Raw genomic sequence first — 57,671 nt, forward strand, 5'->3', positions numbered from 1 at the left:
CGAATCGGGCACGCGCCGCCGCGATCCCGGAGTTCCGCGCCGCGCTGGCGCCGGCATTGGCGGCGTGGCGGATCAGCCGGATGCGCGGGTCGCTGCCCGCCCGGGCGAGCGCGCCCGCGACATCGTCGCGGGAGGCGTCGTCGACGACGATCAGCTCCCAGTCGCGATAGGTCTGCGCCATCACTGCCGCGATAGCGTCGGGCAGCGTCCGAGTGCTGTTGTACACGGGAATGATGACGCTGACGACCGGAGGGGTAAGGCCAACAGGGATAGCCGGGGCTGAAGCTGGATCGGCTGCCTGCACCTACGCCTCGCTCCCGTGCGGACAACCGCCCAGCTTGCTGCGCGACGGGTAACGGGCCGTCGTTCCAAAGAGAACTTTGATCTTGCGGGGTCGCGAGCGCAAGCGGGCGCATGGCCGTTACCGTACCAATCCGGTCCGATAAGGATCGAAAAATCATTGCACTCCAAGCAGCTAAGCGCCGGAGTCAGCGTCCGTTGTTTGCCAGCAGCGTGACGTCGGCCGTGTCGTCGTCGCGCGCGCTTGCGACCAGCAGGAAGGCGCCGCCGTCGCGTGTGCGGGTGCCACGGAGAATGTGTCGGGTGCCGTCGCTCTGGTGTTCGACGCGGTAACCTGCCGCCGTGCTGCGCGCGTAGGCGGCGTCGATCACGCGGGCGAGCGGCCGGAGCGCGACATAGCTGACCGCGCGGGTGCTGCAGACCGGGCCGGCGGCGCCCGCCGCCTCGATCACGCGTGCGTCCGCGGGCAGGGGCAGGTCGGCCGGCAGGCGCACCGCCCAGCGCGCCGTGTAGCGCCACTGCGCGACGCAGGCCGACAGCGCCGGATCGCGCTGTTCGGCCGCGAGCGCAGCGAGGGTAAGCGCCTGGGTCGCGGCGCGGCAGTCGGTGCAGGGTGAGGGCGCCGGTGCGGCGGCAGCGGGCTCGCCCGCCTCGATGCGGCCGAGCGCCACTGCCGGCAGCGGTGCGCCATAGGGCTGGCCGGGCGGGCGGACGCTGTTGGCGTTGGCGCGCGTGCTCAATTGCGGATCGGTCATCAGCGGATCGCCGAGCACGCTCATCAGCAGCGGATCACCGCTGTCGCGCCTGCCGGCCGCGGCCAGATCCTCGTCCAGCGGATCGACTGCCGCCGTCTGCGGCGCATCGGCCGAGCAGGCGGTCAGCAGCAGGAGGACCGGGAGGGCGCGTCGGAACATCCGGCGGCTATGCCGCGCCGCGGTTAAGGACGGGTGAGCAGCCGTCTTATCTTGCCATGACACCGCCGCGGACCCATATTCGGCGTCATGCTGAACGTCCTCTCGGTCCTGATCGGCCTGTCGTCGCTGGTGTTCATCCTGCCCGGCGTGTTCCCGCTGCTCGGCGCGCTGAACTGGCTCGCGGTCCCCATCACGCTGGTGGGGCTGGTGCTCGGCATGGTGTCGAGCCGCAACACCGGGCGGAACCTCAACCTGGTGCTGCTGGTGGTCGCGATCCTGCGGCTGTCGCTCGGCGGCGGGATCCTGTGAGCTAGACGGCGCCCCGGACCTGTTCCGGGCGCCATGCGGCAGCGAGCGTCGCGCCGATGGCGTAGTGCGCAGCGAACCGATGAGTGGACCCCGGCCAAAGGCCGGGGTCGCGAGGGCGGCCAGTGAGCCGCCCCCTTATCACATGCCGATGATGCCGCCGTCGGTGCGGGTGATCACCACCGTCGCCGAGCGCGGGCGGGAGCCCGTCGCCGCACCCGTCTGGCTCGCGGGCCAGTTGCTGGTGATGTTCGACGGGTCGCCGTTCTCACCGGGGTGCTGAATGTTGACGAACAGCGTGCGGCCGTCCGGCGTCGTGTCGATGCCGGTGATCTCGCACTCGCGCGGGCCGACCAGGAAGCGCTTGAGCGCGGTGCCCAGCAGCTTGCCCATCGGGGTCGCCTGAGTGGTGGTCGCGCCCGCCGCCGTCCGGTTGGTCACCGTCCGGACGCTGCCGTCGCCGGTCTGACCCGGCAGCGCAACGAGCATCTGGTTGTTGGTGACGTCGGTGAAGGCGCCGTCGTCCGTCTGGATCCAAAGCAGCGGTGTGATCTGGCCGCTGGGGTTGGTGGTGCGGCCGAACCACAGGCCGTCCGGGCTGGAGAAGTCGTTGTCGGCGGTCAGACCCGAGATGTTGATGTTGGCCGCATCTAGATCCGACCCCGCGCCGAACGCGAAATTGTCCCAGCGGAACGCCAGCGCCTCCGTGGTGTCCCCGGTTTCGCGCAGGCGCAGGATGTGGCCGTTGCGGTTGCTGACCGAGGTCGAGGGCGGATCGAGGTAGGCGCGCGGGTTGGCGGCGTCGGTGTTAGCGGGGGTGCGCGTCGAGTTGTTGGTGAGCGTCAGGTACATCTCGCCGGTGACCGGGTTCACCGCGGTCCACTCGGGGCGATCCATGCGGGTCGCGCCAACAACATCCGCCGCGAGCCGCGCGTGGGTCAGCACGTCCGCCTGGTCGGCGAAGGGGTAGACCGTGCTGGTCGAGGTGATCCCGTTCTGACCGAACACCAGCGGCACCCAGGTGCCGGAGCCGTCGGCGTTGAACTTCGCGACGTAGAGCGTGCCGGCGTCGAGATACTTGTCGCCGATCGCCAGACGATCGGTTGCCGCCGCGTCCGCCTCAACCCAGGCGGTGTTCGACACGAACTTGTAGAGGTACTCGTTGACCGCGTCGTCGCCCATGTACCAGGCGGGGCGGCGGCCGGCGACGAACACGCCCGGCCACGCGCCCTCGTGGTTCATGCGCCCGAGCGCAGTGCGCTTGCGGGGCGCGCGGGTCGGGTCATAGGGATCGAACTCGACCACCCAGCCGTACTGGTTGGGCTCGTTGCGATAGTCGGCGGTGGCATCCGCACCGGTCGCCTGCGCGTCCCACTTGCGAAACACGGTGTTGGCGGGGTTCGACGGCGTGACCGTCGACCAGCCGTAGCTGCCTGTGCCGCTGCTGACGCCGTAGCGGGTGAGCGCGGTGACTTCCTTCGCCGTGCGGCGCGGGTTGTCGGTCGCCGTCGGGCGGCGGAAGTAACCGGCCCAGTTCTCTTCGCAGGTCAGCATCGTGCCCCACGGCGTATAGCCGTTGGCGCAGTTGTTGATGGTGCCGCGGCCGTCGGTGCCGGCGGGCGAGTAGGCGGTGCGGACAAAGGCCGTGCCGCGCACCGGACCGTTGATGACCGTCGGCGTGTTGGGCGTAATGCGGCGGTTAAGCGTGCTCGCCTGGTTGTAGGTCCAGGCGCCGGTCGCGCTCGCGCGGCTGACCTCAACGACGGAAACGCCGTGCGCCTCGATCTCCTTCAGCGCCTCACCTTCCGGCCGCGTGCCGGAGGTCGGGCCGGTCGGGTGGAGATAGGCCTGGGTGATGTTCTCGTGGTTCATGACCAGCAGGCCGCGGGTGCTGCTGTTCGGGTCACGCGCGGTGCCGGTCGCGGCCAGCCCGAAGTAATGCATGCCGTCGTGGTGGTCGCCGGCGCGGTTGGCGAAGTCGGTGTCGGTGCCGTCGTTGCGGTACGCCGGAGTCGCGGCCGTCAGCGGATCGCCCAGCCGGTAGAGCACGGTGGCGGTGTAGCCGGCTGGCACCGTCACGACGTCGTTGCGGTTCTTGGGAACGGCCGTGAAGCTGAGTGTCGCGGGATTGAGCGTGACGCTGGTTTCGGTCGTCGCGGTCTGGCCGCGGCTGTCGGTCGCAGAGAAGCGGAGCACCGCGGTGCTCGACGTGGCGACGGCCGGCGCGATGAAGCTGGTGGTGGTGCCGCTGGTGTTGAGCGTCAGCGTCGGCCCGCTCACCTGCGTGAACGCGCTGGAGCTGATCGCGCCCGCATCGTCGTTGGCCCGGCCGGTGATCGTCACGACGTTGCCCGCCGTCGTCGCCGCCGCGGTCGCGACGCTCACGTCGGGCGGCGTGTCGGACACGCTGTTGTCGTCGCAGGCGGCGAGCAGCCCGCCGCCGAACACCGCGATCGCCGCGGCCGACGCGCCGCCGCGCAGCGTCTCGCGACGCGAGTAGCGCTGCTCGATCATGTCGTTGAGCAGCGGATTGGACGTGCGGTTGGTATCGACGTCGCCGTCGGAATAGCCGTAATCAATCAGGTCGGTCATGGTGCATCCCCCCACAGGAGCTGGTGAGCGCCCGCGGAGTCGCGAGGCGGCGTCGGGGGCTGCAGTGGGGGACACCTCTTACGCGCGCGTGGCAGCGGCGTTGCAGGGCGATTACACCAACGTGACAGACACGTGACAACAGGGGTGGCGCACCACCCCTGTTCACGAAAACTTACAACGCGATGATGCCGCCATCGTTCCGGGTGACGACGATGGTCGCGGATCGCGGCCGGGCACCGGGGGCGGCGCCCGCCTGGTTGGCGGGCCAGTTGCTGCTGGGCGCGGCCGCCGTCCCGTTCTCACCCGGGTGCTGTATGTTGACGAACAGCGTGCGGCCGTCCGGCGTCGTTTCCGCGCCGGTCACCGCCGCCTCGTTCGGGGCGACCAGGAACCGCTTCAGCCGCGCGGCCGTAACGGCGGCACCGATCCGCGTCGCCTGGCTGGTGCCGTTCGCGTTGGTGATCGTGCGGGTGTTCGCGGTTGTCGCGGCATCGCCCAGCGCGCCGGATAGACCGGCGAGCAGCTGATTGTTGGTGACGTCGCGGAAGGCCGTGTCATCGGTCTGGACGAACAGCACGGCCGCCCCCAGCCCGGCAGGGTTTGAGGGACGCGCGAAGCGCAGCGATTCCGCGCCGGAGAAATCGTTGTCGGCGGTCAGCGCGGACACGTTGACGTTGGTCGCGTCGAGATCCGCCCCGCTGCCGAACAGGTAGATGTCCCAGCTGAAGGTCGTCGCTTCCGGCAGCGATCCGGTGTCGCGCAGGCGCAGGATGTGGCCGTTGCGGTTGCCGACCGCCGCAGCGGGGGGATCGGTGTAGATGCGCGGGTTGGGCGCGTTGGGGGCGGTGCGGCTGTTGCTGCCGACGAGCGCAACGTGAAGGTCGCCGGTCGCAGGTGACACCTGCATGCCGGCCGGCCGATCCATTGGCGTCGCCGCCAGTATGTCGCCCGCGATCCGCGCGTTGGTCAGCACGTCTGCCTGGTCGGCGAACGAGTAGGTCGCGTTGGCGGCATCGAGCCCGTTCGTCCCGAAGGTCAGCGGCACCCAGGTGCCGGTGCCGTCGGCGGCGAAGCGCGCGACATAGAGCGTGCCGGTGTCCAGATACTTGTCGCCGGCGGCCATCCGGTCACCGCCGGCCGCGTCGGCGGACGCCCAGGCGGTCTGCGACACGAACTTGTAGAGGTACTCGTTCTCGCCGCCGTCGCTCATGTAGATCGCCGGGCGGACGCCCGCGGTGAAGATCGACGGGGCGATACCGGAGTGCGCCAGTCGCCCGAGCGCCGTGCGCTTCCGCACGGTGGCGGCGGGGTTGTACGGATCGACCTCCACCACCCAGCCGAACTGGTTCGGTTCGTTGCGGAAGTCGGCGGTGGCGGCGCCGGCGGTCGCCTGCGCGTCCCAGCGGCGGTACAGCGTGTCGTCGCCGGCCACCGTCGCCCAGCCGTACAGCCCTTCGTCGGCGGTCACGCCGTAGCGGGCGAGCGCGCGCTGCTCCTTGGCCGAGCGGCGCGCATTGTCGCTCGCCGGGCGCCGGAAATAGCGCGCCCAGCGCTCCTCCCCCGACAGCGCGGTGCCGTAGGGGGTCTGGGCGAGCGCGGCATTGCCGATCGTGCCGCGCCCGGCGGTGCCGGCGGGCGAGAAGGCGGTCTGGAGCAGCGCGTTGCCGCTGACCGGGCCGCGCAGCACCATCGCGGTCGAGGGCGTCACGCGGCGATTGAGCGGGCTCGCCTGAACGCGGCCCCAGCCGGTCGTCGCGGCCGCGACCTCCACCACGCTGACGCCGTGCGCCTCCGTCTCCTTTACCACCTCGGCGAGCGGGCGGCTGCCGCCCGGCGCGGTCGGGCCGGCGGGATGGAGGTAGGCGGGGGTGATCCCCTCATGGTTCATCGCCAGCGTGCCGCGCGTGCTGTTCGACACGTCCACGCCCGCATCGGACGGCGTCAGGCCGAAGTAGGCGAAGTTGGCGCCGTGATCGCCGATCCGTGCGGCGAAGCCCGTGTCGCTGCCATTGTTGGCGTAGGCCGGGGTCGCCGCGGTCAGCGGATCACCGGTCGCGGCGAGCACTGCGACCGAGTAGCCCGCGGGCACGGTCACCAGGTCGTTGCGGTTCTTGGCGACGGCCGTGAAGTTGAGCGCAGCGGTGTTCACCGTGACGTTGACGTCGGCGGACGCGGTCGCCCCGGCATTGTCCGTGGCGGTGAAGCGGAACACCAGTGTGTTGCTGCTGCCGACCGCCGGCGCGACGAAGCTGGTGGTGAGCCCGGTGGTGGCGGAGAGCTGCGCAGCGGCGCCGCTCACCTGGACCCAGCTGGTTGATGCGACCGAGCCGTCGTCGGTCGCCGTTGCGGTGAGGGTGACGCGTGTGCCGGCGGTCACCGTGCCCGGCGCGGCGGTTGCGGTCACGGTCGGCGGCGGATTGCCCGTGTCGGTATCGTCGTCACTTCCGCTGCAGGCCGCCAGCAGCGATCCGCCGACGAGCAGCGTGGCGGCGGTCGCCGATCCGCGCAGCGCGTCGCGGCGCGAGTAGCGCTGGGCGATCAGGTCGGCAATACCGGGAACTGCGCCGGGAACGGGGGAGTCGGTCATGTCGGTCCTCGAAGGTGCAAGCGTCACAGGGCTGCGCGGCCACGCCGTCCCTAGCGCACGCGACCGGCTTTGCCACCCCCGGGCACGTGGCGGACGATTGGGGCCGTTTGCGGGCAGCGAGCGGCCCGGCTAAGCGCGCCCGGCATGACGCCGCCGCCCCCCGCCGCCAGCCTGGTCGAGCGCCTCGCCACGCGGCTGCGCGGCGGCGACTGGCGGGTCGGCGCTGCCATCGCCGCCGCCATCGCGCTGGTTCCCGCGGGCGTCGTTGCGGGGGCAACGCTCGCCGCGATCGCGCAGGAGGACCGTACCGCCGCACGCGCCCGCGCCGAGGCGGGCGGGCTGGCGCGCGCGGCAGAGCAGCAGCGGCTGGCCCGCGTGCTCGCGCGGCCGGGAATCGGCGCCACGCTGGAGGCGCTCGCGCGCGCACTGCCGGCGGAGGCGCGGCTGCGGCGGGTGGCGCGGCAGGGTGACGGACGGCTCCGCGTCGAGGTGATGACCGCCGATCCCGACCGGCTGCGCGCGGCGCTCCGCCGGGAGGGTGCGACCGCCGCGCTGCGCGATGCCGGGCAGCAGGGCGGCCCGGGCGGGCTGCTGGTCACGCTGGAGGAGCGGCCGTGATCTCGGGCGCGGCGATCAAGGGCGCGGCGATCGGATCGGCGGCGGCGCTGGCGCTCCTGCCAGCGGTGCACGCAGCCCTCGACCGCCGGCAGCAGGCCCTGGCCGCGGAGGCACGGCTCGCCGCCGCGCTGGGGAGCGTGCCCGCGGCGCCGGTCGCTACGCCCGACTTGGCGCGACGTGTCCGTGCCGAGGCGGGCCGGTCCGGGGTGCTGGTCGAGCGGGCGGAGGTCGTGGCCGGGCGGCTACAGCTGCGCCTGTCGGGATCGCAGCAGGCGGTGCTGGCGCTCGCCGACGGGCTGGAGCGGCGCGGAGTCCGGTCCGTGCGGTGGAGCATGACGGGTGACGGGCGCGCGGTTAGGCTCGACGCGGCGGCGGTCGCGTCCGCCCGGCCGGTCAGCGGCCCGACGCTCAGCCGCGTCCACGCCCGGGCGCTGTTCGCGGGCGAGGCTGACGAGACGGGGGGTGAGCCGCCGTCGGACGCGCCCGAGCTGGTCGGCGTGGTCGGGCGGATCGGGCAGGACGCAGTGGCGATGGTCCGCGCGGGCGACGGCGCCACCCGCACGCTGGCGATCGGCGAAGGGGTGGACGGCTGGACGCTCGAGTCGCTCGCGATCGACGCCGCCTTCTTCACCCGCGGCGGCCAGCGCGCGCGCGTGCCGCTGCCAGCGGGAGAGTGAGAGGGAGGTTGGTTCAGGGAAGGGGCGAAGGCACAAAGAGGGTAAGTCTTGGCGCGAAGCCTTCATCGAAGAAAGGGCTACAGCCTGCGGCGCTTAGTTCTCCACTTCGCGCCTCAGTGCCTTCTCTCAACCAGACCTTCTTCTCGCCTCAGTAGATCCCATCGATCTCGAGAGTGAGCCGCGGCTGGGGCGGGTTGAGGAGGAGGCTACCCTTGGCGCGCAGCGCCGCCTCGTCGCCGCGGAGGCGGGCGTAGCGCTGGTCGGCGGCGGTGCTCGCTGCGGCGCCGTCACGCAGGATGGTCGGCTTGAGGAAGATGAACAGCGTCCGCTTGGTGCGCGACTCACGCCGCGACTTGAACGCCTCGCCCAGGATCGGGATGTCACCCAGGATCGGCACTTGGCTCCTGGTCTGCTGACGATCGTCGGTGATCAGCCCGCCCAGCACGATCGTCTGGCCGTTGTCGGCGAGCACCGTGGTGTTCACCGCCCGCCGATTGGTGATGATGTCGGCCGCGGTCGACAGCTGGGTCTGCGCGATCGACGACGCCTCCTGCGCAATCTCCAGCCGGATCGTGTCGCCGGCATTGATCCGGGGCAAGACGCGGAGCGTCAGGCCGACGTCGCGCCGCTCCACGGTGGTGTAGGGATTGGCGGTGCCGTTGCCGGTCAGGATCGATCCGGTGACGAAAGGCACATTCTGTGCCGCGACGAACTCGCCGATCTTGTTGTCGAGCGTGGTAAGCTGCGGCGTCGAGAGCAGGTTCGCCTTGGTCGATATGCTAAGCGCGCGGACCAGCACGGAGAAGTCGTTGCCGAACGCGACGTTGGCGGAAAGGCCCTCGCCGATCAGCCCGGCGGCGGGGACCGCCAGGACGCTGAGGATCTGGCCGAGCGAGGCGATGCCCGGCAGGCTGCCGAACGAGGTGGCGACGCCCTCCGCCTGGTTGAGCACGGCGCCGGCCGTGCCGATCTGGACCGCGAGCTGCTCCGCATCGTCGCCGGTGATCTCGGCGATCGCCGCCTCGATCAGCACCTGCGGGCGGCGGACGTCGAGGTCGGGGATCAGCCGCTCGATGCTGGCGACCGCGGTCGGGGTGCCGCGCGCGACGATGGCGTTGATGTCCGGCGCCGGCTGCACCGTCAGCTCGGGCGTCGAGAAGCCCTGCGGGGTCGCTTCCGTCTGGCCCTGCACCGTGCCGATTCCGCCCGTGACCGCGCCGTTGCTGGTCGAAGCGGTGGAGGAGTTCAGCGCACTGGACGAGGCGGCGGCGTTGCTGGCGATCAGCCCGGACAGCGCGCTGGTCGGATTGGTCGCGTTTGCGAGGCCCCCGGTGCCGCGCGCGGACAGGCTGCGCGCGACGGGGTTGGACACACCGCTCTCCTGCCCCAGGATGCCGCGGAGCACGTCCGTCACGCTTTCCGCGTCCGCATAGTTCAGGCGGAACACGCGGGTGACGGGGGTGGCGCCGCCCGGCGCGTCCAGCGCCTGCGCCATGCGCCGCGCCTCCGCGACCGCAGCGGGCGAGCCGCGGACGATCACCGAGTTGCTGCGCGGGTCACCCGCGACCCGCGCACCGCTCGCGTCGCCGAGCACCGCCTGGAGCGCGGCCGCCACTTCCGCGGCGTTGCCGTTACGCAGGACAATGGTGGTGAAGGTCGATCCGCCGCCGCCGTCCAGGCTTCGCGCGAGCGATTCGATGCGGCGGACGTTGTCGGCATAATCGGTGACGACGATGCCGTTGGGTGCCGTCACCGGCTCGACCGAGCCGAAGGTCGCGACCAGCGGGCGGACGATCCGCGCGGCATCCGCGGCGGGCACGTTCGACAGCCGGATCAGCCGGGTGACGAGCTGCTGCCCACCCGCGCCGCGAACCGGCACGCCGCCGTCGCGCACCGCATTTGCCTGCGGCACGATCCGCCACGCCCGGCCGGAGCGGACCGCCGCGAAGCCGTTGGCGCGCAGCACCGACTGGAACAGCTCCCATACCCCCGCCTGCGACAGGGGCTCTGCGGAGGTGACGGTCACCTGGCCCTTGACCGCGGGATCGAGGATCAGGGTGCGGCCGGTCAGGCGGCTGATCTGGTCGGCGACATCGGCGATCTCGATTCCGCGCATGTTGACGACGATGTCCGCCGGGTTCGGCGGCGGCGTCTGGCCGCCGAGCGGTGCGCCGGCCAGCGCCAGCGCACACAGGGAAAGGCGAATCGGGTGAGCCACGGGGAACAGTCCTATTGGGTCGGAACGGTCAGCGTCACGGGCCTTCCGTCGCGCATGATCGTGATCTGGGCACTGCCGCTCGCCTGCGCCTTGGCAAAGGCGTCGCGCGCGGCGTCGGGGGAGGTGAGCGCCTGGCCGTTCACCTGGGAGACGACGTCGCCGGCGCGCAGGCCCGGCGGCGCGTTCTCCCCGATGCGGTAGCCACCGTCGACCGGCTGCGCATCAAGCCGGTTGAGGAGCGCGGCCGGATTGCCGGCAGCGGTCGCGGGCGCGGCGCTGACCGGTGGCGGCGTTGCCGGAACCGCGGCGGTGCCCGCGATCGGCGCGGGCTGACCGGCGGTGGCGAACGGATCGGGGAAGGCGAGTGCCTCGGTCCGGCCGCCGTTCAGCAGCAGGACGCGGTTGACCTGGATCGCCTGCACGGTGGCGCCGCTCACCGCCTCGCCGACGCGGTACGGCTTGGGCGCCTCCGCTCCGGCCGAGATATAGGCGATCGACAGGCTCTCGGGCCGGGCAAAGACGATCCCCTTGAGCGCGACCTGCAGCGTGGTGGCGGGCGCGCCCTCGCCGTTGGCGCCCGCGCGGCCGAACGGCGCGAGTGCGATGGCCGGGCCGACGTCGGTCACCGGCACTGGCCGCGCGACCGGCGGCACGGTGATCGCGCCGGTATCGGCGTGACCCGCCAGCCGCCAGGTCAGGTGGGCGAGCGCGACCGCCACGGACGCGACGACCAGCGCGGTCAGCACGTCGAGCGCGCGCGCCATCCGGTACGGCGTCAGGGCGAACGGCGCGAGCCTCACCGCCGCGTGCTCGGCTGGTCCACGAAGCCGTCGAGGCTGGCGAGTGGCGCCTGCTCCCCTTGCGCGGTCACGTCGATGCGGACCCGCGCGATCTCCGGATCGTCGGTGCCGCTGCGCGTGGTGCGCACCTGCCAGTTGGTGTCGAGCATCGTCACCAGTTCACCCCCCGGAGCACCGATCGCCAGCTCCGCCAGCCGGTTCTCCGCCACCCACATCGCCGCCGTACGACGCTCCAGCCCGCGCGTCGAATCGATATGCTGCTCGACCGCGCCGATCAGCCCCACAGTCGCGATGGCGAGGATTGCGAGCGCGACCAGCGCCTCGATCAGCGAGAAGCCGTCGGACTTCACGAGGCGGTCGAGCGGGCGACCGTGGCGGACAGGCCGTCGTAGCGGACCGTCCAGCGCTGTTCCCCGTTCGCCAGCGTCGCGACCAGCGGACGCGAAACGCCGTCGAGGCCGAGCACGAGCGGCGGCGTCTGGTCTAGCGCCATGGCGATGCCGCCGGGCAGTCGGTGGTAGTCGAGCTTGGGGGTGCCCTGCGGCACCGTGCCGTCGGCTGCGACCTTGACGAAGCCGTAGCCGCTCTGATCGGTGGTGAGCGCGACCATGCGGTCGCCGAGCATCGCATCGTCCGCCGCCGCCTCCAGTCGCTGGGCGAAACGGCGCGCTTCGCTCTCAACGGAGGGCGCGCGGGTCGCGGCGCCGATCCCGAGCGTCACCACCCCGGCGGCCACCCCGATGATCGCGAGCACCACCAGCATCTCGACCAGCGTCATGCCCAAATCCGCACAACTGCGAACGGAGCGGGGGTGCCTCACCGCCCGGCCGTCAGGTCCGCGTCCAGCCCCTCGCCGCCCTCCTGCCCATCCTTGCCGAGCGACTTCAGCGCAAAGCCGCCGGGTGCGGGCGCGGCGTAGACATAGGGGTTGCCCCAGGGATCGACCGGCATCTGCGGCAGATAGCCCTCCGGGTTCCAGTTCGACGGCAGCGGCGTCTGGGTCGGCTTGTCGACCAGCGCCTTCAGCCCCTGCGCCGTGGTCGGGTAGGCGCCGTTGTCGAGCCGGTACATCTTGAGCGCGGAGCCGATCGTCTGCAGGCTGGCATTGGCGGCAGTCACCCGCGCCTGGTCGGGCCGGTTGAGGATGCCGCTGCTGACCACCATGCCGGCGACCACCGCGATGATCACCAGCACCACGATCATCTCGACCAGCGTGACCCCGGCATCGTGCGCCAGCGCGTCGCCGGCCTTGCGGCGCAACCTCCGCGCTGCCACCATGTCATGAAACTGTCGGAAAACCTTGCGCATTCGCTCGCCCATGACCCTTCACCGTGACGCCTTTGTTACAGCCGATTCGGCCCCGGGCGCCAGCCTTCGTTCGGAACCGGGCGCCAGCCTGGGCGGTCCGGGGGGCGTCTGGACGCTCGACGGGGCCGCGCTCGCGGTCGCGGACAGCGACGGGCCCGCGACCGTGCTGGTGCCGAGCGAAGGGGTACGGCTGCTCGCGGTCGACTTGCCGATCGCCAACCGCGCCAAGCGGCTGGCGGCGCTGCCCTTCGCGGTCGAGGACCTGATCGCCGAGCCGGTCGACACGGTGCACCTGGCGATCGGGCAGGAGCTGGCGCCGCGCCGCTACCTGGTGGCGGTCGTCCGGCATGACCGCATGGCCGAGTGGATCGCGCGGGTCGAGGACGGCGGGCTGGATCACGCCGCGCTGGTGCCGGACTGCCTGGCATTGCCTGCCCCAACGGCGGGCGCGTGGGCGGTGGATCTCGGCGCGACGCGCGCGGTGGTGCGCAGCGGCGACGGCACCGGCTTCGCCTGCCCGGCACCGCTGCTGCGCACGGTCTGGGAGGCGGCGGGACGGCCGCGGACGATCGCGTACGGCGCGGCGCTTCCCGCCGACATGAGCGATGGCGCGGACGTGCTCGCGCTCGATCCGCTCGGCCGCCGGCTGCTCGCCCCGGCGCTCGATCTGCGGCAGGGCGCCTATGCGCGGCGACGGCGCTCGCTGCCGTCGTTCGGCAAGCGGCTCGCCAAGATCGTCGCGATCGGCGCCGCCGCCCACGCAAGTATCGCGGCGGCCGACACGCTGGCGCTGCGCGGGATCGCCGAGCGACGCGAGGCCGAGACCCGCGCACTCGTCGCCCGGCTGTCTCCCGCGACCACGCTGAGCGACGGCGACATCGCCGGTCCGGTGACCGACCTGCTGCCGCAGTCGGGTGCGGGCGGCGGCGCCAACGCCTTTCTTCCGCTGGCGAGCCGCGTGTCGGCCGCGCTCGCGCCGCTCGGGCCGGAGGTTTCAGCGCAGGCGATGCGGCTCGATGGCGGCGTGCTGACGATGGAGCTGCAGTCGACCGATCCAGCGCTGGCGGGCCGCGTGCGCGCGGCGCTGCAATCCGCGAACATCGCCGCGAATGTCGGTGCGGTGGCAGGCGGCGTCCGCGTCGTGGTGGCCGGCCAGTGAGGGTGACCCGGATCGTCGATCTGCCCGCGATCGATGCGGCATGGCTGCGCGCCCGCACCTGGTGGGACGGGCTGTCGCCGCGGGAACGCGTGCTGGTCGGGACGCTCGGTGCGCTGCTCGCGGTTGCGGTGCTGGTCTGGGGCATCATCAAGCCGTTGCAGGCTGCGCGCGCCGATGCGCTTGCCGACATCCGCACCTATGAGACGCTGAACGCGCGCATCCGTGCGGCCGGCACGCTCGGCGCCCCGGCCGGTCCGCCGCCGCGCACCGGCGCGCCCGCTGACATGCTCCGCCAGTCGGCCGGGGGCTTCGGGCTCCAGCCGCAGGTGGAGGCGGTTCCCACGGGCGTGCGCGCGACGATCCCGGACGGCGACTATGCGGCGGTGGTGAACTGGATGGCGGACGTCGCGCGCACCACGCCGCTCGCCGCAACCCGGATCGACCTGCGTCGCACCGGCGTGACGGGTCGGGTGTTCGCACAGGTAGAGTATCGGTCATGAGCGACACGCTGGTCATCACGGAAGCGGTCGTGCCGCCGCCGCCGGTGGCGCTTCCGTACAGTTTCTCGCGGCGCGGCGGCGTGCTGCTGCGCGGGGGCGACTGTCTCCACCGGCCCGATGCGCCGCTCGACGCGCTGCTGGAGGTGCAGCGGCTGGTGCCCTCCGTCGGCTTCGTGCCCGTGTCCGCCGACGCATTCGAAGCGGCGCTCTCCGCCACCTACGGCCAGGGTGCCGCGCAGGCCGCCGAGTTCGAGATGAACGAGACAGACCTCGCCGCGCTGGCCGACTCGGCAGCGGCAGTCGACGACCTGCTCGACGCGCGGGACGACTCTCCCGTCATCCGCCTGATCAACGCGCTGCTGCTGGAGGCGGTGAAGGAGGGGGCGTCCGACGTCCATGTCGAGACCACCGAGCGCAAGCTGGTGGTCCGCTTCCGCATCGACGGCGTCCTGCGCGACGTGGTGGAGCCGCAGCGCGCGCTCGCCCCGCTGCTGGTCAGCCGCATCAAGGTGATGGCGAAGCTCGACATCGCGGAGAAGCGCGTGCCGCAGGACGGGCGCGTGACGCTCAGGATCGGCGGCCGCGACGTGGACGCGCGCGTGTCCACCATCCCGACCCAGCACGGCGAGCGGGTGGTGCTGCGTTTGCTGGAAAAAGGGTCGCTCCGGCTCGACCTGGCCGGGCTCGGCATGAGCGAGCGCGACCAGCAGGTGGTCGGGCGACTGCTGGAGCGGCCGCACGGCATGCTGCTCGTCACCGGGCCGACCGGCTCGGGCAAGACCACCACGCTCTATGCCGCGCTGACGCGGCTCAATGACCGCAAACGCAACGTCATGACGGTCGAAGATCCGATCGAGTATGAGTTGCCCGGCGTCGCCCAGACCCAGGTCAACGCGCGCACCGACATGACCTTTGCGCGGGGCTTGCGCGCGATCCTGCGCCAGGATCCCGACGTCATCATGGTGGGCGAGATCCGCGATCACGAGACCGCCGAGGTCGCGGTCCGATCGGCGATGACGGGACACTTCGTGCTTTCGACGCTCCATACCAATTCGGCGATCGGCTCGGTCACGCGGCTGATCGACATGGGGGTGGAGCGCTACCTGCTCGCTCCCATGCTGGTCGGGGTCGCGGCGCAGCGGCTGGTGCGGCAATTGTGCACGCACTGCCGCTGGCAGGACACGGCGACCGAGGCCGATGCACGCCTGCTGGGCGGCGAGCTGAAGGTCGGCAAGCGCGTGTGGCGGCGCGGCAGCGGCTGCGACCAGTGCGGCGGTGAAGGGTACCGCGGGCGTGCCGCACTGTACGAGGTGATCGCGGTCGACGACACGCTCCAGGCGATGATCCACGACGGCGCGAGCGAGGCCAAGCTGGAGAAGGAGGCGCGCCGCACCGCGCCCTCGCTGCTGGAGGATGGCGTCGAGAAGGTCCGCGCCGGCGTTACTACCGTCGAGGAGGTCGCGCGCGTGACGCGCGAGGACGCGTGAGGAACGGGGCGTCTATCCATCCCGCGAGCGGGAAGATTATCTAGTGCCCGCCTTCGCCTATTCCGCGGCCGATCGCGCGGGCGCGACCCGCAAGGGCATCGTCGAGGCGTCGTCCGCGCCCGCCGCTCGCGCGCTGCTACGCGAGCAGGCGCTGCTGCCAATCACCGTCGAGCCGGCGGCCGAGAAGCGGTCCGGCAGCGCCCTGTCGTTGCCGACCTTCCGTCGCGGGGTGTCGGCGCGGCAGCTTGCGACGCTCACCCGTCAGGTCGCGACGCTGGTCGGATCTGACATCCCGATCGAGGAGGCGCTGCGCCTCGTCGCGCAGCAGTCGGACGCGCGCGCGGTCAGCGCGTTGCTGCTCGACGTGCGCGGGCGCGTGCTCGACGGGCGTAGCTTCGCCAATGCGCTCGGCGGGCATCCCCGCGTCTTTCCCGAATTCTACCGCGCCTCCGTCGCGGCGGGCGAGAGTTCCGGCCGGCTGACCCACGTCCTCAACCACCTGGCAGGCTTCGTGGAGAACCGCCACGCCAACGGGCAGAAGCTGCAACTGGCGCTGCTCTACCCGGCGCTGCTCGCGTCGGTGTCGGTCGGGATCATCGTCCTCCTGATGATCTACGTCGTGCCCGACATCGTCCGCGTCTTCGTGTCGCGCGGGGCGGACCTGCCGTTTCTCACCCGCGCGCTGATCGCGATCTCCGCCTTTCTGCAGAACTGGGGGCTCGCCCTGTTGCTGGCGATCGTGATCGGCGGGTTCGTGTTCACCCGCTGGGTGCGGGTGCCCGCCAACCGGCTGAGACTCGACCGCTTCTTCATCGAGCACCGCCCGTTTCGCCGGCTGACGCGGCAGCACAATGCCGCCCGCTTCGCCGGCAGTCTGGCGACGCTGGTCGACTCGGCCGTGCCGCTGGTGGAGGCGCTGCACGCGGCCGCCGCCGTCACGCCCAACCGCTTCGTCCGCGAGCGCGCGCTGCATGTCGCGGTGCGGGTGCGCGAGGGACTGTCGCTTCGCGCCGCGATGGCGGAGGCTGCGGTCTTCCCGTCCATGCTGACTGCGATCGTCGCGAGTGGGGAGAGTTCGGGCAAGCTCGCCCCCGCGCTCGGCCGCGCGTCGGACGAGCTTCAGCGCGAGCTGGACGCGCTGGTCTCGACCCTGGTCGCGCTGGTCGAGCCGATGGTCCTGCTGCTGATGGGCGGGCTGGTGCTGATGATGGTGCTGGCGATCCTGCTGCCGATCATCAACCTGAACAATCTGGTGACGCTCTAGCGGCCGACCTCAGTCGGTCGGCAGAAGCGTCAGCCGCCGCAGTATCGCTGCGAGTTGCTGATCCAGTGGCGCGAAGACGGCAGTCGTACCCTCGCCGAGGTAGAGGCGGTGCGTCGTGCCCGTCGGTGCGTCGCCGTAGCCGCAAGACTGCACGGGCATGGTGCTGATGCGGAGAATCTTACCCGCCCGCGACCTGCCCTTGATCGATTGCAGCACGACCGCGCGTCCGTCGCGGGCCGGCGTCGCGGTTCGTGTCATCCGGATGCGCACCAGATCATGGGCCGCGTCGAACTGCCGCCGCACGTCGGCGTCGACCTGCGCCGGTGTCCGTGTGTCGACCACCGGCGGTGCGCAGGCCGATGCCGGCAGCGCCATGCCGAGAAGAGCCACGCCGACGACCGAGCGCAGCAGTGCCGGGTCGATCATATCTGCCCCTTGATGCTGCCCCCGGGCGGCAGGCCGACGAAGGGTAAGGCGGCCGCTCCCTCCGGTGTCATCCGCACGTCAACCGCGCCGTCCTCACCGAGCGTGATCGTCATCAGCGTGCGGCGGCGCTGGGTGGCGGGAGCGAGCCGCAGCCGGCTCTCCGTCCCGACATGCTCGGCGCTGAGGATCAGCGCGGGCACGGGCGTGGGGACGCCATTGCCCTTGGGCGCGCAGCTACCCGCCTCGCTGGTCAGCGTGCCTTCGACCAGCTGCCCCGACCCGTCGAGCTTCGCGCGCGGGAACTCGAGCTGGAGCGGCAGGTCGCAGGTGAAGGGCAGGTCGGGCTGGATCGCCTGGAGCAGGGTACCGTCCGCCGACCCGCTCATCGCGTCGATCGTGGTGGTTGAAGGGCCGAGCAGCGCGCGTCCGCCCAAATTCGTGCCGCTACCCGTCGCCCGCCAGTCGGCGGCGAAGGCCAGGTTGATCAGCGAGCGGAGCGGTGCCCAGTGCCATTCCAACCGACTGCCGCCCGCCAGCCCCACTTCCCCGTTCCAGATCGTGCCGCCGACGCCCGTCCGCCAATCGCCCCGCTTGACGATCACGCCCGCCGGGATCGTCGCGATCATCGCGACGACGTATGCGGCTATGCCGACCGCGGCGAACCGGGTAAGACGGCGCCGCGCGCCAGCCCGCGCGATGTCGGAGGCGTGAGGTGAATCGTCGGGACGCGTTGAAGCTTCTGCGATCAGGCCTCGTCGTATCAGCGGCGTCATCGATCCATCCCCTGTTCGCCGCCGCCAGGAAGAAGCGCGACAATCGGCCCGTGGCGCTGCTCCTGCCCCTGTCGGGGGAGCGGGCCGCGCTGGGGCTTAGCATGCAGCGCGCGGCGGCGCTCGCGGAAAGCGGCGGCGGCACGCTGCTGCCGCTCGATACCGCTGGCACGGCGACCGGCGCGAGCGCGGCGGCGCAGGCGGCGCTGAAGCGTGGTGCTGCGATGATCCTGGGCCCGCTCACCTCGTGGGAGGCGAGCGCGGCGGCGGGCGTGGTCGCCGGTCGCGTCCCCGTGCTCGCCTTCACCAACAACATGGCGGCGGCGGCGAGCGGCGCGTTCGTGTTCGGCCTCACGCCCGCGCAGACCACAACGGCCGTGCTCCGCTACGCCCGCTCGCGCGGCGTGCGCTCCGTCACCGTGGTCGGGGACGGCAGCGCGTGGAGCAACGGGGCTGCGGAGAGCGCGGTCAAGGCGCAGGGCGCAATCGGCCTTGACGTCCGGGTGGTGACGGTGACGGCCGGCGCGCCGCTGCCCGCGGTCGGCGAGGCGCCCGATGCGGTGCTGGTGCCCGGCAGCGGCGAGGCGGTGCTGGCTGCTGCGCGCAGCCTGAAGGAAACGGGGGTGCAGCTCCTCGGCACGGTGCAGGCGCTCGACTACCGGCCCTCAGCGCTTGAGGCGCTGGACGGTGCCTGGATCGCCGCGCCCGATCCCAAGGCGTTCGGCGGCTTCGCGAGCGACTATGAGGGGCGCAACGGCGGCGATCCCGGCACGCTCGCCGCGCTCGCCTATGACGCGGCCAGGATCGTCGAGGTGCTGCGCGCGGCGAACACGCTCAGCCGCGATGGGCTGCTAGCGGCCGACAGCTTCCCGTGCGTGACGGGGGCGGTGCGCTTCCGCACCGACGGCAGCTGCGCCCGCGACCTGGCGATCCTGGTCGCCAGCCGCGACGGCTACGGGAGCGTCGCGGTCAGCCGGGGGGCGTGAGCGTGCGCAGCCCGGCTGATGACGCCGGCTTCACGCTGATTGAGCTGATCATTTCGCTGCTGCTGTTCGCGCTGATCGCGGTCGCCGGTGTCGCGCTGGTCGACAGTGTGCTGGGCGTGCAGGGGCGGACGGAGGCGCGGCTCGACCGGCTGAGCGACCTGCAGCGCGCAATGCTGGTGGTGTCGGGCGACCTGGAGCAGGTTGCGAACGGCGACCTGAGCGGCGCCGGCACGCGGATCGACTTCACCCGCGCGGCGCCCGGGGTCGGCGGGCCGGCGGTCCGGGTACGCTACGGCGTCGACCGCGGCACGCTGGTCCGCGACGCGGGCGGCGGGGCGCAGGCGGTGCTGCGCGGGGTGCAGGGTGCGCGCTGGCGCTTCTTTCGTGAAGGGTGGAGCGAGCGCTGGCCGGCGACGGAGCAGGAGCGTGCCGAATGGCCGCAGGCGGTCGAGCTGGAGGTGACGCTCAGCGGCGCACCGGCCGGCACCGCGCGGCGGGTGGTGGTGCTGCCGGTGCGCGCGAGGGCGGTCACGTGAACGACGACCGCGGCATGATCCTGATCAACGTGCTGATGTTCGTCGCGATCGCATCGGGCCTGGTCATGCTGATGATCGACCGCGAGGAACTGGCGCTGACCCGCGCGCTTCGGGTGCGGGAGGCGGCGCGCGCCGCGGCGGTGGTGCGCGGGGGCGAGGTGTCGGCGCTGGTCGCGCTGCGCCGCGATGCCGCGGTCGCGCCGGAGGTCGACAACGTTGCCGAGCCTTGGGCGGCGCTCAGCGAGCGCGGCGCGCCGATCACGGGCGGCACGTTCGACCTGGCGATCGCCGATGCGGAAGGGCGCTTCAACGTCAACGCGCTGCGATCGGGCACCGCGGTCGCGACCATCCTGTTCGAGCAGGTCGGCGCCGCCGCCGGGCTGGACCGTGATGCCGTGGTGCGCGCGATCGAGCTCGTCCGCCTGCATGGGCCGTTCACCGACCTGCGGCCGCTCCGGGTCGCCGGGCTCGACCCCGCGGTGCTCGCCCGGCTCGAGCGGATGGTGACGGCGCTGCCGGGCGAAACGGGAATCAACCTCAACGCCGCGACGCCGGAGGTGCTCAGCATCCTGTTCCGCGATCCGGTGGTCGTCCAGCGGCTGGTGGAGGTGCGCGCGCGGCAGGGTTTCCTCTCCGCCAAGGACCTGGACGATCAGCAGCTCGCCCAGCCGCCCGGCACGTCGTTCCGTTCCAACACCTTCTGGGTGCGGACGCGCGCGCAGATCGGTGACACGGTGCAGCAGGGCGCGACCCTGATCCAGCGCAGCCTGGATGATGAGGGGCGCCCGCGGGTCGCGGCGGTCGAGCGCTGGTGGGGGGCGGCGATCCCGCCGGACGCGCCGGCCTTTCCGGTGGCGCGCCAGTAGTAACGCTTGCAACTATCCTCTATCACCCGCTCGTGCCGAGCCTGTCGAAGCACGTGTGTTCGCCGCACGCCCTTCGACAAGCTCGGGGCGAACGGGTGAGAGGGCAAGAACCAGAACAATGCTCGCCAACGCCCCCAGCCTGTCCGCCCGAGCCAACCTGGGGCGGCCGATCAGCGTGGCGGAGCTGTTCACGATCGGCATCGGTCCGTCGAGCTCGCACACCGTCGGGCCGATGCGCGCCGCCCGGGCGTTCGCCGGCGCAGTCGCCGACCGGGCGGTGGTGCGGGTCGAGGTCACGCTCCATGGCAGCCTCGCGCTCACCGGCCGCGGGCACGCCACCGACACGGCGGTGCTGGTCGGGCTGTCGGGCTGCGCGCCGGAAGCGGTCGATCCCGACCGGATACCGGCACTGGTAGATGCTGTGCGAGCCAGCGGCACGCTGGACCTCGACGGCGCGCGCCCGATCGCCTTCGACGTCGAGCGCGACCTCGTCTTCGACCGTGCCTTCCTGCCCGATCACCCGAACGGACTGACCTTTGTCGCGACGCTGGCCGATGGCGGCGAGGAGCGGCGCCGCTACTACTCCATCGGCGGCGGTGCGATCACGGAGGAAGGGCAGGAGGCCGCGCGCGCCAACATCCGCCTGCCCTTTCCGTTCTGCTCGGGCGCGGAAATGCTGGCGCTCGCGGCCGGACAGGGCTGCTCGATCGCGGACCTGGAGCGCGCCAACGAGGCGGCGTGGCGCCCGTCGGCGGAGACCGACGCCTTCCTGGACGAGGTGCGCGCGGCGATGCTGGGCAGCATCGACCGCGGCATGCAGCAGGATGGCATCCTGCCCGGTGGGCTGAAGGTCCCGCGTCGGGCCAAGGCGCTCCACGACAAGCTCGTCGCGCGCGGGCCCCGTGCGGACCCGTCCGCCGTGTTCGACTGGGTCAGCCTGTGGGCGCTGGCGGTGAACGAGGAGAATGCCGCCGGTGGCCGGGTCGTCACCGCTCCCACCAACGGCGCGGCGGGCGTGATCCCCGCGGTGCTGCGCTATTACGAGAGCTTCGTGCACGGCGCGACGCGTGGCGGGACGCGCGACCTACTGCTCACCGCGTCGGCGATCGGCAGCCTGTACAAGAAGCGCGCCTCGATCTCCGCCGCGGAGATGGGGTGCCAGGGCGAAGTCGGCGTCGCGTGCTCGATGGCGGCGGCGGGGCTCGCCGCCGCGCTCGGCGGCACGCCCCCGCAGGTCGAGAACGCGGCCGAGATCGGCATGGAGCACAATCTGGGCCTAACCTGCGATCCGATCGGCGGGCTCGTCCAGATTCCTTGCATCGAGCGAAACACCATGGGCGCGATCAAGGCGATCAACGCCGCCTACCTCGCGCTCCACGGCGACGGCAGCCACGTCGTCAGCCTGGATGCGGTGATCGAGACCATGCGCCAGACCGGCGAGGACATGCGCACCAAGTACAAGGAGACCAGCCTCGGCGGGCTCGCCGTCAACGTGGTGGAGTGTTGAGGCGAACGGACGTTTGTGCGTGCAGCGGGTTTCCTTTCCCGGACGTCCCCGGTAGCCAAGCCGCCTGACCTGAAGGAGACGCGGATGCCCGGCGGACTGGTGGCCCTGCTCGACGATATCGCGTCCATGGCAAAGCTCGCGGCATCCTCGCTCGACGATGTCGCGGGTGCGGCGGGGCGGGCCGGAACCAAGGCGGCGGGCGTCGTCATCGACGACACCGCGGTCACCCCGCGCTACGTCACCGGGCTGTCGCCGGCGCGCGAACTGCCGATCATCGGCAAGATCGCGCTCGGCTCGCTCAAGAACAAGCTGCTGATCCTGCTGCCCGCGGCGCTGCTGCTGAGTGCCTTCGCGCCGTGGGCGATCACCCCGATCCTGATGGTTGGCGGTGCCTACCTCTGCTTCGAGGGTGTCGAGAAGCTGTGGGAAAAGCTGTCCGGCCACGCCCATGCCGATGCCGCGGCGGAGATCACCGATCCCCAGGAACTGGAGGATCGCCAGGTCAGCGGGGCGGTCCGCACCGACCTGATCCTGTCGGCCGAGATCATGGCGATCGCGCTGTCGGACGTGGAAGGTGAGCCGATCCTGACCCAGGGGCTGGTGCTGGCGCTGGTCGGCGTCGCGATCACGATCGGCGTCTACGGCGTGGTCGCACTTATCGTGAAGATGGACGACATCGGCCTGCGCCTCGCCAAGGCTCAGAGCGGCGGGGTGCAGGCGCTCGGCCGCGGGCTGGTCGCGGCGATGCCGAAGCTGCTCGCCGCGTTGTCGGTGATCGGCACCGCGGCGATGATCTGGGTCGGCGGCGGGATCGTCGCGCACGGCCTGGACGAGTTCGGGATGGGCGCACTGCCGCACGCGATCGACCATGCGGCCGAGGTCGCGGGCGAGGCGGCGCCGGTCGCCCACGGCTTCGTGCAGTGGTTCGTCGGCGCGGTGCTGGCGGGGATCGTCGGGCTGGCGGTCGGTGCGGTAATCGTGGTGGTGTACGAGGCGTGGAAGCGCCGCAGCGGCGCGGCGCACGGCTGAGCGCACACCTGCGGAGAGGATTGATGACGCGGATCCTGGCCTTCGGCGAGATCATGCTGCGCTTGTCGCCGCCCGGGCGCGAGCTGCTGATGCAGTCGCCGCGGCTCGACGTGTGGGTGGCGGGGGCGGAGGCGAATGTAGCGACAGCGCTTGCGCGGTTGGGACACCAGGTGGGCTTCGCCAGCTGCGTGCCCGACAACGACCTGGGCCGCGCCGCGGTACAGGCGCTGCGCGGACACGGTGTCGACACCAGCCACGTCGCCTTCGCCGGAGAGCGGATGGGGCTCTACTTCGTGACCTCCGGGGCCGGGCTGCGCGCGACGGAGGTGGTGTACGATCGCGCCGGATCATCCTTTGCCGAGGCGCCGGCGGCGCGGTGGGACTGGGATGCGATCCTGGCCGATATCGACTGGCTGCACCTGTCCGGGATCACTCCCGCGCTGGGCCGGAACAGCGCCGATGCTGCGCTCGCGGCCGCCAACGCGGCGACTGAGCGCGGCATCGCCGTGTCGTTCGACGGCAACTGGCGCGGCAAGCTCTGGGCGCGCTGGGACGGCGATCCTCGCGCGATCCTGTCGGAGCTGGTCGACCACGCGCAGCTGCTGTTCGGCAATCACCGCGACATCGCGCTGCTGCTCGACCGTGACTTTTCGGGTGACGGACCGGAGCGGCGCCGCGAAGCGGCGGAGGCGGCGTTCGCGGCCTTCCCGCGGCTGCGCACGATCGCGTCGACCGCGCGGCACGTCGAGCACGTCGATCTCCACCGCCTGTCCGCACGCATCGATGAGCGCCACGCGCAGGCGCAGACGGAGGAGGTGGTGCTGTCGGGCATCGTCGACCGGATCGGCGGCGGTGACGCCTTTGCCGCGGGCGTGCTGAGCGTGCTGCTGCACGGCGGTGACCTCGACACGGCGGCCCGCTCTGGCCTAGCGCTGGCCGCGCTCAAGCACTCGCTGCCGGGCGACGCCGCGCTGTTCCGGCAGGATGACATCGACGCGTTCCTGACCGGCGGGCTCGACGTCCGCCGCTGACGCGTGCCTGCGGCTATTCGCGCGGCGCTTTGGTCATCGCCCGGAGCTGCTTGAGGAAGGTCTCCCGTCCGCTCGCCTCCGCACCCGGCTCCTCGGCGAGCGCGGTCAGCCGCGCGAAGGCGGCGCGGCCGTGCACCGGGCTCTCGAACAGCGCGAGCGAATTCTCGGCAACGACCGGGTCATAGTCGGTCAGCGTCGCGACGCAGGCCAGGTAGCCGACCACGTTGGCCAGCGCCGCGCCGTTCAAGGCTACCCCGTCGACCCGCGCCGGATCGGCGAGCTCCTTGGGATAGCGCTGGTAGAAGGCGTCGCCGAGCGCACCGCCGACCAGCGCCGACTGCCGAACCTCCGCGCAGGTCGGGAGCGGAAGGCCACTGGCGGGGACGGGTTCGGTCACGTCGGTGCGCTCCTCCGCGGGTTGAAAGGCGGCGAGCAGCGCGTCGTAGCGCGCGGCGCAGTTGCTCACGCGCGTGATGCTGCAGGTCGCCGCGCGGCTCTCGGACCAGGCCTGGCGTGCCGCGTTGCCGAGCCGAGAGGGATCGCCGGCCCCCCTCGGTGCCGCGCCACCAGCCAGCCACGCGGCGCGTGCCTGCGACAGGGCGACGGCGGCGTCGGCGACCGCGACCCGCGCCGCCGCGCCGTCACCGAACACGCCGCGATCCAGCGCGTCGTCGCCGAGCGCTCGGAGTGCGGCGCGGTACGTGGCGGCCGCGCGGTCGCCGGTCGTCAACCGGGTGACCGCCTCGTCGGCGCAGCGCTGAAGCAACGACGGGTCGCCGTCCGCCCGAGCGCGGCAAGCCGCATAGCCGACACCGCCGCTCGCCTCTTCCTGGATACTAGCGGTGGTGGACGGCTGCGGAACGGGCGTCGCCGCGGTGCCGCAACCCGCCAGCAGGCCGAGGATCGGAACCAAGGTCAGGGACGGACGCATGCCGAAGAGCCTAGTCGATCGAACCGGCGGCTTGAAGCGCCTCAGCGATACAGCGACCGCATGGCCGGCACGTTCACCCCGGCGGGATCGTTCATGAAGCGGGTGACGTCGATGCGGCGGTCGACATAGTCCGACAGCCAGTTGCGATAGGCAAGCGGCTCGCTGCCGCCGGCCGCATCCAGGTAGCGCTGGCGGTCGCGCGCCGGAACGTTCGCCTCGAAGGTCGCGTCGCGCAGATAGCGCATGTCGCCCGACAGGAAGCCGCGGGCGCCGCCCAGCCCCTCATGGTGCGCGATATAGGCGTATTTCGCCACTGCTGCGGGTGAGGCGCCGGTCGGGACCGGCAGCTGGGCGAGGTTGTGCCGCGCATAGTCGGCGCCGGCCAGGATCGACAGCCGCGCGTCGGTGCGCAGCGCGAGCAACCCGGCGCGATCGACCACGCGATTTTCGGCATCGACGACGCCCAGCGCCTTGGCCTCCGCGTTCAGCACGCCGCCTGCGCGCTGCGCTTCGCCGATCCAGGTTCCGCTCAGGAACTGGGTCATGCCGACCGCCGAGGAGGTCGTCGCCGCGGCATCGTTGCGCCAGACGCCGTTCCGGTCCTTCAGCGTCTCCGCGTCGATGATCGCGGCCACCGTCTGCGGCGCCATGCCGGTGCGGGCGGAGGCCTCCACGATCGCGTCACGGTAGCGTTCGTTGGCGCCGAGCCGCAGGTTCTGCGCGCCGTACGCGCCCTCGCCGACGGCAGTTGCGGCCGGTGCGGGGCGCGTCGCCGATGCCGCATCGGCTTTGACGTAGACGCCGATCAGCACGCGCCCGCGGCCCTCCAGGCCGTTGTCGGCCGACCCCGTCCGTGCGTTCGCCGAGACATAGTCGCTCGCGAAGCCGCCATCGGTCCTGATTTCGATATGCCCGTACTGCGCGTTCCGGTCGGTTGCGCCCGGCGCCGCGCCATAGACCAGCACGGCACCCTTGGGCGCGTCATAGGGAGAGCGGATGTTGTGTCCGGGACGGTCCAGCAGGTTGACGAAGCCGCGCTGCTCCAGCGCCGGCCCGGCACCCTTGGCAGCGACCCCGGGCAGATAGTCGGACACGGCACCCGAGCGCTGGAGCGCCTGCTTGACCCACTTGTAGCAGTCGCTGCTCGACTGCCGTCCTGCGGCGCGGTCGGCGGCGATGTCGGCGGCGCGGATCGAGGCGGTGCCCGGGCTGGGGACGGCGCCCGCGGGCTGCGCGGCGGTTGCGGGCGCATCGGCCGGGGCGGGTGCCCGGGGCGTTGCCGCGGCGCCGGCACCGATCGTCAGGCGCTGTCCGGGATGGATCAGGTCGGGGTCGGCAAGGCCGTTCGCGCGCGCGATCGCCGCGACGCTGGTGCCGGTCGCGCGGGCGATCGCTGAGACGGTGTCACCGGGTTGGACGACATGGATCCGCGCGGGCTCCGGCAGCTGCAGCCGCTGTCCGACCTGCAGCAGGTCCGGGTTCGTGAGGCCGTTGATCCGCGCCAGCGTCTGCCAGGTCGTGCCGAGCCGCGCCGCGATGCCCGACAGCGTCTCGCCCTCCGCGACGACGTGCACGCCGCTGTCGCCGCGGAAGCGTGCGAGCGCCGATCCGCTCGCCATCAGCCGGTCGAGCCCGCTGGTTCCGGTTACCTGACCTTGAGCGTCCCCGGAGGTCAGGCTCTGGATCAGCTCGCCGATTCGCGCCGCGACGCTCACCATTGCCTCGTCTCCGCCACATCAGTGATGGAAGCGGTTCTACCAGCGGCGCGGAGCGGTGATCTGTAAGCGTTTCGATGATGTCCGATCGGACTGTCGCAACCGCGCGTCATTCCGTGGCGCCGCGGCCATCCTTCGATGCGGGAGAATTGGTCGGGGAAAGAGGATTCGAACCTCCGGCCCCTGCGTCCCGAACACAGTGCTCTACCAGGCTGAGCTATTCCCCGACCGGCGCCCGCGGCCGGCAAGCCGGGCGGACGAGGCGCGGCCTATATCGGCGATGCGGGGGCGTGACAAGGGCCCGCATCGCCGATCGATCCGGCGTCACATCGACGGGGCAAGTTTGGTGTTCAGGACCCAGCCGACGTTGTCGTTCTCGTCCGCGACTTCCCACCACAGCCCGTTCTTGGTGCCGGTCGGATAGACGATCGCCCCGATCGGCAACGTCCGGATTACCTTGGCCGAAGCGGCTGCACTCGCGCGCATGGCGACCGGTGCCTGCGCGGTGAAGGTCTTGGCCGGTGCCGCTTCCGCCGTGCCAGCCGCGCCGGGCTGCACCAGCCCCAGCTCGTTCACCATCTTGGCATAAGCCTGGATGAAGGCGAGAGTGACGATCCGGCCGATGTCGGTGTTGTCGTACCCGCCGCCGACGACGGCCGCCGCCCCGCCGCCAAAGAAGCCGCCGCCACCCCCGCCGAAGGTGACGCTGTTCTTCGCGGCATAGCCGTCGACTGTGGAGATCGTCTCCGTCGTGCGGACGTTGGTGAGCGACAGCACCGTGTTCGCCTCCATCTTGCGGCTGCCGACGCCGCCGATCAGTCCACCGATCGCGCGCGCCCGTCCGCCGAGCAGGCCGCCGATTCCGCCGGCGACCCCGCTGCCGCCCGAGTTGCGGTTGGCGGCCTGCACCTCCGCCACCAGGACATAGTCGGCCGCCTTTATCTGACCCTGTCCGACGTTTGCGCCGCGCTGGAGGCCGAGGCCACCGCCGATGTCGCGCTCGCGTTGTGCCGCGCTCAGTCCCGATCCACGATCGACCAGGTTGAAGCAGCCGGAACGCTGGACCAGCACCTTGATCAGCTTCTGCGGGCCGGTCAGCTGGAACTGCGTCCAGCCTGACGGATCGTCGCCGTCCATGACGGACACGGTGCCGAGCTTCCGCGTGCAGCGCGGCACGTCGTCCATCGTCGCTTCCTGGGTCCGCTGCGTTCCCGACGGCTTGGCGAGCCGCTGTGCGGCGGCGGGCGCTGGTGCGAGCAGGGCGGCGGCGGCCGCCGACAGCAGAATGGCAGGCAGGTACTTGGTCACGAGTCTTCCCCCCGAAAGTTTCCCGGCCGGAACGATACCCCGATTCGATGACGGGCGGAATACGCACCGACGCTGGCGCATCGGCGCCGGGCGCTGCTAAGGGCGGCGATCACCCGCAACCAGAGACCCTGCGTGACCCCGCTCGACAAGATCCGCAACTTTTCCATCATCGCGCACATCGATCACGGCAAGTCGACGCTCGCCGACCGGCTGATCCAGCGCACCGGCGGCCTGTCCGAGCGCGAGATGTCGGCGCAGGTGCTCGACAACATGGACATCGAGAAGGAGCGCGGGATCACCATCAAGGCGCAGACCGTGCGCCTGGAGTGGAAGGGCCACGTCCTCAACCTGATGGACACGCCCGGCCATGTCGACTTTGCCTATGAGGTGTCGCGCAGCCTCGCGGCGTGCGAGGGCGCGCTGCTGGTCGTTGACGCGGCGCAGGGCGTGGAGGCGCAGACGCTCGCCAACGTCTACCAGTCGATCGAGCACGACCACGAGATCATACCCGTCATCAACAAGATCGACCTGCCGTCCGCCGAGCCGGAGAAGGTCAAGACCGAGATCGAGGAGATCATCGGGCTCGACGCGTCCAACGCGGTGCTCTCGTCCGCCAAGTCGGGGATCGGCATCGACGAGGTCCTGGACGCCATCGTGGAGCGGATACCGGCTCCGAAGGGCGACCCCGACGCACCGCTCAAGGCGATGCTGGTCGACAGCTGGTACGACCCGTACCTGGGCGTCGTCATCCTGGTCCGGGTAATCGACGGAACGATCCGCAAGGGCCAGCAGGTCAAGTTCATGGCGACCGGGACGACGCACCTGATCGATCGCGTCGGTGCCTTCACCCCCAAGCTCGAGAACCTGCCCGACCTGGGCCCTGGCGAGATCGGCTTCATCACCGCGCAGATCAAGGAAGTGGCGCAGGCCCGCGTCGGCGACACGCTGACCGATGCCAAGAAGCCGGCGGCCGAGCCGCTGCCGGGCTTCAAGGAAGTCCAGCCGGTGGTGTTCTGCGGATTGTTCCCGGTCGACGCCGCCGACTTCGAGAAGCTGCGCGAGTCGATCAGCAAGCTGCGGCTCAACGACGCGAGCTTCTCGTTCGAGATGGAGACATCGGCCGCGCTGGGGTTCGGCTTCCGCTGCGGGTTCCTGGGGCTGCTCCACCTGGAGATCATCCAGGAGCGGCTGATGCGCGAGTATGACCTGGACCTGATCACCACCGCGCCGTCGGTGGTCTACCAGATCGAGCTGACGCACGGTGGCGGGCACATCGACCTGCACAATCCCGCCGACATGCCCGAGCCGAACAAGATCGAGACGATCAGCGAGCCGTGGATTCAGGCGGTTATCTACGTGCCGGACGAGTATCTCGGTTCGATCCTGAAGCTGTGCCAGGATCGCCGCGGTATCCAGCAGAACCTGACCTATGTCGGCGGGCGCGCGCAGGCGACCTACGAACTGCCGCTCAACGAAGTGGTGTTCGACTTCTACGACCGGCTGAAATCGCTGTCGAAGGGCTATGCCAGCTTCGATTACGAGCAGATCGGCTACCGCGAGGGCGACTTGGTCAAGATGGGCATCCTGGTCAACGAGGAGCCGGTCGACGCGCTCTCCATGATCGTTCACCGCTCCACCGCCGAGACGCGCGGGCGCGGGATGGTCGAGCGGCTGAAGGAGCTGATCCCGCGCCACATGTTCAAGATCCCGATCCAGGCCGCGATCGGCGGCAAGGTGATTGCCCGCGAGACGATCAGCGCGCTCAGGAAGGACGTGACCGCGAAATGCTACGGCGGCGACGCGACGCGTAAGCGCAAGCTGCTCGACAAGCAGAAGAAGGGCAAGGCGAAGATGCGCGAGTACGGCTCGGTCAGCATCCCGCAGGAGGCGTTCATCGCGGCGCTCAGGATGGGGGATGATGCGTAGCGCCCGAGGCTAAGGCGGCGATCGCGCCAGCGACCGGCGACTTAGGCGAGGACAAGCGCAAGCGCGGCCGGCGCCGCTCCGAGCGGCGACCGACGACGCGGCTGTGCCGCGGCGCTGCTTCCCCTCGCTAGCTTCAGCGTGCGTGGACGGCTGGACCCCGGCCGTCGCCGGGGTGACGGATGAGGTTACGGACTCCCCTTGCCGCCATGCGCCCCTACCGCGGTGCCGGTCGAGTAGCTTGCCTCGTCGCTCGCCAGCATCACGTATAGCGCGGCCAGCTCCGCCGGCTGCCCGGCGCGCTTCAGCGGCGTATCCTGCCCGAACTTGCCCATGTCACCCGGCAACTGCCCGCCCGCGACCTGGAGCGGGGTCCAGATCGGGCCGGGGGCGACCATGTTGACGCGGATCCCCTTCTTGGCGAGCTGCTTGGCCAGCCCCTTGGTGAAGATCAGGATCGCGCCCTTGGTCGAAGCGTAGTCGAGCAGTTCCTCGCCGGGATCGTAGCTGTTGACGGAACCCGTGTTTAGGATGACCGATCCCGGCGGCATGGATGGGATAGCGGCCTTGCAGATGCGATACATGGCGAAGATGTTCGTCTCGAACGTGCGGACGAACTGCTCGTCGGTGATCTCCGAGATGTCGGCCTTGGATTGCTGGTAAGCCGCATTGTTGACCAGCAGGTCGAGCCCGCCCAAGCCCTTCACGGCATCGCGGACCAGCTTCTCGCAGGCGGGCAGGGTGCGGATGTCGGCCGGGAGCAGCGCGGCCCTTCGCCCGGCCTGCTCGATCAGTGCCTTGACCTCACGGGCATCGGGCTCCTCGCTCGGATAATAGTTGATCGCCACGTCTGCGCCCTCGCGCGCGAAGGCGATCGCGACGGCGCGGCCGATCCCGCTGTCGCCGCCGGTCACCAGCGCCTTGCGGCCGGCGAGGCGGCCCGAGCCGCGATAGCTCCGCTCACCGCAGTCCGGCACGGGAGTCATCTTGCTCTGGAGCCCGGGCCAGGGCTGGCGCTGCTCGGCGAAGGGTTCGCTGGTGTACTTGGTTCGGGGGTCCGCCAGCGGGCGCGGCGCGGGCGCGGGTGCCCCGCCTTGCGCAAGCGCCGGCGCGGCAGTTGCGGCTATGCCCAGGGCAGCGCCGCCCAGCACCGTGCGTCGTGTGGGGTCGTCCATATGGTGCTGCTCCTGCCGGCGAGAGGTCAAAAGGCAGAACGGGCGAGCGCTCGGGCGGTTGCCGCGATTACAGTAGCTTGGGCGCACCGAGCGCAGTGGATCGATCGGGCAGCTAGCGGCTCGCGCGGCAAGCACAAATAGAAACGGCCGCGATTGCTCGCGGCCGTTCCGAAAACGTCAGGCTCCGCGCAGCTTAGTCGCTGTCGGGCTCACCGTCAGCGGCGGTGTACACCGCGAAGCCCAGCGGCACGATCGCGAGCAGCGCGATCAGGAACGCCGGCGCGACCGCCTTCGACTTGCCAGCCTTGGTCGCGGCGCGGACCTGAGGAGCCTTCGCGAGCGAGGGCGCAGCCGAAGCCGTCCGCGAAGCCGCAACCGCCGGCGCCGCCGTCATCGTCATGGCAGCTGCTGCCATCAGAACCTTCGCCAAACGCATGTCGAACTCCCTTTTATTTCGCGTTCGCAGTGAAACTCGGTGCCGTATTGCACAGCGCTGGCAGCGCAGCAAGCTACCGATCGGCGAATTGTTGCCAAAGCTGGTTACTGTTGCTGCGTCGCCACAATCGCGTCGTAACTTGCTGAGGTTACCGGGCAGTTAAGACGGAAGCTCCGCCTGGATGACCCAACGCTCGCCCGCTTCGAAGCCCATCGCGCTCAGCGTGCCACTCGCATAGGCACCCGTATCGAGCCCGATCCGAGTGGGCGTGACGACGACCTCCTCGCTGATCGTGTGCCCGTGGACGATCATCTTTTCGAGCGGTCGCGCGTGGGACAGGAACTCACCGCGGATCCAGCGCAGATCGCTCTGCCGCTGGTCGTCGAGCGGGACGCCCGGGCGCACCCCGGCGTGCACGAAAGCATAGTCGCCGATGACGACCATGTCCTCCGCCGCCGCTAGGAAGCGGCGATCCTCCGCCGGGATCGCTGCCTGGAGCAGCTTGGCCAGCGCGTCATAATCGGCCGCGTCGTAGTCGGCCGCGCCGATCCCGTAGCTGAGCGCCGTTTCGCGTCCGCCGACCCGGGCAAACAGGCGCAAGGCCTCACGTTCCCCGTCCAGCGCCCGTAGCAGCAGTTCCTCGTGATTGCCCGCCAGCACCCGCACATCGGGAGAGAAGGCCTGGAGATGGCGGGCACGCGCCACGACCTGCGCCGATTGCGGGCCACGATCGACCAGGTCGCCGAGCAGGATCAGGCTGGTGTCGGCGGGCGCACGGGCGGCATTGTCCGCATCGATCAGCGCCAGGAGCCGGTCGAACAGGTCGAGGCAGCCGTGGACGTCGCCGATCGCGTAGACGCGCCGGCCCTCGGGGATGCGAACGGGGGGAATGGCAGCGGACCGGGCGGCGCGGCGAAACAGTCGACCGATCATGGAACGCGTACGGCAGTCATCCGTCGGCGGCTACCGTATCGACGCGTGTGAAACAACTCGCGCGCGGTTGCGCCGGGTAGGGCGAGGCGGCAGGGGAGGGCGGTGCGCATCCTCTGCCTCGTGCTTCTGTCCGCGCTCGTCGCCCTGGCCTCGGCGGCGTGGGGCGCGGACATCCCGTTTGCCGCGATCCGTGACGCGGAGGTGCGGCTGGCCACGATCGGCTACCGGCTCGCAACCGCCAACGCCGCGCTGTGCGACGTGCAGCGCCCCGGCACCGGTTTGCAGCTCCACACGCTGGCGCAGTACCAGCCGGAGGCGCGTGAGCAGGCACGGCGCTTCTTCGGCTTCGAAGGGCCGATCGCCGTCGAGGGCGTGGCGCCGGACAGCCCCGCCGCGCAGGCCGGCGTCGCCGCCGACGACACGGTCGTGGCGATCAACGGGGCGCCGCTCGCGTTGCCTAGCACGCCGACGGGTACGGCGATGCTGATCGCGGCGGAGCAGCAGCTGGCGTCACTGCCGTCGGCGGCCCCGCTCACGCTGACGCTGCGGCGCGACGGCCGGGAGCGGACGCTGCGGATCGCGCCGGTGCCGCAGTGTCGGAGCCGGTTTGAACTTTTGATCTCCGATCGGTGGGAGGCATCGGCGGACGGCGACATGGTCCAGGTCGCCTCCCGCTTTCTCGAACTCGGCGATGAGGCCGCGACCGTGATCGTCGCGCACGAGCTCGCCCACAACATCCTGCGCCATCCGGCGCGGCTGCGCGCCGCGCGCGCCGGCAGCGGCGTACTCGCCGAGTTCGGGCGCAGCGCGCGGCTGTACCGCCGCACGGAGGATGAGGCCGACGTGCTGAGTGTCTACCTGCTCGCCAATGCCGGTTTCGATCCGATGGCCGGTGCGCGTTTCTGGCGGGGCAGGGGCAAGTCTATCGGCGGCGGACTGCTGCGCGGTCGGTCTCACGCCTCGCCGGCCGAGCGTGCGCGCATGATGGAGGACGCGGCGCGGGCGGTCGGCGCGACTGCGCTGCGTCCCGCCACGTCGCCCCTCATCGTCACGCGGGATCAGCCGCTGTAGCGAGGATTGACGCCGCGGCGCCGATCGGTTGATAGTCACGGTGACGGGCCGGCGCGGACGCCCGTTCAGACGGTTCGCCGTCCAAGTCCGCTCCCTGCGCCGCGTCTGCGGCCAATGGAGCGTCGCTGTGATCGAACCCGTCCTGTCCCGTTCGTCGTCTCCGCCGCCGATCAGCCTGCCGGCGCTGTTCGGCCAATTCCTCCGCTTCGGCTGCGCCGCCTTCGGCGGTCCAGTCGCGCAAATCGCCATGGTGCGCGCGGCTCTGGTCGATCAGCAGGGCTGGATCAGCAAGGAGCGCTTCAACCGCCTGCTCGCCGTGTTCCAGGTGCTGCCGGGGCCGGAGGCGCATGAGCTGTGCGTCCATCTCGGCATGATCGCCCGCGGGCGGCTGGGCGGGGTGCTAGCGGGCCTCGGCTTTATGCTGCCCGGCCTCGTGCTGATGATGGTCGCGGGCTGGCTCTACACGAGCGTCGTGAGCGGCATCGCGGGGATCGGCGGCGTGCTGCTCGGCGTGCAGATCGTGGTGCTGGCGATCATCGCGCGCGCAGTGGTCAGGATCGGGCAGCACATCATCGAGGACCGGCTGCTCGCCGCCATCGCGGTCGCCGGGCTCGCCGCCGCCCTCGCCGGGCTGCCGTTCTGGATAACGCTCGCGGCGGCGGGGGCGTGCTATGCGCTGTGGGCGCGGCCGGCTCTGGTCGCGCTGGTGCTCGCCGGCGCGGCTGCGCTGGCGCTTCTCCTGCGCGGCGCGGCGAGCGCGGACCCGATCGCGGTTGCCCAGGCACCCGCGACGGTGCTGGCGTTGTTCGTGGCGGGGCTGAAAGGCGGGCTGCTGACCTTCGGCGGCGCCTACACCGCCATCCCCTATGTCCGTGCCGACACGGTCGGGCGCGGCTGGCTGTCCGATGCGACCTTCCTCGACGGCGTGGCGATCGCCGGCGTGCTGCCGGCACCGCTGGTCATCTTCGCGACCTTCACCGGCTATGTCGCGGGCGGGCCGGTCGGCGCGCTCGCGATCACCGCGGGCATGTTCCTGCCGGCGTTCGCCTTCTCGCTCCTGTTCTTCGAGCGACTGGAGGCGGTGGTCGAGAACCCGGCGCTGCACCGGCTGCTCGCCGTCGTCGCGGCGGCGGTGGTGGGGATCATCGCCGCCACCCTGTTCGAATTGGCGGCCGCCACCGCGCCGCGGGTCACGCAGCCGCCAGTGGGTTTGGTGCTGTTCGCCGTCGGGCTCGTCGCCGCCTGGCGGCTGAAGGGCTTGTGGGTGCCGATCCTGCTGATCGCGCTGGGCGCTGCGGCGGGCGCGCTGCTGCCGATCTGACGCGGATAAAGGTAAGCCGCCGCCCGGTTGCCCGGACGGCGGCTTGATCGTGCGTTGGAGCCGCCACGCCGTCAGAACAAGCCGCTGTGCGGCTCCGCTGCCCGAAGCGGCGACGCTCCGTTCATTCAGCCTCGTTCAGATACTCGCCGGCGTCCGCGTCCGTGCCGTGACCCGAGGGCACGACGTCGGCGAGCGGATCGTCACCCGTGCCGCCCGAGTCCCGCGCGGAGCGGGCGAGCTCGGCGGCGTGCTCCTCCTCCGCGGAGTTCGGCGCCACCAGCGCGGCGGCGAGCGCCCGCTGCTGGGCGCGGAGCGCCGCATCGCGCGAGGTCGCGGCGACGCGCAGGCGGTTCATGCCCGCACCCGTGCCCGCCGGGATCAAGCGGCCGACGATCACGTTCTCCTTGAGGCCGTTCAGCGAGTCGATCTTGCCCTGCACCGATGCCTCGGTGAGGACGCGGGTCGTCTCCTGGAACGACGCCGCCGAGATGAAGCTGCGGGTCTGCAGCGACGCCTTGGTGATGCCGAGCAGCACCGGCTTGCCCTGCGCCCGTGCCTGGTTGGCCTCGAGCTTGGCGTTCGCCTCGTCCATCTCGTCGCGATCGACCTGCTCGCCCGCCAGCAGCGTGGTGTCGCCGCCGTCGGTGATCTCGACCTTCTGCAGCATCTGGCGAACGATCACCTCGATGTGCTTGTCGTTGATCTTCACACCCTGCAGTCGATAGACCTCCTGGATCTCGCTGACGAGGTACTCCGCCAGCGGCTCGATGCCGAGCACTTCCAGGATGTCGTGCGGGTCGGGGCTGCCGCCGATCAGGTTGTCGCCACGCTTGACGTAGTCGCCTTCCTGAACGTCGATCACCTTCGACTTGGGCACCAGATACTCGACGATCTCGCCGCCGTCCTCCGGCTGGATGCCGATCTTGCGCTTCGCCTTGTAGTCCTTGCCGAACACGACCCGGCCGGAGACCTTGGCGATGATCGCGTTCTCCTTCGGCTTGCGCGCCTCGAACAGCTCGGCGACGCGCGGCAGACCGCCGGTGATGTCGCGGGTCTTGGCGGATTCGCGGGCGACGCGGGCGAGCACGTCACCCGCCTGCACCTGCGCCCCGTCGTCGACCGACAGCACCGCACCCGGCGCCAGCATGTAGCGGGCGGCCTCGCTCGCGTTCTCGCCCAGCAGGGTGAGGCGCGGACGCAGGTCCTCCTTCGACTTGCCGGCGGCGCGGTACTCGATGACGACGCGCTGGGTGATGCCGGTCGCCTCGTCGGCCTGCTCCGTCATGGTGCGGTTGTCGATCAGGTCCTGGTAGCGGACGGTGCCCGAGTTCTCCGTGATCACCGGCATGGTGAACGGATCCCATTCCGCCATGCGATCGCCCTTGGACACGATGTGCCCGTCGTCGAACAGCATGTAGGCGCCGTAGGGGACGCGGTCGGCCGAGAGCTCGCGGCCGTCCATGTCCTTGATCACCACCTCGCCCGAGCGGCTGAGCACCACGCGGCGACCACGCTGGTCGACGATGATGCGCAGGTCGCGGAACTCGACGGTGCCGTCAGCGTGCGCCTCCAGGTTGCTGGTCTCGTTCAGCTGCGCCGCACCGCCGATGTGGAAGGTGCGCATGGTCAGCTGCGTGCCCGGCTCGCCGATCGACTGGGCGGCGATCACGCCGACCGCCTCGCCGATGTTGACGGGGGTGCCGCGCGCGAGGTCACGGCCGTAGCACTTGCCGCACACGCCGACCTTCGCCTCGCAGACCAGCGGCGAGCGGATCTTCATGCCCTGAATGCCGATGCCCTCGATCTGCGTGATCATCGCCTCGTCGAGCAGCGTGCCCGACGGGATGACGACCTCGCCGGTCTTCGCGTCGACCACGTCCTCGGCCGTGGTGCGGCCCAGGATGCGCTCGCCAAGCGAAGCGATGGTCGAGCCGCCTTGGACGATCGCCTTCATTTCCAGCGCGCGCTCGGTGCCGCAGTCCTCCTCCATCACGACGCAGTCCTGCGACACGTCGACCAGGCGGCGGGTGAGGTAGCCCGAGTTCGCCGTCTTGAGCGCCGTGTCCGCCAGGCCCTTGCGAGCACCGTGCGTCGAGTTGAAGTACTCGAGGACGGTCAGACCCTCCTTGAAGTTCGAGATGATCGGCGTCTCGATGATCTCGCCCGACGGCTTGGCCATCAGGCCGCGCATGCCGGCGAGCTGCTTGATCTGCGCCTGCGAGCCGCGGGCACCGGAGTGCGCCATCATGTAGATCGAGTTGATCGGCTTCTCACGGCCGGTCGCCTCGTCGCGCTTCACCGCCTTGATCTCGTCCATCATGGCGCCGGCCACCTGGTCGCCGCAACGGCTCCAGGCGTCGATGACCTTGTTGTACTTCTCCTGCTGCGTGATCAGGCCGTCCTGATACTGCTGCTCGAAGTCCTTGACCTGCTCGCGGGTCTCATCGACCAGCCGCTCCTTCTCGGCCGGAATGACCATGTCGTCCTTGCCGAACGAGATTCCGGCGCGGAACGCGTGGCGGAAGCCGAGCGCCATGATCGCGTCGGCGAACAGCACCGTCTCCTTCTGGCCGGTGTGGCGGTACACCTCGTCGATGACGTCGCCCACGTCCTTCTTGGTGAGCAGCCGGTTGACCGTCTCGAAGGGCACCTTGTGGCTCTGCGGCAGCGTCTCGCCCAGCAGCATGCGGCCGGGCGTCGTCTCCACCCGCTTCAGGTAGCGCTGGCCGTTCTCGTCGGTCTGCGGCACGCGGCTGACGATCTTGCTGTGGAGCGTCACCGCGCCGGCGTTCAGCGCCTGGTGCACCTCCTGCATGTCGGCGAGCATCATGCCTTCGCCCGGCTCGCCCGTCTTCTCCATGGAGAGATAGTAGAGCCCGAGCACCATGTCCTGCGACGGCACGATGATCGGCTTGCCGTTGGCGGGCGACAGGATGTTGTTGGTCGACATCATGAGCACGCGCGCTTCCAGCTGCGCCTCGAGGCTCAGCGGCACGTGGACGGCCATCTGGTCGCCATCGAAGTCGGCGTTGAATGCCGAGCAGACAAGCGGGTGGAGCTGGATTGCCTTGCCCTCGATCAGCACGGGCTCAAACGCCTGGATGCCCAGACGGTGGAGCGTCGGCGCGCGGTTCAGCATCACCGGATGCTCGCGGATCACCTCGTCCAGGATGTCCCAGACTTCCTTGCGCTCCTTCTCGACCCACTTCTTGGCCTGCTTGAGGGTCATCGACAGACCCTTGGCGTCAAGGCGCGCGTAGATGAACGGCTTGAACAGCTCGAGCGCCATCTTCTTCGGCAGCCCGCACTGGTGCAGCTTCAGCTCCGGACCCGTCACGATGACCGAGCGGCCCGAATAGTCGACGCGCTTGCCGAGCAGGTTCTGGCGGAAGCGGCCCTGCTTGCCCTTGAGCATGTCGGACAGCGACTTCAGCGGCCGCTTGTTGGCGCCGGTGATCGTGCGGCCGCGACGGCCGTTGTCGAACAGCGCGTCGACGGCCTCCTGCAGCATGCGCTTCTCGTTGCGGACGATGATGTCCGGCGCACGCAGCTCCATCAGCCGCTTCAGGCGGTTGTTGCGGTTGATGACGCGACGATACAGGTCGTTGAGGTCCGACGTCGCGAAGCGACCGCCGTCCAGCGGCACCAGCGGGCGCAGCTCGGGCGGGATGACCGGCACGACGTCCAGGATCATCCACTCGGGGCGGTTGCCCGAATCGATGAAGCTCTCGACGACCTTCAGCCGCTTGATGATCTTCTTGGGCTTGAGCTCCGACTTGGTGGTCGCGAGCTCTTCCAGCAGCTCCTTGCGCTCACCCTCGAGGTCGAGGTCCATGAGCATGATCTTGACCGCTTCCGCGCCGATCCCGGCGGTGAAGGCGTCCTCGCCATACTCGTCCTGCGCATCGAGCAGCTCGTCCTCGGTGAGCAGCTGGAACTTCTCCAGCGGAGTCAGGCCCGGCTCGGTGACGATGTAGCTCTCGAAATAGAGCACGCGCTCCAGCTGCTTCAGCTGCATGTCGAGCAGCAGGCCGATGCGACTGGGGAGTGACTTCAGGAACCAGATGTGCGCGACCGGCGCGGCGAGCTCGATGTGGCCCATCCGCTCGCGGCGGACCTTCGAGACGGTCACCTCGACGCCGCACTTCTCGCAGACAATACCCTTGTACTTCATGCGCTTGTATTTGCCGCACAGGCACTCGTAGTCCTTGATCGGACCGAAGATGCGGGCGCAGAACAGGCCGTCACGCTCGGGCTTGAACGTCCGGTAGTTGATCGTCTCCGGCTTCTTGATCTCGCCGAACGACCACGAACGGATGCGGTCGGGCGAGGCGATGCCGATCTGGATCTGGTCAAAGGTCTCCGGCTTGGCGACCGGGTTCGCGAAGTTGGTCAGTTCGTTCATTTTTTAGTCCCCGTAGAGGGTCAGAAATCAAACCCGTTCGCCCTGAGTAGGGACTGAGCGAAGGCGAAGGCCCGTATCGAAGGGCTCCGCTCCCGGTCCTTCGATACGCCGCTTCGACTTCGCTCAGCGGCTACTCAGGACGAACGGTGTTGTTACTTCAGGTCGGGCTTACTCTGCCGCCTCGGCCAGCGGCTCGTCGCCCTCGTCCTCGTTGTTCTTGAGCTCGACGTTCAGGCCGAGCGAACGCATCTCCTTGACGAGCACGTTGAAGCTCTCCGGAATGCCGGCCTCGAAGGTGTCGTCGCCCTTGACGATCGCCTCGTAGACCTTGGTGCGGCCGACCACGTCGTCGGACTTCACCGTCAGCATTTCCTGCAGGGTGTACGCCGCGCCGTAGGCCTGGAGCGCCCAGACCTCCATCTCGCCGAAGCGCTGCCCACCGAACTGCGCCTTGCCGCCCAGCGGCTGCTGGGTGACGAGGCTGTACGGTCCGATCGAACGCGCGTGAATCTTGTCGTCGACCAGGTGGTGCAGCTTCAGCATGTAGATGTAGCCGACGGTCACCTTGCGGTCGAACGCGTCGCCGGTGCGCCCGTCGTAGAGCTCGACCTGACCCGAGGTGTCGAGCCCGGCGAGCTCCAGCATCCGGGAGACGTCCGCCTCACGCGCGCCGTCGAACACCGGCGTCGCCATCGGCACGCCGTTCTTCAGGTTCTGCGCCAGCTCGACGATCTCGTCGCCCGAGCGGGCGTCGATCTCGTCGTGGTACTGCTCGCCGTAGACGATCTTCAGGCGATCCTTGACCGCGTCGGGCATCGCGCCCGCCGCCGGGTTCGGATTGGCCTCGCGCCACTGCTCCAGCGCCTCCGTGACTTGGCGACCCAGGCCGCGCGCGGCCCAGCCGAGATGGGTCTCGAAGATCTGGCCGACGTTCATGCGGCTCGGCACGCCAAGCGGGTTGAGCACCAGGTCGACCGGCGTCCCGTCGGCGAGGAACGGCATGTCCTCCTGCGGCAGGATGCGGCTGATGACGCCCTTGTTGCCGTGACGGCCGGCCATCTTGTCGCCCGGCTGCAGCTTGCGCTTCACCGCGACAAACACCTTGACCATCTTCAGCACGCCCGGCGGCAGCTCGTCGCCGCGCTCCAGCTTCTCGCGGCGATCCTCGAACTTCTCGCGGATGCGCTTGGCCGCCTCGTCGTACTGGCCCTTCACGGCCTCCAGGTTCGCCTGGACGGCATCGTCCTGAACCGCAAACTTCCACCACTCGTGGCGGTCGACCGAGTCGAGCAGGTCGGCGTCGATCGTCGCGCCCTTCTTCAGGCCCTTCGGTACCGCCGTCGCGACCTGACCCAGCAGCATGTCACGCAGGCGCGACCAGGTCGCCCGGTTGAGGATCAGGCGCTCGTCGTCCGAGTCCTTCTTCAGCCGCTCGATCTCCTCGCGCTCGATCGCGAGCGCACGCTCGTCCTTGTCGATGCCGTGGCGGTTGAAGACGCGGACGTCGACCACCGTGCCCGACACGCCCGGCGGCAGGCGCAGCGACGTGTCGCGCACGTCCGACGCCTTCTCGCCGAAGATTGCGCGGAGAAGCTTCTCCTCCGGGGTCATCGGCGATTCGCCCTTGGGGGTGATCTTGCCGGCCAGGATGTCGCCCGGTTCGACCTCGGCACCGATGTAGACGATGCCCGCCTCGTCGAGGTTGCGCAGCGCCTCCTCGCCGACGTTCGGGATGTCGCGGGTGATGTCCTCCGGCCCCAGCTTCGTGTCGCGGGCCATCACCTCAAACTCGTCGATGTGGATCGACGTGAACACGTCGTCCTTCACGATCCGCTCGGAGATGAGGATCGAATCCTCGTAGTTGTAGCCGTTCCACGGCATGAACGCGACGAGCGCGTTACGGCCGAGCGCGAGCTCGCCGAACTCGGTCGACGGACCGTCGGCCAGCACGTCGCCAGCATTCACCACATCGCCGACCTTCACCAGCGGACGCTGGTTGATGCAGGTCGACTGGTTGGAGCGCTGGAACTTCATCAGCGAGTAGATGTCGACTCCAGCCTCGCCAGCGTCGACGTTACCCGTCGCGCGGATCACGATACGGGCGGCGTCGACCTGGTCGACGATGCCGGCGCGCTTGGCGGAGATCGCCGCGCCCGAATCGCGCGCCACGGTCTCCTCCATGCCGGTGCCGACGAACGGCGCCTCGGCCTGGACCAGCGGCACCGCCTGGCGCTGCATGTTCGATCCCATCAGCGCGCGGTTCGCGTCGTCGTTCTCCAGGAACGGGATGAGCGACGCGGCGACGGAGACGAGCTGCTTGGGGCTGACGTCCATCAGCGTGATCTGCTCGGGCAGCGCCATCAGGAACTCGCCGGCCTGACGCGCCGACACCAGCTCCTCGGTGAAGCCGCCATCGGCGGTCAGCTCGGCGTTGGCCTGCGCGATGGTGTGCTTGGCCTCTTCCATCGCCGACAGGTACACGACCTCGTTGGTGACGCGGTTGTTGACGATCTTGCGGTACGGTGTCTCGATGAAGCCGTACTTGTTCACGCGGCTGAAGCTCGCGAGCGAGTTGATCAGGCCGATGTTCGGGCCTTCCGGCGTCTCGATCGGGCAGATCCGGCCATAGTGGGTCGGGTGAACGTCGCGAACCTCGAAGCCAGCACGCTCGCGGGTGAGGCCGCCCGGCCCGAGCGCCGAGACGCGACGCTTGTGCGTCACTTCGGACAGCGGGTTGGTCTGGTCCATGAACTGGCTGAGCTGCGACGAGCCGAAAAACTCGCGCACCGCGGCAACCGCGGGCTTCGCGTTGATCAGGTCGTTCGGCATGACCGTCGACACGTCGACCGACGACATGCGCTCCTTCACCGCGCGCTCCATGCGGAGCAGGCCGACGCGGTACTGATTCTCCAGCAGCTCGCCGACCGAGCGGACGCGGCGATTGCCGAGGTTGTCGATGTCGTCGACCTCGCCCTTGCCGTCCTTCAGGTCGACCAGCGTCTTGACGACCGCCAGGATGTCCTCGGTACGCAGCGTCGTCACCGTGTCCTCGGCGTCGAGGTCGAGGCGCATGTTGAGCTTTACGCGGCCGACCGCCGACAGATCGTAGCGCTCCGGATCGAAGAAGAGCCCGGCGAACAGCGCCTCCGCCGTCTCGAGCGTCGGCGGCTCGCCCGGGCGCATGACGCGGTAGATGTCGGACAGCGCCTGCTCGCGCTCCTCCGCCTTGTCCGCCTTCAGCGTGTTGCGGATCCACGGGCCGGTCGAGACATGGTCGATGTCGAGCAGCTCGACCCGGTCGATCCCGGCCTTGTCGAGCTTCTCGAGGTTCTCCTGGCCGATCTCGTCACCCGCCTCGACGTAGATCTCGCCGGTGGTCTCGTTGATCAGGTCATACGCACTGTAGCGGCCGAAGATCTCCTCGGTGGGGATCAGCAGCGTCTCCAGACCGTCCTTCGCAGCCTTGTTGGCGGCGCGCGGCGAGATCTTCTGGCCGGCCGCGAACACGACCTCGCCCGACTTCGCGTCGACGATGTCGAACTGCGGCTTCGCACCGCGCCAGTTCTCGGGCGCGAACGGGATCTGCCAGCCGCCGGGGCCGCGCACGAAGGTGACGCGGTTGTAGAAGTGGTTGAGGATCTCCTCGGAGTTGAGGCCCAGCGCGTACAGCAGCGTGGTGACCGGCAGCTTGCGCTTGCGGTCGATGCGGACGTTGACGATGTCCTTGGCGTCAAACTCGAAGTCAAGCCACGAGCCGCGGTACGGGATCACGCGGGCGGCGAACAGGTACTTGCCCGAGGCGTGGGTCTTGCCGCGGTCATGGTCGAACAGGACGCCCGGCGAGCGGTGCATCTGGCTGACGATCACGCGCTCGGTACCGTTGATGAAAAAGGTGCCGTTCTCCGTCATGAGCGGCATGTCGCCCATGTAGACGTCCTGCTCCTTGATATCGATGACCGACTTGGCCTCGGTATCCGGATCGACCTCGAACGCGGTCAGGCGCAGCGTGACGCGCATCGGCGCGGCGTAGGTGATGCCGCGCTGGCGGCACTCCTCCACGTCGAACTTCGGATCCTCCAGGACGTAGTCGTCGAAGTCGAGAAAGGCGGTTCCCGCGAAATCCTGGATCGGGAAGACGGAGCGCAGCGTCTTTTCGAGACCCGACACGTGACCGGTCGACTTGTCGGAGCGCAGGAACTGCTCGTAGCTCTCGCGCTGAACCTCGATCAGGTTCGGCATCTGCACCACTTCGTGGATGTCGCCGAAAACCTTGCGGATGCGGCGCTTGGTGGTGCCGGGGAGAGCCTTGGTCGCCATGGGTGTCGTTGCCTCGTCAGCCGTAAACGTGCCCCGGAGCGATCCGCCGGGGCGCGGACGCAGCAAGAGACAGCGCACGGGGCGGGGGTCCTTCCAGGACGGAAGGCCGCACAGGCCCGGCACGCTGTCGCAGACCATCAGCTCCCATCCGACCGGCACGCTGCGCGACGGCGTGCCATTTCCCGAAGCTGTTGGTAGGCAGCGGCATATAGGCGCGGTCCTACAGCCTGTCAAGCACGCGCGAGCCGGAACAAATCCGGTGACGGCTGTGGGTTGAAGTGCGCGTCCGACGCAACCAACGCGCCGGCGCCTCCTTGCGCCGCAGTTCACCGCCCCATAGCCTCCAAACCATTCCTGTCGGAGCCTTTCATGACCAAGCTGATCCTGCTCGCCGCCACCGCCCTCGCGCTCACCCCGCTCGGCGCGCAGGAGGTGCCGACCGGCGACGTGCCGGCGAAGTACAGCGTGCCCAAGACCGCCTATGACTACGACAAGCGCGAGGTGATGGTGCCGATGCGCGACGGCACCAAGCTGTACACGGTGATCGTGGTGCCGAAGGGGGCGGCGAACGCGCCGATTGTGCTGACCCGCACACCCTACAACGCCGCGGGCCGGGCCAACCGGATGGACAGCCCCAAGATGCTCTCCACGCTGCCGCTCGCCGACGAGATATTCGTCAAGGACGGCTACATTCGCGTCTACCAGGACATTCGCGGCAAGTACGGGTCGGAGGGCGACTATGTCGTGACCCGGCCGGTGATCGGCCCGCTCAACAAGACCAACGTCGATCACACAACCGACGCTTACGATACGATCGACTGGCTGGTGAACAAGGCCAACCTGCCCGAGAGCAATGGGCGAGTGGGCATGATCGGGTCGTCGTACGAAGGCTTCACCGTCGTCATGGCGCTGCTGAAGCCGCATCCGGCGCTGAAGGTCGCGGCACCCGAGAGCCCGATGATCGACGGCTGGATGGGCGACGACTGGTTCCACCACGGCGCCTTCCGCCTCGCCAACATCGCGTGGTTGGGGGCGCAGACCGGCTTCAAGGGCGCGGGTAAGGCGCCGCCGACCGGCGGGTACGACGATTACGACAATTTTCGCACGGGCTCGGCCGGCGACTGGGCGAAAAAGGCGGGCTACGATCTCTTGCCCTATTGGCAGCGGATGCAGGCGCACCCGGCCTATGATGCGTTTTGGCAGGGACAGGCGCTCGACAAGCTGGTCGCGGCCAACCCGTCCGACGTGCCGACGCTCTGGGAGCAGGGACTGTGGGATCAGGAGGACATGTACGGCGCGATCCGCACGTGGGAGGCGCTGAAGGCGAAGGGCAAGGCGGGCAACAATTACCTGGTCATGGGCCCGTGGCGCCACAGCCAGGTCAATCGCGAGGGGCGGAGCCTGGGTCCCTTCGAGTGGGACGGCGACACCGCCAAGCAGTTCCGCGAGGACATGGTGCTGCCCTTCTTCAACCAGTATCTGAAGGACGGTCCTCCGGTCCAGCTGCCGCAGGCGGCGATCTACAACACGGGGGAGAACCACTGGGATCGGCTGTCGACGTGGCCGCTCGCGTGCGAGACCGGGTGCGCGGCGCCGCTCAAGCCGATCTACCTCCAGGCGGGCGGCAAGCTCGGCTGGAGCAAGGGGGCAAGCGGCGGCGACAGCTACGTCAGCGATCCCGCCAAGCCCGTCCCGCACCTGCCGCGGCCGGTGAACTTCGGCGATGGCCGCTGGGGCGACTGGCTGGTCAATGACGAGCGGCACGCCGACGGGCGACCGGATGTCATGACCTACCAGACCGACGTGCTGACCGCGCCCGTCCGTGTCTCCGGCGCACCCTTCGCGGAAATCTTTGCCAGCACGTCCGGCACCGACGGCGACTTCGTGGTCAAGGTAATCGACGTCTACCCGGAAGAGGTCGCGGCCGATCCGAAGATGGGCGGCTACCAGCTCGCCATCGCCCAGGACATCTTCCGTGGTCGCTACCGAGACAGCTTCGAGAAGCCGTCGGCGATCCCGGCCAACACCGTCCAGAAATACCGCTTCCGCCTGCCAACGGTGAACCACGTGTTTCGACCGGGGCACCGGATCATGGTGCAGGTCCAGTCGAGCCAGTTCCCGCTCTATGATCGCAATCCGCAGACCTACGTTCCCAACATCTTCCTCGCCAGGCCGGGTGACTACAAGGCGGCGACGGTCACCCTGCAGCGCGGCGGCACAGCGGCGAGCGCGGTGTTGCTGCCCGTCGTCGCGGTGGATCAGTCGGCGGCGATGGCGCGCTAGGGCGTGCTTCTTGCGCGAAGTTAGGACGGTTGCCTCCGAGATCGTCCAATCCTTCACGCTTCCGTGACCATCCGGACGGTAGCGTGCACCCGGTTTCGGGCGGGGCATGCGGCAATGGACGGCGATCAGGATGAGGGCGCTCGGATCGCGTGCGTCAGGAGCTTCGCGCTACTCGATACGCCGGACGAAGCGGCGTTCGACGCGGTCGCCGCGGACGCCGCGCTGTTCTTCGGCGCCGCGCACGCGGTCGTCTCGCTGATCGACCGTGACCGCCAGTGGTACAAGGCGCGGCACGGCGTCACGGAGCGGGAGGTGCCGCGCGGGCTCTCGCTTTGCACCCACGCGATCCGGACGACCGAGGTGACGATCGTACCCGACGCCCGCGCGGACGATCGCTTCGCGACTAATCCGTTCGTGACCGGCGCGCCGTTCGTGCGCTTCTATGCCGCGGCGCCGCTGCGGGCGCGGGAAGGGCTGCGGGTCGGGACCTTGTGCGTCTTCGATCCTGCGCCGCGCGCGGCGGTGTCGCACGCGGAGGTGGCCCGGCTCCAGGCGCTCGCCGACCGAACGGTGGCGCTGATGGAGGGTCATCGCCGCCGCCTGGAGCCTTCGTCGCCGACGCTGCGGCGGACCGGCTGAACCCCGAAGACATTTGCGGCGCGGCGCGTGCTGTCCTAACCGCGGCCTCATGAGCCTCGATCCGTTCGCGAATCTGCCCGCCGATCTGCCCAGCTTCGTCACTCACCTGGAATGCTCGATCACCGGCGAGCGGTACGACGCCGACGTGCTGCACGGGTTGAGCCGGGTCGGGCGACCGCTGCTGGTCCGCTACGACCTGCCCGGCGTGCGCGCGGCGCTCACCAGGGAGGTGCTGGCGGCGCGCCCGGCGGACCTGTGGCGCTACCGCGAGCTGCTGCCGGTCCGATCGCCGGCCAACATCGTCAGCCTGGGCGAGAATGCGACGCCGCTCCTGACCCTCGATCGCGTCGGCGCGGCGCGGAATGCCCGGGCGCCGATCGTGAAGGACGAGGGGCGGCTGCCGACCGGCAGCTTCAAGGCGCGCGGGCTGGTTATGGCGATCTCCATGGCCAAGGCGCTCGGGGTCAGGACCATCGCGATGCCGACCAACGGCAACGCCGGCGCCGCCGCCGCCGCCTATGCGACGCGCGCCGGGATCGAGGCGGTGATCCTGTGCCCGGACGACACGCCGGAGATCAACGTGCGCGAGATCGCGGCGCAGGGCGCGCGCGTGTACCGCGTCAACGGCTTGATCGACGACTGCGGGGCGATCGTCGGCGCGGCCTGCAAGGCGAACGGCTGGTTCGACCTGTCGACGCTCAAGGAGCCCTATCGGATCGAGGGCAAGAAGACGATGGGGCTGGAACTGGCCGAGCAACTCGGCTGGACGCTGCCCGATGCGATCTTCTACCCGACCGGTGGCGGCACCGGGCTGATCGGGATGTGGAAGGCCTTCGACGAACTGGAGGCGATCGGGCTGATCGGGCCCGAGCGGCCGCGGATGTACGCCGTGCAGGCGGAGGGCTGCGCCCCGATGGTGCGGGCGTGGGAGGCGGGCGAGCGTCACGCCGACCGCTGGGAGGACGCGCACACCGTCGCAGCCGGCATCCGCGTGCCCAGGGCGGTCGGCGACTTCCTGATCCTGGACGCCGTCCGAGAGAGCGGCGGCGCGGCGCTGGCGGTGAGCGATGCGGCGCTGCTTGCCGCGGTCGACGAGGCCGCGGGCGACGGCGTGCTGCTGTGTCCGGAGGGCGGGGCGACGCTCGCAGCTTACGATCGGGCGCTGACCGACGGACTGGTCGCGCGCGACGATCGCGTCGTGCTCTTCAACTGTGCCACCGGACTGAAATACCCGATGCCGGACCGGTCGCGGACGCTCGACCGCCACGGCGACATCGACCTGGCGGCGCTGTGAGGACCTACGTGCGCATGGTGTGCGCCGCCGGAGCCGTGGCGCTGGCGTGGCCGATCGCCGCACAGAACACGACCACGCCGCCCGTCATCACCCTGCCCGGCGTACAGGACTACAGCCTGCCGCCCGGCACGCCGACGCCGCAAGCCACGCCGACGATCGCACCGCCGCCCGTCAGGGTGACGGTGCCGTCGCCCACGCCGACGCCGGCGCCGACGTCGGTGCGAGCCGACGCGCCTGCTGCAAGGGTGACGCCGGCCCCGGTTGCGGCGCCGACAGCCGCCCCGACGCCCGTTCCGCTACCGACACCGGACGGTCCGCCCGCTGCCGTTCCGTCGCCGGATGCGAGCGCAGTACCCGCTCCGACGCCAACGGCGCCCATTGCGACGGCGCCTCCCGCCCAAGCTGACGGCGGGACGCCGCTCTGGTCGTGGCTCGCGGGCGGAGTAGCGCTCGCGCTGCTCGCCGGCGCTGCCTACCTGTGGCGGCGTCGCCGCGCGCCCGAGCTGGACGAGAGCGTCGAACCCGCAGCCGCGATCGCCGAGCCGCCTGCTCCGACGCCCGAGCCTGTGCCGGCAGCAAGTGCCGCTCCCACCGTCGAGCTGCGCGCGATCGAGCTCGCGACGCAGGGCCCGGATGCGCTGCTGCGGTTTGAGCTGGTGCTGCGCAACGACGCCGGCGTGCCGCTGGAGGCTGTGCGCCCGGTCGTCGTGCTGGGCAGTGCCGGGCCGACCCTCGCGCGCGAGATCGCCTCCTTTCACGCCAGCGCACCAACCATGAACGCGGCCGCGCAGTTCGACCTTGCGCCCGGGGAGGCGCGGCGGCTGACCGGCGAGCTGACGCTGCCCGGCACTGCCATGCACGTCAGCGAGGTGGCCGGACGTGCGATGATCGTGCCGGTTGTGCTGGTCGACCTGCGCTGGCGCAGCGGATTGTCCGTGCGCGCCGACGGAGCGGCGTTCCTGGTCGGCACCGGAACCGAAGAGGCATCGCGCCTAGGCCCCATCTGGGTCGATCGCACGGGCCAGCGCTTCACCCGCATCGCCGCCCGTCGCTTCGTTCCGGAAGCGCAATCATAAAACCGCAACACTGCGGGTGTTGAAGGGAAGCGTCGTCCGGCGGGAAGATCCGCCGAGCGCCCTGTGCCGCGTTCATCAGCGAACGATCAGCCGCGCTGCGGGCGCGAGGCGGAGGGCTAAGATGGCAAGGGCATGGCTGACGATCCCGCTGCTGGCGATCGGCGGCTGTTCGGGCGGGGGCGGCACCGCCGCTCCGAGCGGAGGCAGCGTTTCCACGCCGGCACCCGCACCTGCGCCGACCCCTGCGCCGACTCCCACGCCGACGCCGACGCCGGCACCGCCTGCGAGCGCACCGGCACGCTTCGCCGACATCTACAGCTTCCGCTACGGTGCCGGCGTGACCCTGCCGAGCGCCTGTGCCGGGATCACCTCCGCGCCGACGCCCGCGGCGCTGCCGGTCAGCGCGTGGGGGCAGGGGCTGGTGTTCCGCTTCGTACTCACGCCGCAGGTCTGGTCGATCGCGGGCGAGGTCGCGGTCGGCTTCGACGGGCGCGATGCCGACGGCAGCGTGCAGGGCGCAGAGGTTGCGCTCGCCAAGACCATCGGCGCCGATCGCTACGCGCTCCGCATCACGCAGCCGTTCGCGGCCGAGCCGGCGCTGCTGTCCGCACGATCGGCGCGGGTCGACGCCCGGGTAGGCGGGATGGAGCGCCGCCACGACTGCGTGCTCGGCCTGCCGACCGCCGCCGGCGAGCTGGCGGCCGCGGACGGAAGCTACCCGCGCACGGTGCTACGCGGTGTGGCGTACGTTCGCGACGCGACCGGCACCCGCAGCTACCTGCTCGATATGAGCGCTGTGACGCTGGTGCTTGACCGGGCCGGGCGGCGCGTCACCGCGACGCTGCGCCTCGTCGGCACGCCGGAGGGCGGCGGCGCCCCACTCGAGCTCGGCACGGCAAGCGTCGCCGGCGTGCTCGATCCGGCGACCGGCAGCATCGCCGGGCCGCTGGCGATCGCCGGCCGCACCGTCGGCGCGACGCTCCGCGGGCAGGTGTTCGGCCAGAACGGCGCAGAGGTCGGCGCCGCGCTCGGCGGCACGGTCGACGCCGCGGGCAACGCGCCCGCCGTCATCTTCTCAGCAACCCTGTTCGCCGCGCGCTGATCGAGCGGCCAAGCTGCGTCCGGTGGCAGACGCCGATCGCGCGGCTGCGGACCCCTAACCTATGTTGTCCCGTTCTCCCCTTTGAATGCGAGTGGAAAGGACGGGACATGCGGGTACGCGACGTGATCGATGCGGTGCGGGGGACAGTCAGTCCGCCCGAGCCGCGCAAGGGCTCGGATAGCCCCCGTCTGGGCGAGCAGGACTTCAAGCAGCGCTACCTCGCGCAGTTTCAGGACGATGCCTTTGCGCCGCTGCGCGCCTCGCTCGATCAGGTCGCGGACGCCGCCTGGGACGCCTACAAGCACCAGCGCAAGTCGCCGCACACTACCAAGGCCGGGCCGGGCTACGCCGATCCCGACTATGACCTGTCAATCGAGTGGATCGCGGCCAAGGGGGCGATCGAGGCGGCGCAGCGCCGCCACGACGACTCGACCGCGCCGCCGCGCATGCTGCTGATCAGCGCGTCGTCGCGGTCCGAGCACAGCTGCCCCGGCGAGCTCAGCAAGTCGTGGCGCCTCGTCCAGCTGGCCCGCGAGGAGATCGAGGCGCGCGGCGCCCAGGTCGACTTCCTCGACTTGTCACGCCTCACCTCCGAATACGGACGGCAGATCCACCCCTGCAAGGCATGCTTCTCGACGGCGGCCGCGCTCTGCCACTGGCCGTGCAGCTGCTATCCCAACCACTCGCTGGGGCAGGTCCATGACTGGATGAACGAGATCTACCCGATGTGGGTCGCGGCGCACGGCGTGATGATCGTGACGCCCGTCAACTGGTACAGCCCGACCTCACCGCTGAAGCTGATGATGGACCGGCTGGTCTGCGCCGACGGCGGCAATCCCGACCCGTCGTTGACCCACGGCAAGGACGCGAAAAAGGCCAAGGCGGAGGAGCTGAAGGGGTGGGACTATCCCCGTCACCTCAAGGATCGGCTGTTCTCCATTGTCGTCCACGGCGATGTCGAGGGTGCGGAGAATGTCCGCCGTTCGCTTTCCGACTGGATGCGCTTCATGCGGATGGAGAGCGCGGGCGTCGAGGCCGAGCTCGACCGCTACATCGGCTATTGGAAGCCCTATGCGACCAGCCACGAAGAGCTCGATGCCGATACCGCGATCCAAGACGAGGTGCGCAATGCCGCCCGAGCGCTGTGTGAGGCGGTCACGGCCAAGCGGCAGGGACTGATGCCGGCGATCGGCGTCGACCTGGTCGAGCCGCGGCCGAAGTAGGGCAGGAAAAAGGGCGGCGCCGCAGGTGCGGGCCGCCCTTTTCTGTTCAAGGCCGTCTCGGGCAAAGCCCATGACGTCGGACCTGGGCGATGCCCACGCCGGCCTGGTTGGGGTGCAGGCTGGCTCGCCAGCCCGTCTCCCCAACTGCGGCTTACTTGATCTCGACGGTCGCGCCGGCTTCTTCCAGCTGCTTCTTGATCTTCTCGGCCTCGTCCTTGGACACGCCTTCCTTGACGGCCTTCGGAGCCGACTCGACCAGCGTCTTCGCCTCGGTCAGGCCGAGCGCGGTGATCGCGCGGACCTCCTTGATGACGTTGATCTTCTTGCCGCCGTCGCCGGTCAGGATCACGTCGAACTCGGTCTTTTCCTCGACGGCCGGGGCCGCCGCGCCGCCGCCACCGGCGGCCGGGGCCGCAACCGCCGCAGCGGCCGAGACGCCCCACTTCTCTTCGAGCAGCTTCGAGAGCTCGGCGGCCTCGAGAACGGTCAGCTCGCTCAGCTGGTCAACCAGCGTGTTCAGATCAGCCATTGTGTAACTCCAGTATCAAAGGTGTGTGATGTGTAATGGACAACCCGCGCGAGATTACGCGGCGTCCTTTTCCGCATAGGCCGAGAGCACGCGGGCGATCTGGGCCGCCGGTGCCTGGGTGATGGTCGCCAGCTTGGTCGCGGGTGCCACGATGAGCCCCACGATCTTGGCCCTGAGCTCGTCGAGCGAGGGCAGCGTGGCGAGCGCCTGAACACCCGCCGCGTCGAGGACCTGGGTACCCATCGCCCCGCCGACGATTTCGAACTTGTCGTTCGTCTTCGCGAAATCCGACGCGGCCTTGGCGGCGGCGACCGGATCGGCCGAGGTGGCGAGCCCAACTGGGCCGGTCAGCAGGTCGGAAAGTCCCGCGTAATCGGTGCCCTCGAGCGCGATCTTGGCAAGCTTGTTCTTGGAAACCTTGTACGCGGCACCGGCCTCGCGCATCTTCGTGCGGAGCTGGGTCGACTGGGCGACCGTCATCCCCAGGTTGCGGGTGACAACCACCACGCCGACCTGCTCGAAATTGCTCTTCAGCTCGGCAACGGCCTCGGTCTTCTGCGAACGATCCATGCCATTCTCCTCAAATCAGCCGCCGTGTGCCCGGGAGGGCGCACGACGACCAGCTTCACGCGCCCGGACGCGAAGGACCGGGCGTACTCATGTCCGTGAGGGGCAGGATCGTCCCAGAGCCGCGGACAGGCCACCAGCCAGGACCCGGTGCAGCTGCACCGGTGAAACATTCTGCACCCGTCTAGGCGGGAAATTAAGCCCCGGGGGGCACCCACTGTCTCGGACGGCGTGGCGGGGCCGAGGCACCGCGACGATGTGGGGCCGTTAGCGGAATTTGCGGGAAAGTCAACGCGGCGGGCGCGCTCAGTTCAGGATCGAGCGGACCGCCGCCTCCGCCGCTGCGACATAGTCGAAGAAAGCGGCGATCCGCGGTTCGCGCCGCAGGGCGCGGGTGGTCAGCAGCTTCCAGCTGCGGGTGAGGGCCGGTACCGGGCCGAACAGTCTCACCAGCGTGGGATCCGCGTCGGCGATGTTGGCGGGCAGCGGCGCCACGCCGGCGCCCGATCGGACCGACTGGAGCAGCCCCAGGATGCTGTTCACTCGCGCCACGCGCGGCGCATGCGGAGCGACCTCGTCCAGCCAGGCCACGACCCGGTGCCCGGCCATGCCGGCATCGAGCGTCACCAGCGCGTGCGAGGCGAGGTCGGCGACGTCGCGCGGTCGGCCGCGTCGCTCCACATAGCCGGCGCTCGCGTAGACCGACCAGATCGAATCGGCGACCTTCCGGCCGACCAGATCGGCATCGGTGTCGCCGGAGCGGAACGCGACGTCGGCATCGCCGCGGGCAAGATCGAGGTAGCGGTCGCTGGTGACGAACTCGACCTGCAGGTCGGGGTGGGTCTGCTGAAAGCGCTCGATGAGCGGCATGAGGCGAGGGATGATCGGTTCGGGGCAGGTCACCCGGATCAGCCCGGAGACGCGGTCGCGCGCCTCACGGGCTACCCCGGTGAACCGCTTTGCCGCTTCCTCCACCGCCTGCGCGGCGGGCAGCAGTGCCGCGCCATAGTCGGTCAGCGCGTAGCCGGATGCGGTCCGCACCGTGAGCGACCGGCCGAGCGCGTCGTCGAGCGCACGCAGACGGCGCTGCACGGTCGACTGGCTGACGCCGAGCGCGCGCGCCGCCGACAGCGTGCTTCCGTGCTGCGCGACGGCGAGAAGGTGGCGGAGATCGTCCCAGTTGAACACTGCAGGCACCCGCAAAAGTGCGGCCCTTGCATAGCAGACTTGCGGCTCCCCAGCATCACGCCGCAGCCATATGCTCTCCGGGTCATCAACGACGGAGCACGCACGACATGCGCCACCCAGCCACGCTGATCCTCTTGTCGCTCGCCGCTCCTGCCGCCGCGCAGGACGAGGCAAGCCTGCGCCGCGCGGACGCCGCGCAGCATCAGGCGGCGCGCACCCGCGACGCCGATGCGCTCGCCGCGATGATGCACCCGCAGTTTGAGGTGAACGCGCCGGGGGGGGAAGTGTGGTCGCGCGAGCGGACCGTCGCGCTGTGGCGCAACCGCGGCATCGGTCACGACCGCTTCGACCGCTGGGTGGAGAGCGTGATCCTCGACGGCAACACCGGCGTCGTCGCCGGTCGCGAAATCGTCCAGCCCTCGGTCGACAGCATCGCGGGCAAGCGCCGCGCAGACGGCGGCGCTCCGGTCGAGCGGCGCTTCACCAACGTCTGGCTGTGGAAGGACGGGCGCTGGTGGTTTCTGGCGCGCCACGCCAACGAGAAGGTGGCGCCGCCCCGTGAGGGCGGCGCCCCGATGGGTCAGTAGCGCGCCGACAGGCTGACGCCGATGATCCGCGGCTCGTTGAAGACGGCCGCGTTGTAGTTCTCGATCACGCCCTTCAGGTTCTTCTCGGCCGTGATGTTGCGCGCGAACGCCGCCAGCTCGTAGCGGCCGTCGGCGCTGGTCAGCCCGGCGCGAAGGCCGAGCTCGAAGTTGCCGTCGGCGTAGAACTCGCGCGTCCGGTACAGCACCAGGTTGGTGTAGCCCTGCACGTTGAAGTCGGTGTCGACGAACAGCTTCGCCCCGCTCGACAGCGGGATGTCGTAGCGGACGGCGGCGTTGAGCTGCCACTTTGGCGCGTTGGGCAGCGGGTTGCCGTCGATTTGCGCGAGCACCGTCGGCGTGCCGAAGATCGGGCGGGTGATCGTCGGGTCGAGCACCGTGCAGGTGACGCCGACTCCGCCGCCCAATGCACAGACCTGCGCATAGACGTTCGGGTCGTTGATCTCCGTGTGCAGCACGCTGCCGCCGAGCGAGAAGGCGATGTTGCGGATCGGCCGCCACTCCAGCTCCGCTTCCGCGCCGTACGCCTCGGCATTGTCGGCGTTGAACAGCACGCCGTTGCCGTTCGCGTCGTTGCCGTTCAGCTGGATATCGTCGACCCGGTACCCGAAGGCGGTGGCATTGAGGCGGATGCGCGACGTCGGCTGCGACTTGAAGCCCGCCTCATAGGAGATGATCGTCTCCGAATCGGCGGTCGTGAAGGCGGAGCCGAACACCGCCGACCGACCCTGGATCGTGGGCCCGCGGAAGCCGCGTGCGACGCGGGCGTACAGGCTGAGCGCGGGATCAACCTCGTACAGCGCCGACACGTCCCAGCTCGGCTCCTTGCCGACCAGCCGCACCGTGCGCGGCGCGGTCGCGGGAAAGTTGACGGTGGCGCCGGTCGTCGCGGGCTGGACCAGCGTCGTGCGCTTGCGATCCTCCGTGTAGCGGCCGCCGGCGGTCAGCGTGAGGCGGTCGAGACGGTAGCTCGCCTGTCCGAACACCGCCCAGGAGGTGTTGACGTCGCGTAAGCGCACGAAGTTGCCCGGGTTGTTGGTGTTGGCGTTCGCCGCGACGAACGGCGCGGTCAGGAAGAAGCGCCGCTGGTAGAATTCGGTGATGTCGCGATTGTCGAAATAGAAGCCGCCGACCTGCCACTTGAACGCGGTGTCGCCGGTCGAGGCGAGCCGCAATTCCTGCGTCCACTGATCGAGGTCGCGGATGTTGCCCTGACTCTGGCCGTAGAAGGCCGGCCCGGTAAACAGCGTCGCCGCCCCGCCGTCCGTATCGCCGCGACTGTAGCCAGCCGTGGTTTCGTAGGCGGTGATGGAGGTGAGCGCGACGCCGCCGAAGTCCCAGCTGGCGTTTGCCGAACCGCCGTAGGTGTCGTAGCCCTGCGGATTGTTGTCGCCTTCGTCGAGCGCGACGCGGGTCCGCGGTTCGCCCTGGATGTTGTTGCTGCCGCGGCGCAGCGCCCCGCGGTGGAAGACGGTGGAGGTGCCGTCATAGTTGCGGGCATGGCCCGACAGATTGATCGAGATGTCTTCTGTCGGCGTGAACAGCAGCTGGAGGCGCACGTCTCGCTCGTCGAAGCCGCCGAGCGCATCCTCGCCGCCGCGGGTGCCGTCGAAGCTCGCGCCGGTGTAGCTGTTGTCGATCCAGTCGTCGCGGTGCTGGTAGAGGGCGGACAGGCGAAACGCGATCTTGTCGGCGACGATCGGTCCACCGACGCCCGCGTCGACGTTCACGCTGTTGAAGCTGCCGTAGGAGGCGCTGACCCGTCCGGCGAGCTCCTGGCTCGGGCGGTTCGTGTCGAACTTGATGATACCGGCGGTCGTGTTGCGGCCGAACAGCGAGCCTTGCGGCCCCCGCAGCACCTCGACCTGCGCCGCGTCGAACACCGGATTGGACTTCAGGACGACATGCTCCAGGACGACGTCGTCCTGGATGATGGTGACGGGCTGCGACGCGCCCAGGTAGAAGTCGATGTTGCCGAGCCCGCGGATGTAATAGCGCGGGAAGATGCGGCCGGTGGTCGTCTCCGCGTACAGGCTCGGCACGCGCCCGGCGAGCGAGAGCGTATCGTCGCCGCCCGCCTGGAACCGGCGCAGATCCTCGCCGCTGACCACACCGACCGAGACGGGGGTGCGCTGCAGGTTCTCCTCGCGTCGCTCCGCGGTCACCACGATCTCGCCGAGCGTGCCGTCGTCGGTCGTGGCGGCGGTATCATCCGGGCCGGCGGCGACCTGCGCGGTGGCGGGCGTGGCCAACGTGATCAGGGCCGTTGTGGCACCGGCGAGCAGAAACGACTTGAACGACACCATGATACCCCCGCTGAAATGACGCGGGGTAGTCTCGACCAACTAGACCGGCGCCCCCGCTGGCGGCGGGCGCTAGTCGGCAACTATGTCGGATTGAAGTAATCGGCCGGCATTGTAACAGTTGGTTAACAGGTGTGGCTTTCACGCCACACGGTGTCAGTCCTTCTTCTCGGACACCGTCTCCGCCGGAGCGGTCTCCTCGTCACCCGACCGATCGACGCGCGCGGTCATGCCGGTTGCGTCGGCATCCTCCAGCACCTGCTCGTCGGGCGCGGTCGGTTCCGGCTCCTCCACCAGCGCGCTGTTCTCCGTGGCGAGATTGATGGAGGGAGTCGCGAGCGGCGCCTCCGGCACGTCCGCCGCCTCGTTGGTCACGTCGAGCATCGCCGGCTCGTTGCTGACGACCGCCTCCGGCTCGTCGGAGCCGGAGCAGGCGGCGAGCAGCACGAGGGCGGCGAGCGGGAGCAGGGTCTTGCGCATGCGGGATGGTCCTTCGGTCATTCGGCGATCGTCTCCGCCTGGATGGTGGAGCGCTTCTCGATCTTGTCGGCGAGCTCCGCGTCCCAGCTGTAAGGGTCGGCGCGGAAATTCATGGTGCCGTTCGCGGACGCGAAGGCGGTCCAGTAGAGCAGGTAGACGGAGACCTGCTCGGGCAGCTTGACGCGCTGAGTCTTGCCCTCGTCGACCGCCGCCTGGAGCGTCGCCGCGTTCCATTCGGGATCGTCGCGCAGCAGCAGCTCGGCGAGATCGGCGGGTTTCTCGACGCGCACGCAGCCGTGGCTCGCCAACCGGTCGAAGCTCGCGAACTTGGCCTGCGCGGGCGTGTCGTGGAGGTACACCGCGTACTTGTTGTCGAAGTCGAACTTGAACCGGCCGAGCGCCGACAGCGGCCCGGCCTGCTGCTGCAGCCGCTTGGTGGGCCCGGTGCCGATCACCTTGAAACCGTTGCGGGCGAGATAGCCCGGACCCTTCGGCCACAGCTCGCGCTGAGCGATGCCGGTCGGCACGTTCCAGGGCGGGTTCACCACCACCGAGTGGATCGCCGACTGGAGCATCGGCGTCTCGTCGCCCGGCCGCCCGGTCACGCCCTTCATCGACATGATCGGCTGGTCGCCGTCGAACACGGTCAGCACCGCCGCGGCGATGTTCACCTGAATCCGCTTCTGCGCCAGCTCGGCCGGCAGCCAGCGCCAGCGCTCCATGTTTGCCATGATCTGCTTCACCCGCGCGCCGGCCGACACGTTGAGCGCGGCCAGCGTGCCGGTGGAGACGGTCCCGGTCGGGTTGAGGCCGTAGCGACGCTGCGCGCGCTGGACCGCCGCCTTCAGCTCGATATCGAAACGATCGCCGGTCGCGACCACGGTCTTGTCCTCGACCGCCAGCCGCTTGCGCAGTGCGCGCACCCGCGGGCCGCTTGCCCCGACCGTCAGATCGGGTCCGGCCGCG

Annotated in this window: 48 protein-coding genes and 1 tRNA gene (2 of these 49 cut by a window edge); 23 read left to right on the plus strand and 26 right to left on the minus strand. The window is 70.0% G+C overall.

All coding sequences use genetic code 11. The features are described from left to right. Window positions 1-304: the 5' end (the start) of a glycosyltransferase family 2 protein gene (locus tag CRO12_RS08145; protein ID WP_097063572.1), read on the minus strand. It extends 722 nt beyond the left edge of the window; 304 of the gene's 1,026 nt are visible here — the first part of the coding sequence; its start codon is at window positions 302-304; its stop codon lies off the left edge, out of view. A gap of 184 nt (window positions 305-488) precedes the next feature. Further along, complete coding sequence (locus CRO12_RS08150) at window positions 489-1,214, minus strand: hypothetical protein (protein WP_097063573.1); 726 nt, start codon at window positions 1,212-1,214, stop codon at window positions 489-491. Window positions 1,215-1,301: 87 nt separating this feature from the next. Here CRO12_RS08150 and CRO12_RS08155 point away from each other — a divergent pair, with 87 nt between their 5' ends. Then, on the plus strand, window positions 1,302-1,523 hold the full coding sequence (locus tag CRO12_RS08155) for a hypothetical protein (RefSeq protein ID WP_097063574.1): 222 nt from the start codon (window positions 1,302-1,304) through the stop codon (window positions 1,521-1,523). A 138-nt stretch (window positions 1,524-1,661) separates the two neighbouring features. On the opposite strand, the gene CRO12_RS08160 is transcribed toward CRO12_RS08155, so the two are convergent. Both CRO12_RS08160 and CRO12_RS08165 read right to left on the minus strand, forming a co-directional pair. Then, window positions 1,662-4,112, minus strand: coding sequence for a PhoX family protein (locus CRO12_RS08160; protein ID WP_097063575.1), 2,451 nt, complete (start codon window positions 4,110-4,112; stop codon window positions 1,662-1,664). Between the two features lie 172 nt (window positions 4,113-4,284). Then, a complete protein-coding gene (locus CRO12_RS08165; RefSeq protein ID WP_097063576.1) occupies window positions 4,285-6,699 on the minus strand; it encodes an alkaline phosphatase PhoX in 2,415 nt (804 codons plus the stop codon). A 144-nt stretch (window positions 6,700-6,843) separates the two neighbouring features. On the opposite strand from CRO12_RS08165, the gene CRO12_RS08170 reads away from it, so the two are divergent. After that, a complete protein-coding gene (locus tag CRO12_RS08170) occupies window positions 6,844-7,317 on the plus strand; it encodes a hypothetical protein (RefSeq protein WP_097063577.1) in 474 nt (157 codons plus the stop codon). Beyond that, complete coding sequence (locus CRO12_RS17955; protein ID WP_179640930.1) at window positions 7,314-7,994, plus strand: hypothetical protein; 681 nt, start codon at window positions 7,314-7,316, stop codon at window positions 7,992-7,994. The genes CRO12_RS08170 and CRO12_RS17955 overlap by 4 nt, the downstream gene beginning before the upstream one ends. A 148-nt stretch (window positions 7,995-8,142) precedes the next feature. Here the strand turns inward: CRO12_RS17955 and gspD are convergent, their stop codons facing one another. From gspD to gspG, 5 genes are read right to left on the minus strand one after another with little or no spacing between them, the layout of a single operon-like run. Then, the gene (gene gspD, locus CRO12_RS08180) at window positions 8,143-10,212 is read right to left on the minus strand and encodes a type II secretion system secretin GspD (protein ID WP_245858332.1); all 2,070 of its coding nucleotides are present in this window, start codon (window positions 10,210-10,212) and stop codon (window positions 8,143-8,145) included. Window positions 10,213-10,223: 11 nt separating this feature from the next. After that, window positions 10,224-11,012 carry a type II secretion system protein N gene (locus tag CRO12_RS08185; protein ID WP_245858334.1) on the minus strand — a complete coding sequence of 263 codons (789 nt, stop codon included), beginning with the start codon at window positions 11,010-11,012 and terminating at the stop codon, window positions 10,224-10,226. Then, window positions 11,009-11,362: a type II secretion system minor pseudopilin GspI gene (gspI, locus tag CRO12_RS08190; protein WP_097063578.1), complete on the minus strand. Its 354-nt coding sequence runs from the start codon at window positions 11,360-11,362 to the stop codon at window positions 11,009-11,011. Before gspI ends, CRO12_RS08185 begins: the two co-directional genes overlap by 4 nt. Then, window positions 11,359-11,790 (minus strand): prepilin-type N-terminal cleavage/methylation domain-containing protein, encoded by a 432-nt coding sequence (locus CRO12_RS08195; protein WP_097063579.1) that lies wholly within the window; start codon window positions 11,788-11,790, stop codon window positions 11,359-11,361. Before CRO12_RS08195 ends, gspI begins: the two co-directional genes overlap by 4 nt. A gap of 38 nt (window positions 11,791-11,828) precedes the next feature. Then, entirely contained in the window at window positions 11,829-12,290 is a 462-nt protein-coding gene (gene gspG, locus CRO12_RS08200; protein WP_097064242.1) for a type II secretion system major pseudopilin GspG, read from the minus strand. 40 nt (window positions 12,291-12,330) lie between these two features. On the opposite strand from gspG, the gene gspL reads away from it, so the two are divergent. From gspL to CRO12_RS08220, 4 genes are read left to right on the plus strand one after another with little or no spacing between them, the layout of a single operon-like run. Continuing rightward, window positions 12,331-13,479: a type II secretion system protein GspL gene (gene gspL, locus CRO12_RS08205; RefSeq protein ID WP_097063580.1), complete on the plus strand. Its 1,149-nt coding sequence runs from the start codon at window positions 12,331-12,333 to the stop codon at window positions 13,477-13,479. After that, entirely contained in the window at window positions 13,476-13,979 is a 504-nt protein-coding gene (locus tag CRO12_RS08210) for a type II secretion system protein M (protein WP_097063581.1), read from the plus strand. The genes gspL and CRO12_RS08210 overlap by 4 nt, the downstream gene beginning before the upstream one ends. Further along, the gene (locus CRO12_RS08215) at window positions 13,976-15,466 is read left to right on the plus strand and encodes a GspE/PulE family protein (RefSeq protein WP_097063582.1); all 1,491 of its coding nucleotides are present in this window, start codon (window positions 13,976-13,978) and stop codon (window positions 15,464-15,466) included. The genes CRO12_RS08210 and CRO12_RS08215 overlap by 4 nt, the downstream gene beginning before the upstream one ends. Window positions 15,467-15,509: 43 nt before the next feature. Then, a complete protein-coding gene (locus tag CRO12_RS08220; RefSeq protein ID WP_097063583.1) occupies window positions 15,510-16,730 on the plus strand; it encodes a type II secretion system F family protein in 1,221 nt (406 codons plus the stop codon). 9 nt (window positions 16,731-16,739) lie between these two features. Here the strand turns inward: CRO12_RS08220 and CRO12_RS08225 are convergent, their stop codons facing one another. Beyond that, window positions 16,740-17,156 carry a hypothetical protein gene (locus CRO12_RS08225; RefSeq protein ID WP_097063584.1) on the minus strand — a complete coding sequence of 139 codons (417 nt, stop codon included), beginning with the start codon at window positions 17,154-17,156 and terminating at the stop codon, window positions 16,740-16,742. Continuing rightward, entirely contained in the window at window positions 17,153-17,782 is a 630-nt protein-coding gene (locus CRO12_RS08230) for a hypothetical protein (RefSeq protein ID WP_097063585.1), read from the minus strand. The genes CRO12_RS08225 and CRO12_RS08230 overlap by 4 nt, the downstream gene beginning before the upstream one ends. A 197-nt stretch (window positions 17,783-17,979) precedes the next feature. Here CRO12_RS08230 and CRO12_RS08235 point away from each other — a divergent pair, with 197 nt between their 5' ends. From CRO12_RS08235 to CRO12_RS08260, 6 genes are all read left to right on the plus strand, one after another. Further along, window positions 17,980-18,912, plus strand: coding sequence for an ABC transporter substrate-binding protein (locus tag CRO12_RS08235; protein ID WP_245858335.1), 933 nt, complete (start codon window positions 17,980-17,982; stop codon window positions 18,910-18,912). Continuing rightward, on the plus strand, window positions 18,909-19,448 hold the full coding sequence (locus CRO12_RS08240) for a type II secretion system protein GspJ (protein WP_097064243.1): 540 nt from the start codon (window positions 18,909-18,911) through the stop codon (window positions 19,446-19,448). Before CRO12_RS08235 ends, CRO12_RS08240 begins: the two co-directional genes overlap by 4 nt. Next, a complete protein-coding gene (locus CRO12_RS08245; protein WP_245858337.1) occupies window positions 19,445-20,314 on the plus strand; it encodes a type II secretion system minor pseudopilin in 870 nt (289 codons plus the stop codon). Before CRO12_RS08240 ends, CRO12_RS08245 begins: the two co-directional genes overlap by 4 nt. A 118-nt stretch (window positions 20,315-20,432) precedes the next feature. Further along, window positions 20,433-21,821 carry an L-serine ammonia-lyase gene (locus tag CRO12_RS08250; RefSeq protein ID WP_097063588.1) on the plus strand — a complete coding sequence of 463 codons (1,389 nt, stop codon included), beginning with the start codon at window positions 20,433-20,435 and terminating at the stop codon, window positions 21,819-21,821. 84 nt (window positions 21,822-21,905) lie between these two features. Next, entirely contained in the window at window positions 21,906-22,850 is a 945-nt protein-coding gene (locus tag CRO12_RS08255) for a DUF808 domain-containing protein (protein WP_097063589.1), read from the plus strand. 23 nt (window positions 22,851-22,873) lie between these two features. Further along, a complete protein-coding gene (locus tag CRO12_RS08260) occupies window positions 22,874-23,881 on the plus strand; it encodes a sugar kinase (protein WP_097063590.1) in 1,008 nt (335 codons plus the stop codon). 13 nt (window positions 23,882-23,894) lie between these two features. Here the strand turns inward: CRO12_RS08260 and CRO12_RS08265 are convergent, their stop codons facing one another. The 4 genes from CRO12_RS08265 to CRO12_RS08280 form a co-directional block, all read right to left on the minus strand. Then, window positions 23,895-24,812 carry a hypothetical protein gene (locus tag CRO12_RS08265; protein ID WP_097063591.1) on the minus strand — a complete coding sequence of 306 codons (918 nt, stop codon included), beginning with the start codon at window positions 24,810-24,812 and terminating at the stop codon, window positions 23,895-23,897. A gap of 41 nt (window positions 24,813-24,853) precedes the next feature. Next, on the minus strand, window positions 24,854-26,530 hold the full coding sequence (locus CRO12_RS08270) for a LysM peptidoglycan-binding domain-containing protein (RefSeq protein ID WP_097063592.1): 1,677 nt from the start codon (window positions 26,528-26,530) through the stop codon (window positions 24,854-24,856). Between the two features lie 147 nt (window positions 26,531-26,677). Further along, window positions 26,678-26,754 (minus strand) — tRNA-Pro (locus CRO12_RS08275). A gap of 97 nt (window positions 26,755-26,851) precedes the next feature. Beyond that, the gene (locus CRO12_RS08280; protein ID WP_245858435.1) at window positions 26,852-27,712 is read right to left on the minus strand and encodes a CsgG/HfaB family protein; all 861 of its coding nucleotides are present in this window, start codon (window positions 27,710-27,712) and stop codon (window positions 26,852-26,854) included. A 255-nt stretch (window positions 27,713-27,967) separates the two neighbouring features. On the opposite strand from CRO12_RS08280, the gene lepA reads away from it, so the two are divergent. Beyond that, entirely contained in the window at window positions 27,968-29,761 is a 1,794-nt protein-coding gene (gene lepA / locus CRO12_RS08285) for a translation elongation factor 4 (RefSeq protein WP_097063594.1), read from the plus strand. Window positions 29,762-29,946: 185 nt separating this feature from the next. Here lepA and CRO12_RS08290 read toward each other — a convergent pair whose 3' ends face one another. The 3 genes from CRO12_RS08290 to CRO12_RS08300 all read right to left on the minus strand — a co-directional run bounded on the left by CRO12_RS08290 (window position 29,947) and on the right by CRO12_RS08300 (window position 32,302). Continuing rightward, window positions 29,947-30,933, minus strand: a complete 987-nt coding sequence (locus CRO12_RS08290) for an SDR family oxidoreductase (RefSeq protein WP_097063595.1) — start codon at window positions 30,931-30,933, stop codon at window positions 29,947-29,949. Window positions 30,934-31,126: 193 nt separating this feature from the next. After that, complete coding sequence (locus tag CRO12_RS08295) at window positions 31,127-31,348, minus strand: hypothetical protein (RefSeq protein ID WP_144033569.1); 222 nt, start codon at window positions 31,346-31,348, stop codon at window positions 31,127-31,129. Window positions 31,349-31,528: 180 nt separating this feature from the next. Beyond that, window positions 31,529-32,302, minus strand: a complete 774-nt coding sequence (locus tag CRO12_RS08300; RefSeq protein WP_097063597.1) for a metallophosphoesterase family protein — start codon at window positions 32,300-32,302, stop codon at window positions 31,529-31,531. Between the two features lie 102 nt (window positions 32,303-32,404). On the opposite strand from CRO12_RS08300, the gene CRO12_RS08305 reads away from it, so the two are divergent. Both CRO12_RS08305 and chrA read left to right on the plus strand, forming a co-directional pair. Next, complete coding sequence (locus CRO12_RS08305; RefSeq protein ID WP_097063598.1) at window positions 32,405-33,373, plus strand: M48 family metallopeptidase; 969 nt, start codon at window positions 32,405-32,407, stop codon at window positions 33,371-33,373. 127 nt (window positions 33,374-33,500) lie between these two features. Then, window positions 33,501-34,694: a chromate efflux transporter gene (chrA, locus tag CRO12_RS08310; protein ID WP_245858339.1), complete on the plus strand. Its 1,194-nt coding sequence runs from the start codon at window positions 33,501-33,503 to the stop codon at window positions 34,692-34,694. A 121-nt stretch (window positions 34,695-34,815) separates the two neighbouring features. On the opposite strand, the gene rpoC is transcribed toward chrA, so the two are convergent. Continuing rightward, on the minus strand, window positions 34,816-39,099 hold the full coding sequence (rpoC, locus tag CRO12_RS08315) for a DNA-directed RNA polymerase subunit beta' (protein ID WP_097063599.1): 4,284 nt from the start codon (window positions 39,097-39,099) through the stop codon (window positions 34,816-34,818). A 168-nt stretch (window positions 39,100-39,267) separates the two neighbouring features. Then, window positions 39,268-43,416 carry a DNA-directed RNA polymerase subunit beta gene (rpoB, locus tag CRO12_RS08320; RefSeq protein ID WP_097063600.1) on the minus strand — a complete coding sequence of 1,383 codons (4,149 nt, stop codon included), beginning with the start codon at window positions 43,414-43,416 and terminating at the stop codon, window positions 39,268-39,270. Window positions 43,417-43,785: 369 nt separating this feature from the next. On the opposite strand from rpoB, the gene CRO12_RS08325 reads away from it, so the two are divergent. The 6 genes from CRO12_RS08325 (at window position 43,786) to CRO12_RS08350 (ending at window position 51,033) form a co-directional block, all read left to right on the plus strand. Then, complete coding sequence (locus tag CRO12_RS08325) at window positions 43,786-45,699, plus strand: CocE/NonD family hydrolase (protein WP_097063601.1); 1,914 nt, start codon at window positions 43,786-43,788, stop codon at window positions 45,697-45,699. 114 nt (window positions 45,700-45,813) lie between these two features. Further along, window positions 45,814-46,338 carry a GAF domain-containing protein gene (locus tag CRO12_RS08330; protein ID WP_097063602.1) on the plus strand — a complete coding sequence of 175 codons (525 nt, stop codon included), beginning with the start codon at window positions 45,814-45,816 and terminating at the stop codon, window positions 46,336-46,338. 49 nt (window positions 46,339-46,387) lie between these two features. Then, window positions 46,388-47,632, plus strand: a complete 1,245-nt coding sequence (locus CRO12_RS08335; protein ID WP_097063603.1) for a threonine synthase — start codon at window positions 46,388-46,390, stop codon at window positions 47,630-47,632. Beyond that, a complete protein-coding gene (locus tag CRO12_RS08340; RefSeq protein ID WP_144033570.1) occupies window positions 47,629-48,708 on the plus strand; it encodes a hypothetical protein in 1,080 nt (359 codons plus the stop codon). Before CRO12_RS08335 ends, CRO12_RS08340 begins: the two co-directional genes overlap by 4 nt. Window positions 48,709-48,829: 121 nt before the next feature. Beyond that, entirely contained in the window at window positions 48,830-49,810 is a 981-nt protein-coding gene (locus tag CRO12_RS18135) for a hypothetical protein (RefSeq protein ID WP_097063605.1), read from the plus strand. A 107-nt stretch (window positions 49,811-49,917) separates the two neighbouring features. Beyond that, window positions 49,918-51,033, plus strand: coding sequence for a flavodoxin family protein (locus CRO12_RS08350; protein WP_097063606.1), 1,116 nt, complete (start codon window positions 49,918-49,920; stop codon window positions 51,031-51,033). Window positions 51,034-51,184: 151 nt separating this feature from the next. On the opposite strand, the gene rplL is transcribed toward CRO12_RS08350, so the two are convergent. The 3 genes from rplL to CRO12_RS08365 form a co-directional block, all read right to left on the minus strand. Beyond that, the gene (gene rplL / locus CRO12_RS08355) at window positions 51,185-51,562 is read right to left on the minus strand and encodes a 50S ribosomal protein L7/L12 (protein ID WP_097063607.1); all 378 of its coding nucleotides are present in this window, start codon (window positions 51,560-51,562) and stop codon (window positions 51,185-51,187) included. A gap of 54 nt (window positions 51,563-51,616) precedes the next feature. Continuing rightward, on the minus strand, window positions 51,617-52,132 hold the full coding sequence (gene rplJ / locus CRO12_RS08360; RefSeq protein ID WP_097063608.1) for a 50S ribosomal protein L10: 516 nt from the start codon (window positions 52,130-52,132) through the stop codon (window positions 51,617-51,619). A 303-nt stretch (window positions 52,133-52,435) separates the two neighbouring features. Further along, window positions 52,436-53,326 (minus strand): LysR family transcriptional regulator, encoded by an 891-nt coding sequence (locus tag CRO12_RS08365; protein WP_179640931.1) that lies wholly within the window; start codon window positions 53,324-53,326, stop codon window positions 52,436-52,438. A 98-nt stretch (window positions 53,327-53,424) separates the two neighbouring features. Here CRO12_RS08365 and CRO12_RS08370 point away from each other — a divergent pair, with 98 nt between their 5' ends. Further along, window positions 53,425-53,904: a nuclear transport factor 2 family protein gene (locus CRO12_RS08370; RefSeq protein ID WP_097064245.1), complete on the plus strand. Its 480-nt coding sequence runs from the start codon at window positions 53,425-53,427 to the stop codon at window positions 53,902-53,904. On the opposite strand, the gene CRO12_RS08375 is transcribed toward CRO12_RS08370, so the two are convergent. The 3 genes from CRO12_RS08375 to CRO12_RS08385 all read right to left on the minus strand — a co-directional run. Next, window positions 53,898-56,228, minus strand: coding sequence for a TonB-dependent receptor (locus CRO12_RS08375; protein WP_097063610.1), 2,331 nt, complete (start codon window positions 56,226-56,228; stop codon window positions 53,898-53,900). The two genes, CRO12_RS08370 and CRO12_RS08375, sit on opposite strands and share 7 nt — an antisense overlap. A gap of 153 nt (window positions 56,229-56,381) precedes the next feature. Beyond that, window positions 56,382-56,705, minus strand: coding sequence for a hypothetical protein (locus CRO12_RS08380; protein ID WP_097063611.1), 324 nt, complete (start codon window positions 56,703-56,705; stop codon window positions 56,382-56,384). A 17-nt stretch (window positions 56,706-56,722) separates the two neighbouring features. Next, on the minus strand, window positions 56,723-57,671 hold the 3' portion of the coding sequence (locus tag CRO12_RS08385; RefSeq protein ID WP_097063612.1) for a L,D-transpeptidase family protein. The gene runs 536 nt beyond the window's last position; 949 of the gene's 1,485 nt are visible here — the last part of the coding sequence; its start codon lies beyond the right edge, outside the window — the gene reads right to left on this strand; it ends in the stop codon at window positions 56,723-56,725.

Source organism: Sphingomonas guangdongensis (assembly GCF_900199185.1).
In the GTDB taxonomy this organism is placed as follows: Bacteria; Pseudomonadota; Alphaproteobacteria; order Sphingomonadales; family Sphingomonadaceae; genus Sphingomonas; species Sphingomonas guangdongensis.

Bases quoted from the DNA above. Each gene is read 5' to 3' on its own strand.
- CRO12_RS08150 (WP_097063573.1), bottom strand. From the start codon at position 1,214: ATGTTCCGACGCGCCCTCCCGGTCCTCCTGCTGCTGACCGCCTGCTCG.
- CRO12_RS08155 (WP_097063574.1), top strand. From the start codon at position 1,302: ATGCTGAACGTCCTCTCGGTCCTGATCGGCCTGTCGTCGCTGGTGTTC.
- CRO12_RS08160 (WP_097063575.1), bottom strand. From the start codon at position 4,112: ATGACCGACCTGATTGATTACGGCTATTCCGACGGCGACGTCGATACC.
- CRO12_RS08165 (WP_097063576.1), bottom strand. From the start codon at position 6,699: ATGACCGACTCCCCCGTTCCCGGCGCAGTTCCCGGTATTGCCGACCTG.
- CRO12_RS08170 (WP_097063577.1), top strand. From the start codon at position 6,844: ATGACGCCGCCGCCCCCCGCCGCCAGCCTGGTCGAGCGCCTCGCCACG.
- CRO12_RS08195 (WP_097063579.1), bottom strand. From the start codon at position 11,790: ATGACGCTGGTCGAGATGCTGGTGGTGCTCGCGATCATCGGGGTGGCC.
- gspG (WP_097064242.1), bottom strand. From the start codon at position 12,290: ATGGTGGCAGCGCGGAGGTTGCGCCGCAAGGCCGGCGACGCGCTGGCG.
- gspL (WP_097063580.1), top strand. From the start codon at position 12,331: ATGACCCTTCACCGTGACGCCTTTGTTACAGCCGATTCGGCCCCGGGC.
- CRO12_RS08215 (WP_097063582.1), top strand. From the start codon at position 13,976: ATGAGCGACACGCTGGTCATCACGGAAGCGGTCGTGCCGCCGCCGCCG.
- CRO12_RS08225 (WP_097063584.1), bottom strand. From the start codon at position 17,156: ATGATCGACCCGGCACTGCTGCGCTCGGTCGTCGGCGTGGCTCTTCTC.
- CRO12_RS08230 (WP_097063585.1), bottom strand. From the start codon at position 17,782: ATGATCGCGACGATCCCGGCGGGCGTGATCGTCAAGCGGGGCGATTGG.
- CRO12_RS08250 (WP_097063588.1), top strand. From the start codon at position 20,433: ATGCTCGCCAACGCCCCCAGCCTGTCCGCCCGAGCCAACCTGGGGCGG.
- CRO12_RS08255 (WP_097063589.1), top strand. From the start codon at position 21,906: ATGCCCGGCGGACTGGTGGCCCTGCTCGACGATATCGCGTCCATGGCA.
- CRO12_RS08260 (WP_097063590.1), top strand. From the start codon at position 22,874: ATGACGCGGATCCTGGCCTTCGGCGAGATCATGCTGCGCTTGTCGCCG.
- CRO12_RS08265 (WP_097063591.1), bottom strand. From the start codon at position 24,812: ATGCGTCCGTCCCTGACCTTGGTTCCGATCCTCGGCCTGCTGGCGGGT.
- CRO12_RS08270 (WP_097063592.1), bottom strand. From the start codon at position 26,530: ATGGTGAGCGTCGCGGCGCGAATCGGCGAGCTGATCCAGAGCCTGACC.
- CRO12_RS08280 (WP_245858435.1), bottom strand. From the start codon at position 27,712: ATGGACGACGTGCCGCGCTGCACGCGGAAGCTCGGCACCGTGTCCGTC.
- CRO12_RS08290 (WP_097063595.1), bottom strand. From the start codon at position 30,933: ATGGACGACCCCACACGACGCACGGTGCTGGGCGGCGCTGCCCTGGGC.
- CRO12_RS08295 (WP_144033569.1), bottom strand. From the start codon at position 31,348: ATGGCAGCAGCTGCCATGACGATGACGGCGGCGCCGGCGGTTGCGGCT.
- CRO12_RS08300 (WP_097063597.1), bottom strand. From the start codon at position 32,302: ATGATCGGTCGACTGTTTCGCCGCGCCGCCCGGTCCGCTGCCATTCCC.
- rpoC (WP_097063599.1), bottom strand. From the start codon at position 39,099: ATGAACGAACTGACCAACTTCGCGAACCCGGTCGCCAAGCCGGAGACC.
- rpoB (WP_097063600.1), bottom strand. From the start codon at position 43,416: ATGGCGACCAAGGCTCTCCCCGGCACCACCAAGCGCCGCATCCGCAAG.
- CRO12_RS08325 (WP_097063601.1), top strand. From the start codon at position 43,786: ATGACCAAGCTGATCCTGCTCGCCGCCACCGCCCTCGCGCTCACCCCG.
- CRO12_RS08330 (WP_097063602.1), top strand. From the start codon at position 45,814: ATGGACGGCGATCAGGATGAGGGCGCTCGGATCGCGTGCGTCAGGAGC.
- CRO12_RS08335 (WP_097063603.1), top strand. From the start codon at position 46,388: ATGAGCCTCGATCCGTTCGCGAATCTGCCCGCCGATCTGCCCAGCTTC.
- CRO12_RS18135 (WP_097063605.1), top strand. From the start codon at position 48,830: ATGGCAAGGGCATGGCTGACGATCCCGCTGCTGGCGATCGGCGGCTGT.
- CRO12_RS08350 (WP_097063606.1), top strand. From the start codon at position 49,918: ATGCGGGTACGCGACGTGATCGATGCGGTGCGGGGGACAGTCAGTCCG.
- rplL (WP_097063607.1), bottom strand. From the start codon at position 51,562: ATGGCTGATCTGAACACGCTGGTTGACCAGCTGAGCGAGCTGACCGTT.
- rplJ (WP_097063608.1), bottom strand. From the start codon at position 52,132: ATGGATCGTTCGCAGAAGACCGAGGCCGTTGCCGAGCTGAAGAGCAAT.
- CRO12_RS08370 (WP_097064245.1), top strand. From the start codon at position 53,425: ATGCGCCACCCAGCCACGCTGATCCTCTTGTCGCTCGCCGCTCCTGCC.
- CRO12_RS08375 (WP_097063610.1), bottom strand. From the start codon at position 56,228: ATGGTGTCGTTCAAGTCGTTTCTGCTCGCCGGTGCCACAACGGCCCTG.
- CRO12_RS08380 (WP_097063611.1), bottom strand. From the start codon at position 56,705: ATGCGCAAGACCCTGCTCCCGCTCGCCGCCCTCGTGCTGCTCGCCGCC.